The 56440-nt window shown below is 71.4% G+C and carries 54 protein-coding genes and 1 riboswitch (1 of these 55 cut by a window edge); of the genes, 10 read left to right on the top strand and 44 right to left on the bottom strand.

What is annotated here, in order from left to right; translation table 11 throughout:
• Positions 1-148, top strand: partial view of an AAA family ATPase gene (locus tag ABZ098_RS41195; protein ID WP_356599511.1) — the 3' portion only. 1718 nt of this gene lie to the left of the window's left edge; 148 of the gene's 1866 nt are visible here — the last part of the coding sequence; its start codon lies off the left edge, out of view; it ends in the stop codon at positions 146-148.
• Positions 149-229: 81 nt separating this feature from the next.
• Here the strand turns inward: ABZ098_RS41195 and ABZ098_RS41190 are convergent, their stop codons facing one another.
• From ABZ098_RS41190 to ABZ098_RS41150, 9 genes are all read right to left on the bottom strand, one after another.
• Complete coding sequence (locus ABZ098_RS41190; RefSeq protein ID WP_356599509.1) at positions 230-1306, bottom strand: hemolysin family protein; 1077 nt, start codon at positions 1304-1306, stop codon at positions 230-232.
• Positions 1303-2637: a hemolysin family protein gene (locus ABZ098_RS41185; RefSeq protein ID WP_356599507.1), complete on the bottom strand. Its 1335-nt coding sequence runs from the start codon at positions 2635-2637 to the stop codon at positions 1303-1305. Before ABZ098_RS41185 ends, ABZ098_RS41190 begins: the two co-directional genes overlap by 4 nt.
• 179 nt (positions 2638-2816) lie before the next feature.
• Positions 2817-3275: a PH domain-containing protein gene (locus tag ABZ098_RS41180; protein ID WP_356599505.1), complete on the bottom strand. Its 459-nt coding sequence runs from the start codon at positions 3273-3275 to the stop codon at positions 2817-2819.
• Positions 3276-3289: 14 nt separating this feature from the next.
• A complete protein-coding gene (hisG, locus tag ABZ098_RS41175) occupies positions 3290-4147 on the bottom strand; it encodes an ATP phosphoribosyltransferase (protein WP_356599503.1) in 858 nt (285 codons plus the stop codon).
• A 45-nt stretch (positions 4148-4192) separates the two neighbouring features.
• Positions 4193-4465: a phosphoribosyl-ATP diphosphatase gene (locus tag ABZ098_RS41170; protein WP_020117406.1), complete on the bottom strand. Its 273-nt coding sequence runs from the start codon at positions 4463-4465 to the stop codon at positions 4193-4195.
• A gap of 34 nt (positions 4466-4499) precedes the next feature.
• Positions 4500-4985: a 6,7-dimethyl-8-ribityllumazine synthase gene (ribH, locus tag ABZ098_RS41165; RefSeq protein WP_007380641.1), complete on the bottom strand. Its 486-nt coding sequence runs from the start codon at positions 4983-4985 to the stop codon at positions 4500-4502.
• Positions 4986-5009: 24 nt separating this feature from the next.
• Entirely contained in the window at positions 5010-6299 is a 1290-nt protein-coding gene (locus ABZ098_RS41160) for a bifunctional 3,4-dihydroxy-2-butanone-4-phosphate synthase/GTP cyclohydrolase II (RefSeq protein WP_356599500.1), read from the bottom strand.
• Entirely contained in the window at positions 6296-6937 is a 642-nt protein-coding gene (locus ABZ098_RS41155) for a nicotinamide mononucleotide transporter family protein (protein WP_356599498.1), read from the bottom strand. Before ABZ098_RS41155 ends, ABZ098_RS41160 begins: the two co-directional genes overlap by 4 nt.
• The gene (locus ABZ098_RS41150; RefSeq protein ID WP_284438082.1) at positions 6934-7539 is read right to left on the bottom strand and encodes a riboflavin synthase; all 606 of its coding nucleotides are present in this window, start codon (positions 7537-7539) and stop codon (positions 6934-6936) included. The genes ABZ098_RS41155 and ABZ098_RS41150 overlap by 4 nt, the downstream gene beginning before the upstream one ends.
• Before the next feature lie 147 nt (positions 7540-7686).
• A riboswitch (FMN riboswitch) is annotated at positions 7687-7817 on the bottom strand.
• 361 nt (positions 7818-8178) lie between these two features.
• Here ABZ098_RS41150 and ABZ098_RS41145 point away from each other — a divergent pair.
• Positions 8179-8919: an NAD(P)H-binding protein gene (locus ABZ098_RS41145; RefSeq protein ID WP_356599496.1), complete on the top strand. Its 741-nt coding sequence runs from the start codon at positions 8179-8181 to the stop codon at positions 8917-8919.
• Here ABZ098_RS41145 and ABZ098_RS41140 read toward each other — a convergent pair.
• Positions 8895-10232: an ROK family transcriptional regulator gene (locus ABZ098_RS41140; protein ID WP_356599494.1), complete on the bottom strand. Its 1338-nt coding sequence runs from the start codon at positions 10230-10232 to the stop codon at positions 8895-8897. The genes ABZ098_RS41145 and ABZ098_RS41140 overlap by 25 nt on opposite strands.
• A 111-nt stretch (positions 10233-10343) precedes the next feature.
• On the opposite strand from ABZ098_RS41140, the gene ABZ098_RS41135 reads away from it, so the two are divergent.
• The gene (locus ABZ098_RS41135) at positions 10344-11555 is read left to right on the top strand and encodes an MFS transporter (protein ID WP_356599492.1); all 1212 of its coding nucleotides are present in this window, start codon (positions 10344-10346) and stop codon (positions 11553-11555) included.
• Here the strand turns inward: ABZ098_RS41135 and ABZ098_RS41130 are convergent.
• Positions 11515-11973 (bottom strand): thioesterase family protein, encoded by a 459-nt coding sequence (locus ABZ098_RS41130; protein WP_356599490.1) that lies wholly within the window; start codon positions 11971-11973, stop codon positions 11515-11517. The two genes, ABZ098_RS41135 and ABZ098_RS41130, sit on opposite strands and share 41 nt — an antisense overlap.
• 74 nt (positions 11974-12047) lie before the next feature.
• Positions 12048-13178 carry a glycoside hydrolase family 6 protein gene (locus ABZ098_RS41125; RefSeq protein ID WP_356599599.1) on the bottom strand — a complete coding sequence of 377 codons (1131 nt, stop codon included), beginning with the start codon at positions 13176-13178 and terminating at the stop codon, positions 12048-12050.
• A gap of 172 nt (positions 13179-13350) precedes the next feature.
• Here ABZ098_RS41125 and ABZ098_RS41120 point away from each other — a divergent pair, with 172 nt between their 5' ends.
• Both ABZ098_RS41120 and ABZ098_RS41115 read left to right on the top strand, forming a co-directional pair.
• Positions 13351-14037 (top strand): DUF5995 family protein, encoded by a 687-nt coding sequence (locus ABZ098_RS41120; RefSeq protein WP_356599488.1) that lies wholly within the window; start codon positions 13351-13353, stop codon positions 14035-14037.
• A 34-nt stretch (positions 14038-14071) separates the two neighbouring features.
• The gene (locus ABZ098_RS41115) at positions 14072-15004 is read left to right on the top strand and encodes an LLM class F420-dependent oxidoreductase (RefSeq protein ID WP_356599486.1); all 933 of its coding nucleotides are present in this window, start codon (positions 14072-14074) and stop codon (positions 15002-15004) included.
• Between the two features lie 106 nt (positions 15005-15110).
• On the opposite strand, the gene ABZ098_RS41110 is transcribed toward ABZ098_RS41115, so the two are convergent.
• The 8 genes from ABZ098_RS41110 to ABZ098_RS41075 all read right to left on the bottom strand — a co-directional run bounded on the left by ABZ098_RS41110 (position 15111) and on the right by ABZ098_RS41075 (position 24483).
• Positions 15111-16808 carry an NAD(P)/FAD-dependent oxidoreductase gene (locus ABZ098_RS41110; protein WP_356599484.1) on the bottom strand — a complete coding sequence of 566 codons (1698 nt, stop codon included), beginning with the start codon at positions 16806-16808 and terminating at the stop codon, positions 15111-15113.
• 32 nt (positions 16809-16840) lie between these two features.
• Positions 16841-17629 carry a carbon-nitrogen hydrolase family protein gene (locus tag ABZ098_RS41105; RefSeq protein WP_356599482.1) on the bottom strand — a complete coding sequence of 263 codons (789 nt, stop codon included), beginning with the start codon at positions 17627-17629 and terminating at the stop codon, positions 16841-16843.
• Positions 17630-17842: 213 nt separating this feature from the next.
• On the bottom strand, positions 17843-19030 hold the full coding sequence (locus tag ABZ098_RS41100; RefSeq protein ID WP_356599480.1) for an MFS transporter: 1188 nt from the start codon (positions 19028-19030) through the stop codon (positions 17843-17845).
• Between the two features lie 105 nt (positions 19031-19135).
• Positions 19136-20545: an HAD-IA family hydrolase gene (locus tag ABZ098_RS41095; protein WP_356599478.1), complete on the bottom strand. Its 1410-nt coding sequence runs from the start codon at positions 20543-20545 to the stop codon at positions 19136-19138.
• A gap of 37 nt (positions 20546-20582) precedes the next feature.
• Positions 20583-21632 (bottom strand): ABC transporter ATP-binding protein, encoded by a 1050-nt coding sequence (locus ABZ098_RS41090; protein ID WP_356599476.1) that lies wholly within the window; start codon positions 21630-21632, stop codon positions 20583-20585.
• 3 nt (positions 21633-21635) lie between these two features.
• Positions 21636-22448 carry an ABC transporter permease subunit gene (locus tag ABZ098_RS41085; RefSeq protein WP_356599474.1) on the bottom strand — a complete coding sequence of 271 codons (813 nt, stop codon included), beginning with the start codon at positions 22446-22448 and terminating at the stop codon, positions 21636-21638.
• Positions 22436-23332, bottom strand: coding sequence for an ABC transporter permease subunit (locus tag ABZ098_RS41080; protein WP_356599472.1), 897 nt, complete (start codon positions 23330-23332; stop codon positions 22436-22438). The genes ABZ098_RS41085 and ABZ098_RS41080 overlap by 13 nt, the downstream gene beginning before the upstream one ends.
• Positions 23329-24483 (bottom strand): extracellular solute-binding protein, encoded by a 1155-nt coding sequence (locus tag ABZ098_RS41075; RefSeq protein ID WP_356599470.1) that lies wholly within the window; start codon positions 24481-24483, stop codon positions 23329-23331. Before ABZ098_RS41075 ends, ABZ098_RS41080 begins: the two co-directional genes overlap by 4 nt.
• Before the next feature lie 238 nt (positions 24484-24721).
• Between ABZ098_RS41075 and ABZ098_RS41070 the strand changes: the two genes are divergently transcribed.
• Together ABZ098_RS41070 and ABZ098_RS41065 are read left to right on the top strand one after the other, a co-directional pair.
• Positions 24722-25462 carry a GntR family transcriptional regulator gene (locus ABZ098_RS41070; RefSeq protein ID WP_356599468.1) on the top strand — a complete coding sequence of 247 codons (741 nt, stop codon included), beginning with the start codon at positions 24722-24724 and terminating at the stop codon, positions 25460-25462.
• 151 nt (positions 25463-25613) lie between these two features.
• A complete protein-coding gene (locus ABZ098_RS41065; protein WP_356599466.1) occupies positions 25614-26072 on the top strand; it encodes a hypothetical protein in 459 nt (152 codons plus the stop codon).
• Here the strand turns inward: ABZ098_RS41065 and ABZ098_RS41060 are convergent.
• The 8 genes from ABZ098_RS41060 to rpe form a co-directional block, all read right to left on the bottom strand.
• Complete coding sequence (locus tag ABZ098_RS41060) at positions 26065-26517, bottom strand: Lrp/AsnC family transcriptional regulator (protein WP_020117426.1); 453 nt, start codon at positions 26515-26517, stop codon at positions 26065-26067. The two genes, ABZ098_RS41065 and ABZ098_RS41060, sit on opposite strands and share 8 nt — an antisense overlap.
• A 10-nt stretch (positions 26518-26527) precedes the next feature.
• On the bottom strand, positions 26528-27985 hold the full coding sequence (locus ABZ098_RS41055; protein ID WP_356599464.1) for an amino acid permease: 1458 nt from the start codon (positions 27983-27985) through the stop codon (positions 26528-26530).
• A 260-nt stretch (positions 27986-28245) separates the two neighbouring features.
• Complete coding sequence (locus ABZ098_RS41050; protein ID WP_356599462.1) at positions 28246-28764, bottom strand: GNAT family N-acetyltransferase; 519 nt, start codon at positions 28762-28764, stop codon at positions 28246-28248.
• A 76-nt stretch (positions 28765-28840) separates the two neighbouring features.
• On the bottom strand, positions 28841-30283 hold the full coding sequence (locus ABZ098_RS41045; RefSeq protein WP_356599597.1) for a GuaB1 family IMP dehydrogenase-related protein: 1443 nt from the start codon (positions 30281-30283) through the stop codon (positions 28841-28843).
• A gap of 132 nt (positions 30284-30415) precedes the next feature.
• Entirely contained in the window at positions 30416-30718 is a 303-nt protein-coding gene (locus tag ABZ098_RS41040; RefSeq protein WP_356599461.1) for a barstar family protein, read from the bottom strand.
• The gene (locus tag ABZ098_RS41035) at positions 30715-31101 is read right to left on the bottom strand and encodes a ribonuclease domain-containing protein (protein ID WP_356599595.1); all 387 of its coding nucleotides are present in this window, start codon (positions 31099-31101) and stop codon (positions 30715-30717) included. The genes ABZ098_RS41040 and ABZ098_RS41035 overlap by 4 nt, the downstream gene beginning before the upstream one ends.
• 51 nt (positions 31102-31152) lie before the next feature.
• Entirely contained in the window at positions 31153-32196 is a 1044-nt protein-coding gene (locus ABZ098_RS41030; protein WP_356599459.1) for a sugar-binding domain-containing protein, read from the bottom strand.
• A 78-nt stretch (positions 32197-32274) separates the two neighbouring features.
• Positions 32275-32961, bottom strand: a complete 687-nt coding sequence (gene rpe / locus ABZ098_RS41025) for a ribulose-phosphate 3-epimerase (protein ID WP_356599457.1) — start codon at positions 32959-32961, stop codon at positions 32275-32277.
• 134 nt (positions 32962-33095) lie between these two features.
• On the opposite strand from rpe, the gene ABZ098_RS41020 reads away from it, so the two are divergent.
• Positions 33096-35258: an MMPL family transporter gene (locus ABZ098_RS41020; protein ID WP_356599455.1), complete on the top strand. Its 2163-nt coding sequence runs from the start codon at positions 33096-33098 to the stop codon at positions 35256-35258.
• 1 nt (position 35259) lies between these two features.
• On the opposite strand, the gene ABZ098_RS41015 is transcribed toward ABZ098_RS41020, so the two are convergent.
• The gene (locus ABZ098_RS41015) at positions 35260-36678 is read right to left on the bottom strand and encodes a transcription antitermination factor NusB (protein WP_356599453.1); all 1419 of its coding nucleotides are present in this window, start codon (positions 36676-36678) and stop codon (positions 35260-35262) included.
• A 298-nt stretch (positions 36679-36976) separates the two neighbouring features.
• On the bottom strand, positions 36977-37909 hold the full coding sequence (gene fmt, locus ABZ098_RS41010; protein ID WP_356599451.1) for a methionyl-tRNA formyltransferase: 933 nt from the start codon (positions 37907-37909) through the stop codon (positions 36977-36979).
• A gap of 269 nt (positions 37910-38178) precedes the next feature.
• Between fmt and ABZ098_RS41005 the strand changes: the two genes are divergently transcribed.
• Entirely contained in the window at positions 38179-38730 is a 552-nt protein-coding gene (locus ABZ098_RS41005; protein WP_356599449.1) for a hypothetical protein, read from the top strand.
• A gap of 151 nt (positions 38731-38881) precedes the next feature.
• Here the strand turns inward: ABZ098_RS41005 and ABZ098_RS41000 are convergent, their stop codons facing one another.
• The 14 genes from ABZ098_RS41000 to pyrR form a co-directional block, all read right to left on the bottom strand.
• Positions 38882-41044 carry a primosomal protein N' gene (locus ABZ098_RS41000; protein WP_356599447.1) on the bottom strand — a complete coding sequence of 721 codons (2163 nt, stop codon included), beginning with the start codon at positions 41042-41044 and terminating at the stop codon, positions 38882-38884.
• 128 nt (positions 41045-41172) lie between these two features.
• Positions 41173-42381 (bottom strand): methionine adenosyltransferase, encoded by a 1209-nt coding sequence (gene metK / locus ABZ098_RS40995; protein WP_356599445.1) that lies wholly within the window; start codon positions 42379-42381, stop codon positions 41173-41175.
• A 240-nt stretch (positions 42382-42621) separates the two neighbouring features.
• Positions 42622-43824 carry a bifunctional phosphopantothenoylcysteine decarboxylase/phosphopantothenate--cysteine ligase CoaBC gene (gene coaBC, locus ABZ098_RS40990; protein WP_356599443.1) on the bottom strand — a complete coding sequence of 401 codons (1203 nt, stop codon included), beginning with the start codon at positions 43822-43824 and terminating at the stop codon, positions 42622-42624.
• Between the two features lie 128 nt (positions 43825-43952).
• Positions 43953-44225: a DNA-directed RNA polymerase subunit omega gene (gene rpoZ, locus ABZ098_RS40985; protein ID WP_003988945.1), complete on the bottom strand. Its 273-nt coding sequence runs from the start codon at positions 44223-44225 to the stop codon at positions 43953-43955.
• A 65-nt stretch (positions 44226-44290) separates the two neighbouring features.
• A complete protein-coding gene (gene gmk / locus ABZ098_RS40980; protein WP_356599441.1) occupies positions 44291-44884 on the bottom strand; it encodes a guanylate kinase in 594 nt (197 codons plus the stop codon).
• A gap of 60 nt (positions 44885-44944) precedes the next feature.
• Positions 44945-45268 (bottom strand): integration host factor, encoded by a 324-nt coding sequence (locus ABZ098_RS40975; protein ID WP_003977346.1) that lies wholly within the window; start codon positions 45266-45268, stop codon positions 44945-44947.
• A gap of 324 nt (positions 45269-45592) precedes the next feature.
• A complete protein-coding gene (gene pyrF / locus ABZ098_RS40970; protein WP_356599439.1) occupies positions 45593-46432 on the bottom strand; it encodes an orotidine-5'-phosphate decarboxylase in 840 nt (279 codons plus the stop codon).
• Positions 46429-47538, bottom strand: a complete 1110-nt coding sequence (locus ABZ098_RS40965) for a quinone-dependent dihydroorotate dehydrogenase (RefSeq protein WP_356599437.1) — start codon at positions 47536-47538, stop codon at positions 46429-46431. The genes pyrF and ABZ098_RS40965 overlap by 4 nt, the downstream gene beginning before the upstream one ends.
• 51 nt (positions 47539-47589) lie before the next feature.
• Positions 47590-50898, bottom strand: a complete 3309-nt coding sequence (gene carB, locus ABZ098_RS40960; RefSeq protein ID WP_356599435.1) for a carbamoyl-phosphate synthase large subunit — start codon at positions 50896-50898, stop codon at positions 47590-47592.
• Complete coding sequence (gene carA, locus ABZ098_RS40955; RefSeq protein ID WP_356599433.1) at positions 50891-52033, bottom strand: glutamine-hydrolyzing carbamoyl-phosphate synthase small subunit; 1143 nt, start codon at positions 52031-52033, stop codon at positions 50891-50893. Before carA ends, carB begins: the two co-directional genes overlap by 8 nt.
• Positions 52030-52608 (bottom strand): hypothetical protein, encoded by a 579-nt coding sequence (locus tag ABZ098_RS40950; protein ID WP_356599431.1) that lies wholly within the window; start codon positions 52606-52608, stop codon positions 52030-52032. The genes carA and ABZ098_RS40950 overlap by 4 nt, the downstream gene beginning before the upstream one ends.
• Positions 52605-53891, bottom strand: coding sequence for a dihydroorotase (locus tag ABZ098_RS40945; protein WP_356599430.1), 1287 nt, complete (start codon positions 53889-53891; stop codon positions 52605-52607). Before ABZ098_RS40945 ends, ABZ098_RS40950 begins: the two co-directional genes overlap by 4 nt.
• A gap of 5 nt (positions 53892-53896) precedes the next feature.
• Positions 53897-54874: an aspartate carbamoyltransferase catalytic subunit gene (locus tag ABZ098_RS40940; RefSeq protein ID WP_356599428.1), complete on the bottom strand. Its 978-nt coding sequence runs from the start codon at positions 54872-54874 to the stop codon at positions 53897-53899.
• 86 nt (positions 54875-54960) lie between these two features.
• On the bottom strand, positions 54961-55533 hold the full coding sequence (gene pyrR, locus ABZ098_RS40935) for a bifunctional pyr operon transcriptional regulator/uracil phosphoribosyltransferase PyrR (protein WP_356599426.1): 573 nt from the start codon (positions 55531-55533) through the stop codon (positions 54961-54963).
• A gap of 253 nt (positions 55534-55786) precedes the next feature.
• Here pyrR and bldD point away from each other — a divergent pair, with 253 nt between their 5' ends.
• Positions 55787-56287 (top strand): transcriptional regulator BldD, encoded by a 501-nt coding sequence (gene bldD / locus ABZ098_RS40930; protein ID WP_003956405.1) that lies wholly within the window; start codon positions 55787-55789, stop codon positions 56285-56287.
• The last annotated feature ends 153 nt before the right edge of the window (positions 56288-56440 follow it).

Below are 56440 nucleotides of genomic sequence, written 5' to 3'. Positions count from 1 at the left end.
GAGCTGCGCGTACCGGGATCTTCGGTTGTCCGTGTATCCGGGGACGCTGACGCGGGACGACCTGTCGACACTGCGGCTGCCGGATCTGATGCAGGCGTACGGAGAGGTTCTGTCGGGGCGGGGGCCGCAGGATCCGTCGGCGATGTAGTCGGTCGGCTGCGGGCCGGTGGGGCTTCTCGCGCAGTTCCCCGCGCCCCTGAAAAGCAGTGGGCGCGGGGAGCCGCGACCCCTACGACGCCAGCGCCTCCTCGCTGCTCCGGGGCTCGGTGACCCGAACCTCCGGCAGCTCCCGGTGTGCCGGGTCCCGTACCTCACCGACCAGCAGCTCCAGTACGTCCTCCAACGCGACCAGGCCCAGCACCTTCCCGGACCCGTCCGCCACCTGGGCGAGGTGAGTCGCCGCCCTGCGCATCACGGTGAGGGCGTCGTCCAGCGGCAGATCGGACCGCAGCTTCGTCATCGGGCGCCAGATCTGCTGGGGCACCGCCCGCTGCGAGTCCTCCAGATCCAGTACGTCCTTCACGTGCAGGTACCCCATGAAGGCGCCGTTCTCCGCGGCGACCGGGAAGCGTGAGTACCCGGTACGGCCGGTGAGCTCGATGATCTGGCCCGGGGTCACCGAGGGGCGCACCGTCACCAGGGACTCACGCTTCAGCAGGACGTCCGTCACGGGGCGCGAGCCCAGTTCCAGCGCGTCCTCCAGGCGTTCCTGCTCCTCGGGGTCCAGCAGACCCGCCTGGCCGGAGTCCTCCACCAGCCGGTTCAGCTGTTCGCTGGTGAAGACCGCCTCGACCTCGTCCTTGGGCTCGACGTGGAAGAGCCGCAGGATGGCCCGGGCGCAGGCGCCGAGGGCGATGGTGATCGGCCGGCAGAAGCGGGCGAAGTACACCAGGCCGGGGCTGAGCCACAGCGCGACCTTCTCCGGGGCCGCCATCGCGAGGTTCTTCGGGACCATCTCGCCGATGACGAGGTGGAAGAAGACCACCGCGGCCAGGGCGATGACGTAGCCGAGCGGATGGATCATGCCGTGCGGCAGGTGGACCCACTCGAAGACCGGTTCCAGCAGGTGCGCGACCGTCGGCTCGGCGACCGCGCCGAGCGTCAGTGAGCACACCGTGATGCCGAACTGGGCCGCCGCCATCATCTGGGGCAGCCGCTCCAGGCCGTACAGGACCTGGCGGGCCCGCGCGGTGCCGAGCGGTTCGATCTGGCTGCGGCGCACGGAGACCAGCGCGAACTCGGCGCCGACGAAGAAGCCGTTGGCGAGCACGAGCAGCGCGGCGAAGAGGAGTTGGAGCACGCTCATCGGGCGGCCTCCATGACGTTGACCGCGGGGACCGTGCGGACCAGGCGGACCCGCTCGGCGCGGTAGTGCCCGACCTGGCGGACGGTGAGCCGCCAGCCGGGCAGCTCGGCCCGGTCGCCGACGGCGGGGATACGGCCGAGCAGGTCGGCGACCAGCCCGGCGACGGTCTCGTACGGCCCCTCGGGCACGTCGAGGCCTATGCGCTGGAGGATGTCGACCCGGCAGCTGCCGTCGGCGTCCCAGGCGAGGCGGCCGTCCTCGGGCGGGGCGGCGGCGAGTTCGGGGACGTCCTGTCCGTCGTGCTCGTCGCGGACCTCGCCGACGATCTCCTCGACGATGTCCTCCAGAGTGACCACGCCGGCCGTGCCGCCGTACTCGTCGACGACGACGGCGATGGGCTGCTCGCTGCGCAGTTGGGCCAGGAGGGGCTGGACCGGGAGGGTCTCGGGCACCAGCAGCGCCGGGCGGGCGATCCGCCCGACGGGGGTGCGCAGGCGGTCCTGCACCGGGACCGCCAGGGCGTCCTTGAGGTGGACCATGCCGACGATCTCGTCGATCTTCTCCCGGTAGACCGGGAAGCGGGACAGGCCGGTGGCGCGGGTGAGGTTGACGACGTCCTCGGCGGTGGCCGAGGCCTGGAGCGAGCTGACCTTCACGCGCGGGGTCATGACGTGCTGCGCGGTGAGCTCGCCGAGCGACAGGGTGCGCACGAAGAGGTCCGCGGTGTCCTGTTCCAGGGTGCCGGCCTGCGCGGAGTGGCGGGCCAGGGAGACCAGTTCGCCCGGGGTGCGGGCGGAGGCCAGTTCGTCGGCGGGCTCGATGCCGAGCGCGCGGACGAGGCGGTTGGCGACCGCGTTCAGGGCGGCGATCACCGGCCGGAACAGACGGGCGAAGGCGTGCTGCGGGCCCGCGACGAAGCGGGCGACCTGCATCGGCTTGGACACCGCCCAGTTCTTGGGCACGAGCTCGCCGATCACCATCTGCACGGCCGAGGCCAGCAGCATGCCGACGACGACGGCGACACCGGAGACCGCGCCCTCGGGGACGCCGACGGCCGTGAACGGGCCGTGCAGCAGTTCCGCCAGGGCCGGTTCGGCGAGCATGCCGACGACCAGGGAGGTGATGGTGATGCCGAGCTGGGTGCCGGAGAGCTGGAACGACAGCTCCTTGAGCGACTCGGCGACCCTGCGGGCACGTCGGTCGCCTTCCGCGGCGGCCTTCTCGGCGTCGGTGGCCTCGACGGTGACGAGGCCGAACTCGGCCGCCACGAAGAAGCCGTTCGCGAGAATCAGCAGGAACGCCGCTCCCAGGAGGAGCAGGGGGATGGTCATGCCGCCGCCTCGATATGTCGGGAGGGGGCGGCGCAGGTACTACAGGACGATCCGTCCATCGCTGGAGGGAGTCACTCCTCGGGTAGCAGGAACAACGAGAGGCGGAGGCGCAAGGAAAACGCCTCCGCCAACAGATTAATCAAGACAAGGCCGACTGCGGCAGGGTGGAAGCCCCTGAGTCAGCCCTGATCTTCGTCGGAGCGGGCTGTGGAGCGGGCCTCGGCGAGCGCCCGCAGGGCCTTCGCGTCGGCAATGGCCTGCTGTTTCGCGATGCCCGGCTGGATGCCGAGGGCGGGCAGGCTGGTGCCGTCGCTGAGGTTGAGGAACACCCACGGGTCGCCCGGGCGGAGGTTCACCTGGATGATCTCGGCCCATTCCAGATGCCGCCGGCCGGCGATGTTCTGGACGGTGACACCGGACTCGTCGGCGACGACCTTGACCCGCGCCAGCAGGAACAGCACCCCGGCGAGCAGGGCCGCCGTGAAGATGAAGCTCAGGCGCTCGCCCGGGCCGAGCTGCTCCAGCAGGAGCGCGATCACCGTGATCGTCACGAAGATCGCGACACCCGCGGTGATCAGCACGGCACGGGTGCGGCCCGGCCGGAAGGTGACGGGGAGGGTGGGTGGTTCGGAGGACATCTGCGGCACTTCCCTCAGAGGCGGCAGGCGTGGATGGCCGTCGTCAGGATGGCCCGCGCGCCGATGTCGTACAGGTCGTCCATGATCCGCTGCGCCTCCTTGGCGGGGACCATCGCGCGGACGGCGACCCAGCCCTCGTTGTGCAGCGGGGAGACGGTCGGGGACTCCAGCCCGGGGGTGAGCGCGACGGCCTTCTCGAGCTGCTCGACCCGGCAGTCGTAGTCCATCATCACGTACGTCCGGGCCACCAGGACGCCCTGGAGGCGGCGCAGGAACTGCTGGACCTTCGGCTCCGTGGCCTCGTCGCCGTCGGCGCCGGTGCGGCGGATGACGATCGCCTCGGACTTCATGATGGGCTCGCCGAAGACCTCCAGGCCCGCGTTGCGCAGGCTGGTGCCGGTCTCGACGACGTCCGCGATGACCTCGGCGACGCCGAGCTCGATGGCGGTCTCGACGGCACCGTCGAGGTGGACGACGGCGGCGTCGACGCCGTTGTCGGCGAGGTGTCCGGCGACGATCCCCTCGTAGGAGGTGGCGACCGTCTTGCCCTTCAGGTCCTCGACGCCGTTCGCGGTGCCCGGCTTGGCGGCGAAGCGGAAGGTGGAGCGGGCGAAGCCGAGCGGGAGGATCTCCTCGGCGTCGGCACCGGAGTCGATCAGCAGGTCACGGCCGGTGATGCCGATGTCGAGCCGACCGGAGGAGACGTAGATCGCGATGTCCCGGGGGCGGAGGTAGAAGAACTCCACGTCGTTGACCGGGTCGACGATCCGCAGTTCCTTGGACTCGCGGCGCTGCTGGTAGCCGGCCTCATGCAGCATGTCCGCCGCAGGGCCTGACAGGGAACCCTTGTTGGGGACGGCGATGCGCAGCATGAGGTCGGCTTCCTTTGCTCTCAGGGGTGGTTTTCGGCGACTGGCTTACAGGTGGGCGTAGACGTCGTCGAGGGAGATCCCGCGCGCGACCATCATCACCTGGACGTGGTAGAGCAGCTGCGAGATCTCCTCGGCGGCCGCCTCCTTGCCCTCGTACTCGGCGGCCATCCAGACCTCGGCGGCCTCTTCGACGACCTTCTTGCCGATGGCATGGACACCCTTGCCGACCAGCTCCGCGGTGCGGGAGGTGGCGGGATCGCCGTTGGCGGCCTTGTGCTGGAGCTCGGTGAAGAGCTCCTCGAACGTCTTATTGGACATGGTGTCGCTCAGCCTATGCCAAATGACACCTTCGTCAGTGCCACGGTTCAGATACTGAGCGGAGGGTGGCCGCCGTGGCCACCGCGGCGGTCACCGCCTCGTGCCCCTTGTCCTCGTTGGAGCCTTCGAGGCCGGCCCGGTCGAGGGCCTGCTCCTCGGTGTCGCAGGTGAGGACGCCCATGCCGACGGGGACGCCGGTCTCGACCGAGACCTGGGTGAGGCCCTGGGTGACGCCCTGGCACACGTACTCGAAGTGCGGGGTGCCGCCGCGGATGACGACACCGAGGGCGACGATCGCGTCGTAGCCGCGGCCCGCGAGGACCTTGGCGACGACCGGGAGTTCCCAGCTGCCGGGGACCCGCAGGAGGGTCGGCTCGTCGATGCCCAGGTCGTGCAGGGCGCGCAGGGCGCCGTCGACCAGTCCGTCCATCACCTTCTCGTGCCACTGCGCCGCGATGACGGCGACCCTGAGGTCACCCACGTTGCGTACGGACAGCTCCGGTGCACCCTTGCCGCTCACGTTCTCAGACTCTCCTCGAAGTGCTTACTGGTTGCTGCAGGTGGACACCGGGGTGGTGTCCAGCCAGGGCAGGTCGTGGCCCATCCGGTCCCGCTTGGTGCGCAGGTAGCGGAGGTTGTGCTCGCCCGCCTGTACGGGCATCGGCTCCCGCCCGGTGACCTTGAGGCCGTGGCGCAGGAGGGCGTCGGACTTGTCGGGGTTGTTGGTCATCAGGCGCAGGCTGCGCACCCCGAGGTCCTCCAGGATCTGCGCGCCCGCCCCGTAGTCCCGGGCGTCGGCGGGCAGGCCGAGCTCCAGGTTGGCGTCGAGGGTGTCGTGGCCCTGTTCCTGGAGTTCGTACGCCCGCAGCTTGGAGAGCAGGCCGATGCCGCGCCCCTCGTGGCCGCGCAGGTAGACCACCACTCCCCTGCCCTCTTCCTGGATGCGCTCCAGGGAGGCGTCGAGCTGGGGGCCGCAGTCGCAGCGCAGGGAGCCGAAGACGTCCCCGGTGAGGCACTCGGAGTGGACGCGGACCAGGACGTCCTCGCCGTCACCGATCTCGCCGTGGACGAGGGCGACGTGCTCGACGCCGTCGACGGTGGAGCGGTAGCCGTACGCCGTGAAGGTGCCGTGGGCGGTGGGCAGCCGGGTCTCGGCCTCGCGGCGGACGGTGGGCTCGCTGGTGCGGCGGTAGGCGATCAGGTCCTCGATGGAGATGATCGTCAGGCCGTGCTTGCGGGCGAAGGGGATCAGCTCGGGGAGGCGCAGCATCCGGCCGTCCTCGCCCGCGATCTCGACGATGGCGCCGGCCGGGCGCAGTCCCGCGAGGCGGGCGAGGTCGACGGCGGCCTCGGTGTGGCCGTTGCGGGTGAGGACGCCTCCGTCCTTGGCGCGCAGCGGGAAGATGTGGCCGGGGCGGACGAAGTCGGTGTGGTCGGCGTCGCCGCTCGCGAGCAGCCGGAGCGTGGTCGCGCGGTCGGCGGCCGAGATCCCGGTGGTCACACCGTGCGCGCCGGAGGCGTCCACGGAGACGGTGAACGCGGTCTTCATCGACTCGGTGTTGTCGTCGACCATCTGCGGGAGCTTGAGCCGGTCCAGTTCGTCGCCCTCCATGGGGGCGCAGATCAGGCCGCGGCACTCGCTCATCATGAAGGCGACGATCTCGGGGGTGATCTTCTCGGCGGCGACGACCAGGTCGCCCTCGTTCTCGCGGTCTTCGTCGTCGACGACCACGATGGGGCGGCCGGCCGCGATGTCGGCGATGGCCTGCTCGACGGGGTCCAGCGCGAAGTCCTCGAACCCGTCGGTGCTGTAAAGAATGGGTGCGGCGGTCATGCCGGCGCTCCTTCCATGACGGGCCGCGCGGACTGACGCGAGCGCAGCCACCAGTCGCGCATGCCCCACAGGACGAGCGCACCGTAGATGACGTAGACGAAGCCGGAGAAGGCGTAGCCGTTGGCGAAGTTCAGGGGGACGCCGACGAGGTCGACGAGGAGCCAGGCGAACCAGAACTCGACCATGCCGCGGGCCTGGGCGTACATGGCGACGATGGTGCCGACGAAGATGTAGGCGTCCGGCCAGGGATCCCAGGACAGGCTCGGGTAGGCCTTGAAGAGGAGGGCGACGGCGACGGTCCCGACGGCGGCCGCGCCGATCATCGCGGCGCGTTCGGCCCAGGTGGCGAACCGCGGGGCGATGTGGCCGTCGCCGGACTGCCCCTTGTTGCGGTTCCACTGCCACCAGCCGTACAGGGCGACGAGCATGACGACGGCCTGCTTGCCGGCGCTGCCGGTGAGGTGGCCGTAGAAGGCGCCGAAGAGGATGAGGCCGGAGGCGAACTGCACCGGCCAGCTCCACAGGTTGCGGCGCCAGCCGAGGGCGAGGGCGATGAGACCGAGGATGTTGCCGATCATGTCCGACCAGAGGATGTGCTGGCCGAACAGGGTGAAGGCCTCGGTGTTGAGGGAGTTCACTTCCCGGCCCCCTGACTGCTCGCGAGCAGGCGCTCGACGTACTTGGCGACGACGTCGACCTCGAGGTTGACCGGGGCGCCGGGCTGCTTGAGTCCGAGCGTCGTCAGGGCGAGGGTGGTGGGGATGAGGCTGACGGTGAAGTAGTCGGGGCCGGCGTCCACGACGGTGAGGCTGATGCCGTCGACCGTGATGGAGCCCTTCTCCACGACGTAGCGGGAGAGGTCCGCGGGCAGCGAGATCTTGATGATCTCCCAGTTCTCGGAGGGCTTGCGCTCCAGGACCTCGCCGGTGCCGTCCACGTGGCCCTGCACGATGTGCCCGCCGAGGCGCGCGCCGACGGCGGTGGGGCGCTCCAGGTTGACGCGGGAGCCGACGCCCAGGGCGCCGAGGCTGGAGCGGTCGAGGGTTTCGGCCATGACGTCGGCGGTGAACTCGTCGCCCTCGTGGTCGACGACGGTGAGGCAGACGCCGTTGACGGCGATGGAGTCCCCGTGTTTCGCGCCCTCGGTGACGACGGGGCCGCGCAGTCGGAAGCGACAGGCGTCGCCGAGGTTCTCGACGGCGGTGATCTCGCCCAGCTCTTCGACGATTCCGGTGAACACTTCCCGGGTCCTCCCTGCCTCATGGGGGCACGGACTCCGGGGCTGTCGATGACGACAGAATGGACGAGCGGGAACACCGGGGGCGACGCCGGACGCACTCGTCCCTCAGGACGAACGGATACGGCGGCGCGCACGAATGCCCGCCCGCCGCGCACTGCCTCCCATCCGGACTTTAACCGTCGGTCCAGGAATTTCACCTGGTCAACCGGCCGCTGGAAGCGGTCGGGTCGCGGACTGTAACCGCCGGTTCGGACTTTCACCGACCCCGGAGTGCGCTGCTTCTGGTACAGAGCCAGTCTGCCACGCCTGATCGACGTCCATACAGGCGATGGGTGTGGGGTGTCTCACAGGCGGTGTGGATGGACTTGTGCGACGAACCGGATTCCCAACAGGCGGATGGCGCGGATCCATTGACGAAATGGTCTAGTCCTTTTTAGGGTCGCGGTGCGTGGACACCCGTAGAGACGGGCCCGGCGGCGGTGACGACGGCCCTTGCCCGCCGCCGGGTCTCCTTCCCTGGTGGGGACGCGTGCGGCCGGCCCGTCGCCGGGCGGATGTCACATTCCGGAGGGCCAGGCGGTCAGTGGGGGCAGAGGGCGGTCCGTCCGGGAGCGCCCGACGTCCCGGAGGGATGGACGGATGACCACGATCCTGGTGACCGGCGGCACGGGAACGCTGGGGCGGCTCGTCACCGAGCGGCTGCGGGCGGACGGGCACGAGGTGCGGGTGCTGAGTCGGCACAGTCCGCAGTACCCGGTCGATCTGCGGGCGGGCGGACCCGCGTTGGACGCGGCCGTCGCGGGAGTGTCGGCGATCGTGCACTGCGCGAGCACGCAGCGGGGCGGGGACGAGCGCTCGGCCCGGAACCTGCTGGACGCGGCGCGGCGGGCCGGGGTGAGCCATCTCGTGTACATCTCGATCGTCGGGGTCGACCGGGTGCCGTTCCCGTACTACCGGAGCAAGCTCGCTGTCGAGCGGATGGTCGAGGCGTCGGAGGTCGGGTGGACGATCCTGCGGGCGACCCAGTTCCACGATCTGCTCGTGATGTTCTTCCGGGGGCTGGCCAGGCTGCCGGTGGTGTTCGTCCCGGCGGGGGTCCGCGACCAGCCCGTCGAGGTGGCCGAAGTCGCCGCGCGACTGGCCGAGTTGGCGGCGGGGGCACCCGCGGGACGCGTGGCCGACATGGGCGGGCCGCAGGTGCGCACGCTCGCCGATCTGGCCCGTACCTATCTGCGGGCCACCGGGCGGAAGCGGCCGGTGGTGAGTGTGCGGTTGTTCGGGAAGGCGTACGGGGCGTTTCGGGCGGGTGGGCATCTCACGCCCGAACGGGCCGTGGGGAAGGGGACGTTCGAGGACTACCTGCGGGCCGCCGGAAGCTGATCGGGCAGCGTCCCGGCCCCCTGGAGGGGTGCGAACAACTCGTCCTGAGCCCTTTCCCTCGCCGTGAGCAGGGCTCCTCGCAGGACCGCCCCTCCCCCCAGCGCGCTCGCCCGCACCTCGGTGGGCAGCGGTGACATACGGCGGACCCGTCGCTCCACTCTCGCGGCGAGGTCCGCGCGGCCCGCCTGTCCCACCTCGCCGGCCAGGACCAGGCAGCCGGGGTCCAGGATGGCGACGACGGCGGCGACTCCCACGGCGAGGCGGTCCGCGAGGGCGTCGAGGAAGTCCGCCGCGGCACCCGCTACCGCTTCCTCCGCGGCGCCCGCCACCGCTTCCGCCGCCAAGCCCGCAGTCCCTACCGTCGCCGCGCCCGCCGTCCCTACCGTCACTCCGCCCGCCACCCCTGCCGCCGCCGCAACCGCCACCGCTTCCCGGACCACGCTCGCGGCCAGGGGCCCGTACCCCTCCGCCTCGACCGGCAGCCCGTGTCGCTCCGCCAGTTCCACGATCGCCGCCGATCCCGCCAGGGAGTGGAAGCCCCCCTCACAGTCCTGCGCCGAGGGCAGGACCGCCGTCCCCGGCACCGGCAGGAACCCGATCTCCCCCGTGCCGCCCGACGCGCCCCGGCGCAGGGTGCCATCCAGGACGACGGCCGCCCCCGTGCCGTGGCCGAGCCACAGCAGGACGAAGGTGTCCCGGTCCCGGGCCGTGCCCTCGCGCTGTTCCGCCAGCGCCGCGAGGTTGGTCTCGTTCTCGACGTGGACGCGTGTCTCGGGGAGCCGCTCCTGAAGCGCCAGCACCAGGCGCCGGTGCCAGGCGGGCAGCCCGCCGGAGTCGCGGAGTTCACCCGTGGCCGGGTCGATCAGGCCGGGGGCGCCGATGCCGACGGTGTGCAGCGCGGGCACTCCCGCCTCCTTCGCCGCCCGCTCGACCAGCGCGACGGCCTGCTCGACCGCCGGCCCGGTCCCGGTGTCCTCGCCGATGGGCACCGACGCCTCGGTCAGCACCCGCCCCAGCAGGTCGGAGACGACGACGGAGACGCCCTCGGTGCGGACGTCGAGGGCCGCGAGGTGGGCCCGGCCGGCGACGATGCCGTAGAGCTTCGCGTTCGGGCCGCGGCGCCGCTCCCCCGACTCCCCGACCACGTCGATCAGTCCGGCGGCGGCGAGGCGCTCGACGAGGTCGGCGACGGACGGCCGGGACAGTCCGGTGAGCTGCTTCAACTGCCCTGCCGTCAGCGGACCTTCCTGCTGGAGCAGTCGTAGGGCGAGCCGGTCGTTGATGGCCCGGGCGGTGCTCGGGGATGCGGGCATGCCGGGAATCCTCTCAGATCCGCAGTGCCGGATACGCGCTATCTATCAGGCAGGGTTCCTGATAGTTTACGGCGGAAGCAGCGTGGACGAGAAGCCGGGAGGGGCCCGACGATGAGCGATGTGGTGCACGCGCCGGCAGAGGTACGGCGGGCCCGGTACGCCGTGGCCGCCGTGTTCGCCGTGCACGGGGCCGTGACCGGATCGTTCGCGACACGGGTGCCCTGGATCCAGGACCACTCCTCGGTGAGCGCGGGTCAACTGGGCCTCGCCCTGGCCTTCACGGCCTTCGGCGCGTCCTGCTCGATGCCGTTGGCGGCCCGGATCAGCCACCGCTTCGGCAGCCGGGCGGCGCTGCGCGGGCTGATCGTGATGTGGACGCTGTCCCTCGTCCTGCCGGCGCTCGCGCCCAACCTCTACACGCTGTGCCTGGCGATGTTCGTGTACGGCGCGAGCGCCGGCATGGCCGACGTGGTCATGAACGCGCTGGGCGTCGAGGTCGAGAACCGGCTGGGCAAGTCGATCATGTCCGGCTTGCACGGGATGTGGAGCGCGGGCGCGCTGATCGGCTCCGCGGGCGGCACGCTCGCCGCGCATCTGGGAGCGGACGCGCGGGTGCACTTCGCGCTGGCGACCGCCTGCCTCACCGGGCTCGGTGTGCTGGCGTGCCAGTGGGTCCTGGACGTGCAGGCCGGTGCGGACGAGGAGCCGCCGCCCCGGTTCGCGCTGCCCCCGAAGTCGGCCCTGCTGATCGGCACGGTCGGTTTCTGCGCGGTGTTCGCGGAGGGGGCGAGCCTGGACTGGTCGGCGGTGTATCTCAAGGACCGGCTGGACTCCTCGGCGGGACTCGCCGCCGCCTGCACGACCGGCTTCATGCTCACCATGGCGGTGGCACGGATCGCGGGCGACGCCGTGGTCAACCGCTTCGGATCGGTACGCACGGTCCGGCTGGGCGGTGTCCTGGCCGCCGGCGGCGGGCTGCTCATCGTCGTCGCGGGCCATCCCGCGGTGGCCATGACCGGTTTCGCCCTGATGGGTCTCGGCATCGCCGTGGTCGTACCGCTGTGCTTCGCGGCGGCGGGACGCAGCGGGCCCAATCCGAGCCAGGCGATCGCGGGCGTCGCGACCATCACCTACACCTCGGGCCTGATCGCGCCCGGCCTGTTGGGCGGGGTGGCCCAGGCCACCGACCTGACGGTCTCCTTCGTCCTGGTGACCGTCCTGGCCGGCGGACTCGTCGCCTTCGCGGGTGTGCTGCGCGCCGGCGACCGCGACCGCCCGAAGCTCAGTCCTGGGGCCGCAGCAGTTCCCGAGCGGCGACCCTGAAGCCCTCGCTCCAGGGGGCGGGGCGCAGTGTCCCGGCGTCCAGCCGGACCAGCACCCGGGTGCCGCGCGCGTACGTCGTGGCCCCGTCCGCGGAGCAGAACCGGAAACCGTAGGTCAGACCGGTGGTGCCCAGGCGCTCCAGCCACAGGTGGACGGCGTAGGAGCCGCTCCGGGTGACGGGGGCGTCGTAGCTGATCAGCAGCTCCTTGACGACGTTGCAGGCGTCCCCGGCGCTCGCCCAGTCACCGTCGAAGCGGATGCCGCGCTCCTGCCAGAACTCGGTCCAGGCCCGCTCGACGAGCAGCGGGTAGCGGGCGTTGTGGAGCATGCCCAGGGCGTCCAGGTCGTCGAAGTGGACGGTGACCGGGATCAGCCGACCGTAGGACAGGGCGGGGGCGAGGGCGGCTTCGGCGGTCACGGGTGGAACTCCTGGGTGTATACGGCAACGACTCCTATCCTAAGCGGTCGCTCACCCCTAAGTCGGAGTGCCCCTCAGGGAACTGCCAGCTCATAGGCGTACGACGGGCTGAACGTGCCCGGTGTGCCCTTGCAGCCGTCGGACTCCCCGGGCAGCTTCACCCACAGGTAGGCGTCGATCCCGGGCTCGCCGGTGTCCAGGGTCGGGGGCCGGCCGATCTTCCGGCCCGCGGGGTCGCACCACTGGCCGTCGGGCGGGGCGCCGTTGCCGTTGCGGCTGGTGTCGATGACGGCACCCAGGCCCGGCGGTCCGCCCAGAGCGGCGAGGACCTGACGGTCGTAGGCGATCTCGGCGGGCGTGGTGTGGAAGTTGGAGACGTTGCTGAAGATCCCGTCGGAGGAGGCGGCCGAGGCGGCGCCCGCCTGTTTCAGCAGGGCTGCCTGCTCGGCCGCCGGACGCCAGCCCGAGTGGCCGGCGTCGTAGTAGACGCGGGCCCTGGGGTTCGCCGCCTTCAGGACGCGACCCGCGCGGGCCAGCGAGGCGAAGCGGTCGGCGCGAGCCGCGGCTGGGAGGCACTCGGACTGGGCGATCGAGTCGGGCTCCAGGACGACGACGACCTCGCCGGAGCCGAGCCCCGCGGCGAACCGGTCGATCCAGGCGTCGTACGCGTCGAGGTCCGGTGCCCCGCCCTGGGAGGCGCCGCCGCAGTCGCGGTCCGGGATCGCGTACGCCACGACCACCGGAACGCGGCCCCGCGCGGCGCCGCCCGACGTGACGGCACGCACCCGGGACGTGATGGTCGCGGGGGTGTGGTCGGCGAACCAGACCGCGGCCGGCCGGTCGGCGATGCGGGTCTCTATGACGTCGGCACGCCGGTCGCGCGGGTGGGCCCGCACCCAGTCGAGCACCTGGGAGTCGGGGTGGCGGTAGAGGCGGGTGACGGCGGCCGTCCGGGCCTTCGCGGAACCGGAGTCGGCCTTCCGGGGAGACGGGGACGCACTCGCCTTCACGGAGGCCGGGGCGGAGGCGGAGGGAGAGGCCGGTTCGGACGCCGAGGGCACGGCGGACGGCGAACTCGGGCCCGGGCGCGGGGAGCCGCTCACGAGCGCCGGTCGCGCCTCGTCGGACCCGTCGCGGTCGCCGATCGCGGAGAGCACTCCGGTCGCGGTACCGAGGACGACCACCACGGAGGCCGCCGCGACCATCACACCGCGGCCCATGGCACGCCTGCGTGCGGCGCGGCGCGCGGCCAGCCGCTGGGCACGTAAGCCTGACACCCTGTCGCTCCCCCCTCGCGCGACGGGCGCGTTCCCCCGTTCTGGGGAAGCGTCGGGCCCGCCGGTACCCCGGCCAGCCTAGGACTGGGACCCTGCGGCCATGGCGCAATGGGAACAGTTCACCCCTTCACTCGACACGGTCGTCGCCCGGATGCGCGCCCTGGACGAGGCCCTGCCGGAACGGGACGGCCTGGCGGTCTTCAACCGCGTCTACCTCGCCGTCACCGAAGCGGTCGACCGGTGCGTCGACGGGGGCCGGTTCCCGGACGCGCGAGCCGCGATCACGCTGGACGTGCGGTTCGCCGAGCGCTATCTCGCGGCCGTGGACGCGGCCGCCCGCGAGCGCCGTCCGCCGGCCTGCTGGCGGCCCCTGTTCCAGTTCCGCCGTCATCCCGGGGTACGCCCCCTGCAGTTCGCGCTCGCGGGCATCAACGCGCACATCGGGCACGACCTGGCGCTCGCCGTGGTGGACACCTGTCGTAGCCTCGGCTGCGAACCCGCCGACGTGGAGGACGAGTTCGACCGCGTGGGAGATCTCCTCGTCTCGCTGGAGGAGCGCATCCGCGAAGATCTGATGCCCGGCCCCGACCTCCTCCAGATCGCCGACCCGCTCACCCATCTGCTGGGCTCCTGGAGCCTGGAGCGCGCCCGCGACGCCACCTGGACCGCGGCCCGGGCGCTGTGGGCCCTGCGCGGACTGCCCGACGTGGCCGGGGAGTTCACCGAACGGCTGGATACGGCCGTCGGCTTCGCGGGCCGCATGTTGCTCACGCCCCTCCCGGATTAAGTTGACCCTTAAACCGACGCAGAGGAGCGTACGCATGGCCATACGGCTGGGACTGAGCCTTCCCCAAGCACGGCAGTACGACATCGGACGTGACGTGCCCGACGTGGCCCGCACCGCCGAACGGATCGGTTACGAGAGCCTGTGGGTCTACGAGCGGGCCCTGTTCCCCGAGCCCGCGACCCAGGGCCTGTACGGCATCGAGGGGCTGGCGTGGCCCGACATGTACCGCGGTGTCCCCGACCCGCTGGTGACGCTGACCCTGGCGGCCGCGTCGACCGAGCGGGCCCGGCTCGGCACGAGCATCCTGGTGGCTCCGCTGCACAACCCCTTCCAGCTGGCCAAGTCCCTCGCGACACTCGACGCGGTGAGCGGCGGCCGGGTGCTGGCGGGCCTCGGCACCGGCTGGTCGCTCGACGAGTACGCCGCGGCGGGCGTGGCGCCGTTCGAGGAGCGGGGCCGGGTACTGGACGAGATCATCGGCGTCTGCCGGGCGGTATGGGGCCCGGACCCGGTGACGTACGACGGCGAGATCACGAAGATCGCCTCGGCCGTGGTGGGGCCCAAGCCCGCCCGTCCGATCCCGATCCTGCTGCCCACCAACAGCAGGAAGGCGATGACCCGGCTCGTCGACCGCGCCGACGGCTGGATGCCCATCGCCATGGGTGCCGACCAACTCGCCAAGCAGTGGCGGCAGTTGCAGGAACTCGCGGCCGAGCGCGGCCGCACCGACGCGATCGAGACGATGGTGCGGATCAACGCACGGCACTCCCCCAAGGCCTACGACGGCGCGGACCGCTCCCCCTTCCAGGGCAACACCGCGCAGATCGTCGAGGACCTCGCGGCCCACGCCACCGGCACCGGCCTCGACGCGTTCTTCTTCGAACTCCAGGGCAGCGCACGGGACGCCGAGGAGCTCAAGGACGTGGCCGCCGAGGTCTACGAAGCGGTCCGCGCGGCCGGGATCTAGCCCCGCGACGCCGGCCTGGCCCGAACGACAGGCTTCAGTCCTCGGGCAGTCCTGGTCCGAACGACAGGCTTCAGTCCTCGGGCAGTCCTGGTCCGAACGACAGGCTTCAGTCCTCGGGCAGCTCGACCGGCGCGATCTCCTCGTACAGGTCCCCCGGGCCCGGATTGGTCGCGTCGGTCTCGCCGCCGAAGTGGTGCATGACGCCCCAGACCGCGTTCAGCGCGGTCTGGATCGCGCCCTCGGCCCAGCCCGCCGTCCAGGAGATGTCGTCGCCGGCGAGGAAGATGCCCCGCTTGTCCTCGGGCAGGCGGTCCTGCATGAAGTGGGTGAACAGGCGCCGCTGGTAGCGGTAGTGGCCGGGCAGGTTGGCCTTGAACGCGCCCATGAAGTAGGGCTCGTTCTCCCAGGAGACGGTCACCGGGCTGCCGATGACGTGCTTGCGGATGTCGACCTTGGGATAGATCTCGCCGAGCGACTTCAGCATGACCTCCATCCGCTCGTTCGCGGACAGCGGCAGCCACTTCAGACTGTCGTCGCACCAGGTGTAGGAGAGGCAGATGACGGCGGGCTTGTCGGGGCCGTCGTCGAGGAGATAAGTCCCGCGTGTCATGCGGTCGGTGAGGGTCATCGACATGACGTCCCGGCCGGTCTCCTCGTCCTTGTCCAGCCAGAACGGCCGGTCGACCGGGACGAAGAGCTTCGACGACTCCATGTAGTGGGTGCGCTCGATCGCCGTCCAGTGGTCGATCGGGAAGAGCGAGTCGTCGCAGGCGATCTTGGACAGCAGCATCCAGGACTGCGCGGTGAAGATCGCCGCCCGGTAGGTGCGGATGTCGCCCCGCGCGTCCGTCACGGTGATCCGGTTGCCGGCCGTGCGGTGCAGACGGGTCACGGCCGGGCGGGGCTCACCGCCCTCGTGCAGGCTCGCCAGCGAGGTGCCGTACGGCCAGTGCACGATCTTCTCCGGCGCGCGCTCCCACAGCCTGAGCGGCAACTGCTGCGAGCCGCCCACGATCCCGCGGTGGTGGTCGTCGGCCTCGGTGTAGACGACCCGCAGGATCTCCAGGATGGAGTTGGGGAAGTCGGTGTCCCAGCCGCCGGTGCCGAAGCCGACCTGGCCGAAGATCTCGCGGTGCCGGAAGGACTTGAAGGCCTCGGAGTCGCAGAGGAAGCCGTAGAAGGTCTGGTTGTCGAGCTTCTCGACGAGCTTGCCCCAGATCTCGCGGATGCGCGGCACGTCCCGCTCGCGCAGGGCGCGGTTCATGTCGGTGAAGTCGGCGCCCTCCTCCAGGCACCTGTTCCAGGCCTCGGCGACATCGCGGTAGACCTGCGGGAGGTCGGCGATGGTCTCGGCGTAGTGGGACTCGCCCTTGAGGTCGACGACCGTCGAAGGGGTGGCCTCCGCGAGGGGGTTGGGGAAGGGGCGGGTCTCCAGGCCGACGAGGTCGATGTAGTGCTGGAGCGCGGTGGAGGAGGGCGGGAAGCGCATCGCGCCCATCTCCGCGGTCAGCGTGGGATCACAGCCCTCGAAACCCACGGTCCGCAGTCGCCCGCCGATCCGGTCGGCCTCGTACACGACCGGCTTGAGGCCCATTTTCATCAGCTCGTACGCGGCCACGATCCCGGAGAGACCGCCGCCGATCACCGCGACCTCGGTGCCGTGCTCGGTCGCCGGTATCTGGCCGAGACCGGCCGGGTGGGCGAGGAAGTCGTCGTAGGCGTACGGGAAGTCCGGTCCGAACATGGTGATCGGCGGCTGCTGCTCGTCTGCGTGCTCGACGGCGTTGGGCACGGTGGACGTCATGGGGTACGGACTCCTTGGAACAAAGGGGTGGTTCAGACGAGGGACCCGTAGAGGCCGGGCCGGCGGTCCGTCAGGTAGGGGTTCGCCGTACGGGAGGTGGTGAGGAACGCGGGGTCGGCGTCGGCGAACACCAGTTCCTCGGCGCGTCCGGCGCGGGCACGGGCCACCCCGTCGGGGCCGGCCAGCGAGGAGAGTCCGACGAACTCGAACTCCCCTTCCCGGCCGACCCGGTTGACGTAGGCGACGTACATCTGGTTCTCCCAGGCCCGCACCGGCACGAGGGTCTCGGCGACGAACTGGAACGGGTGCATCTGGGCCGTCGGCACGATCAGGAGGTCGGTGCCGGCGAGGGCGTGGGCGCGGACGTTCTCCGGGAACTCGACGTCGTAGCAGATCATGAGGCCGACGGTGAGCCCGCCCAACTCGGCCTGGACCACCGGCTGTTCGCCCGGCTCGAAGTGGTCGCGCTCGAAGCAGCCGAAGAGGTGGGTCTTGCGGTAGTTGGCGAGACGGGCGCCGTCGGCGGAGATGAGCTGGGCGGAGTTGAAGACCGCGCCGGCCAGGCGCTCGGGATATCCGTACGCGATGGCGATCCCGTGCCGCTCGGCGATCTCCGCGACCGCGTCCGCCGAGTCGCCGTCGGCCGCTTCGGCGAGGCGGGCGATGTCGTCGCCGATCGCGTACCCGGTGAGGAACATCTCCGGAGCGGCCAGCAGCCCGGCACCCGCGGCGGCGGCCCGGCCCGCGGCCTCGTCGAGGACCTTGAGGTTCCCCTCGACGGAGCCGGGGCGGCCGGAGCTCTGGAGCAGGGCGGTGCGCATGCGTGATCCTCACCGGGCGGGGGTGGATGTGGGGGCCATGTGGAAGGGCCACGTAGACGGTACGGGCCGCTCACGAGGGCGGACAAGGAGCAGCCGTTGCGCGCCGATGAGCGGTTCGTTGCGTGTGCGGGGAGCCGGACGGCGATTCGTTGCGCGCCACCCCCGAGCCGCGCAACCTGCCCCCCTGCGCCCCCGGCCCCCGGCCAACGCCCGTCAGGCCCGCCGCCCCCACACCCCCAGAACCATCGCCGTCACCAGATACGGCACGGACAGGATCACGAACACCGTGCTGTGCGCCAGGGACGCCCCGAGCAGGGTGTACAGCGCGAACACGGCGACCGTGACCAGCTCCGTCCCCAGGCTCGCCACCGACGTCAGCGTGGCCCGGCGGGCGTCGTCGATGCGGTGCTGGAGGCGGACGTCGGCGAGCACCTCGGCCAGTTGGAAGCCGGCGAAGGCGAGGCCCACGAGGGCGATCCCGGCCGGGGTCCGGACCCCCGCGCCCACGGCCAGGGCGAGCGCGGCACCCGCGATCAGGGCGGCGAGGCCCCGGGTGCCGAGGCGTTCGGCGGGGCCGGCGAACAGGCTGCCGACCGTCACGGTCGCCCAGACCAGCAGGACCATCCAGGGCACGGTCGCGTCGGCCACGCCGAGGTCGCGGATCAGCAGCGAGACGTACTCGTCGAGCGCGCCCCACACCGCGGCGACGGCCGGGACGAGCAGCAGGGCTCCCTGGACGGGACGGTTGCCGCGGGCCTCGGCGATCCCGGCCCGCAGCGTGGCCGACCAGCGTGTGCTCCCCTTCTCGGCCGGTACCCGGTGTTCCGGCAGCCGGGTCGCCGTCACCGCGGCCAGCAGACAGGCCAGGACGCTCGCGGCGCCCACGGCCTCGTAGCCGCCCAGCGCGAGGACCGGTCCGGCGAGGCCCATCGCGGCGACCGTGGCCAGCAGCCGTGCCGCCCTGGTGCGCCCCATCACGCGCGCGTACCGCCCGGCGGCCCCGAGCCGTTCCAGTTCGTCGTAGACCAGGGCTTCCAGCGAGCCGGAGCCGAGCGCGCCGCCGGCTCCCCACAGGACGAAGCCCAGCGCGAAGGCGCCGTACGACGGCACGGTCACCCACAGCGTGAAGCCGGCGGCCGTGAGCAGCGGGCCGAGCCACAGCAGTCGGCGCCGCGAGACGGTGTCCGCCCAGGCGCCGGAGGGCACCTCGAGGACGACGGCCGTCAGGGACCACAGCGCGAACAGCGAGGAGATCTGCCAGAGCGGCAGGCCGGTGTCGGCGAACAGCAGCGCGTACACCGGGTAGAGCAGGACGAGGTCGTCGAGGAACGCGTAGCCGTACAGCGTGGTCGTCAGCCGGCGGACGCCGGTCGCGGGCACACGTGCGGGTGAGAGTGTCATGAGGCCTTCCCGGAAGGGCGGTTCGGACGTCGTGGGTACGGCGTCCGAGGCGGCCCTCGGGAGGCACGGCTGGTGGATCAATGTCGCCAGGTCATGGCACCGATGCTAGACAGTCGCGGGCCCGCTGCCCAGCGAAAATGTGGTGATCACGGCGGCGTGGTCGGACGGCCAGTCGTTGTCCTCGACATCAGGCCAGGTCCGGGGCGTGCCGCTGACGTACGTCCGCGAGTCGAGAACCCTGAGCCCCCGGTGCAGCACGAAGTCGATCCGGTTCTGCGGCTCCGGGGGCGCGTGCACCGGGGACCAGGTATGCCCCGGGTCCCGTACGGCGTCTGGGCGGGCCTGCCGGAAGGAGTCCCGGAAGCCCGCCTCCTCCGCCGCCTTCGTCACCGGCCATTCCACGTCCGGCCGGTCCAGGTGGGAGAGGCAGTTGAAGTCCCCCACGAGGACGGCGGGCGCCGCGTCCCCGATCCGGCGCAGGGTGTCCCGCAGCTGCCCGAGCCACACCTCCTCGTGGGCGAGCGGCTCGGCCGCGTAGGGCCCGTACCGCTCGGAGTCGAGGTGGACCGTCCAGACCTCGACCTCCCGCTCCCCCACGGCGATCCGCGCGCCGGCCGCCCCGTAGAACCCGACGTCCGGGTCGCCCAGCACGGCGGTGATCGGGAAGCGGCTGATGACGCCGAGGTTCGTCCCGGCCCGGTGGTGGTGCCAGCCCAGCGCCTCGGCGAGTTCCTCGGCCGCGCTGCCGTACGTTTCCTGGAGCCCGACCACGTCCACGTCGGTCTCGGCGATGACCTTGAGCTGCTTGGCCCGGTGGTCGTGGACCTTGGTGCCGCCGTACCAGAGGTTCCAGGTCATCACGCGAATCCGGTGCGGCAGCAGAGCGCGCAGCCGGGCCACGGTGACGCCCTCCAGGCCGGTCAGGACCGTGCGCCCCGGGGCCGCCTCGATGGGGGCCAGTGAGGGCACGGCGAGGACCGCGCAGCCGGCCGCCTCGGCGGAGCGGACGCCGGTCTCGGTGTCCTCCACGGCCACGCACCCCGAAGGGTCCACGCCGAGCGCGCGGCAGGCGGCGAGGTAGGGGTCGGGGGCGGGCTTGGTGTGCTCGGTGTCGTCGGCGGTGACGGAGACGGCGAACCGGCTCGCGCCGCCCAGGGCTTCGAGGACGGTGTCGGCGACGGCCCGGGGGGAGGCCGTCACCAGGGCGGTGGGGACGCCCTCGCGGGCCAGGGCGTCGAGCAGGTCGAGCGCGCCGGGGCGGGGCACGACACCGGTGCGGACGCGGTCCGCGAACTCCCGGTGCAGGGTGTCGGCGAGGTCGGCGGCCGGGGTTGCGGTGGCCGTGGCCAGCCAGGCGGCGGTGTGCTCGACCGGGCGGCCGAGCACGTCCGGCCGGTCCGCCTCGGTCAGGGCCCGCCCGGCGACCTGCTCCACCGCCTCCCACCAGAGCCGCTCGGTGTCGACGAGCGTGCCGTCCATGTCGAACAGGACGGCCTGGAGGGGGAGTCGGGTCACGGTTGTCTCTTTCGTGGGGGGATTCATACGAGGGGGATCAGCGGGTCCGCTCCGCCACCAGCACCGGCCGGCCGGGCAGCGACACACTCACCGCGGAACCGGCGGTCAGCTCGGCGGCCTCATGGGCGGGCACGTCGGCCTTGACCTCGGTGCCGTCGGCGAGCCGGACGGTGACCCGGACGGCCGCGCCCAGGAAGGACGTGGCGACCACGCGGGACTTCCCGTCGGCCTCGGCCCGCACCCGCACGGCCTCCGGCCGCACCAGGACATCCACCTCGCTCACGTCCGGTACCGGGCCGTCGACGGGCAGCCGCTGCCCGAGCACGTCGACCGTGCCCTCGGTGAGCCGCCCCGGGATCCGACTCATCGTGCCCACGAACTCGGCGACGAAGGCGGTGGCGGGACGGCGGTACAACTCGCTTGGCGGCGCGCACTGTTCGAGCTTCCCGGCGTGCATCACGGCGACCCGGTCCGCCATGGACAGGGCCTCCTCCTGGTCGTGGGTGACGAACAGGGTGGTGATGCCGAGCTCCTGCTGGAGCCGTCTGATCTCCTCGCGGAGGCTGAGCCGCACCTTGGCGTCCAGCGCCGACAGGGGCTCGTCGAGGAGCAGTACGCGCGGGCGCAGGGCGAGCGCGCGGGCCAGCGCGACGCGCTGCTGCTGGCCGCCGGAGAGCTGGTGCGGGAACCGCCCGCCCTTGTCGGCGAGCCCGACGAGGTCCAGCAGCTCGGCCGCCCTGGAACGTCGTTCGGCCGTACGGACCTTGCGCATCCGCAGTCCGAAGGCCACGTTGTCGAGCGCGTCGAGGTGCGGGAAGAGGCTGTACGACTGGAAGACCATCCCGGCGTCCCGGCGGTGGGCCGGCACCCGGGTCACGTCCTCGCCGTCCACCAGCACCTCGCCGGAGTCGGGGTGTTCGAAGCCGGCGAGCATCCGCAGGGCGGTGGTCTTGCCGCAGCCGGACGGGCCCAGCAGGGCGAGGAGTTCACCCGGCCGAGCGGTCAGGTCGAGTCCGTCGAGGGCGACGGTCGGGCCGAACTCGCGCCTCAGGCCCCGGAATTCGACGGTCGCAGCAGTTTCAGGCATGGGTCATCCCCGGGAGGTAGGACGGGTACGGCCGCCGAAGCCGGCCAGGACGAGGAGCAGCACCCACGTCACGAGCAGGCTGAGCACGGACACGGCGACGGACAACTGGGCCTGCGAACCGCTGACGTTGACGATCCACACGGCGAAGGGCTGGAAGCCCAGCAGCTGCGCCACGGTGAACTCGCCGAGCACCAGGGCCAGGGTGAGGAAGGAGGCGTTGAGGAGGGCGCCCCGCAGGTTGGGCAGTACGGCCCGGACGAGGGCCTGCGGCCAGCCGGCACCGCAGCTGCGGGCGGCCTCGACGAGGGTGCGGACGTCGACGGCGCGCAGGCCGGCGTCCAGGGCCCGGTACACGAAGGGCAGCGCCATCACGACGTAGGCCAGGACCAGGACCACGGGGAAGTCGGGGTTCTGGATCGCCACGAAGGTCTCGAACAGCGGGGTGCGGGAGAGGTGGTCGGGCCCCCACTTGAGGACCGTGCCGATACCGGCGACGAACGCGATCGGCGGGACGACCAGCGGCAGTGAGCACACCACCTCGACGACCGGCCTGAGCCGGGGCGCGCCGAGCCGGAGCGCGACCATCGCGGGCACCATCAGCAGCAGCACGACGGCGATGGTGACGAGGGCCAGCTCCAGCGAGAGCAGCAGACTGGAGACGAATCCGTCGGTGGAGAAGATCTGGGTGTACGCGTCGAAGGTGATCCCCTGGCCGGGCACGTCGACGGTGAAGACGACGGACGCGGCGAGCGGCACCAGGAAGTACAGCCCGGCGAGGCCGAGAACGCCCCACCGCCACGGGTTCAGGCGAGCCATCGGGCGCTCCTCCGCTGAAGGGGCAGGTACACGGCCATGACCAGGCCCGCCACCAGGACCATGTCGAGGCTGAGGGCGAGCGCCACGTTCTCCTGCCCGACGAGGACGTTGCCGGAGATCGCGTCGGCGATCTGAAGGGTGACCAGCGGGATCGAACTGCCCACCATGGCGGCGGCGGTGGCGTACGCGGCGAACGCGCTGCCGAAGAGGAGCACGAACCCGCCGAGCAGGGTGGGCAGCAGGACGGGCAGGGCGACAAAGCGCCAGTACTGCACGGCCGTCGCCCCGTTGTTCTGCGCGGCCTCGCGCCACTGGGCGCGCAGCCCCTCCAGGGCGGGGGTGACGGTGAGCACCATGAGCGGGATCAGGAAGTACAGGTAGACGACGACCAGGCCCCAGAAGCTGTACAGGTCCCAGCCCTCGTCGGTGAGGCCGAAGTGCCGGGTCAGCACACCGGCGTTGCCGAGGGTGGCGACGAAGGCGAAGGCCAGCGGAACCCCGCCGAAGTTGGCGAGCACCCCGGACGCGGTGAGCACGGCCTCGCGCAGGGCGCGGAACCGGGAGGTCACCACGGCCTGGGCGAGCGGCAGTCCGACCAGGGTGCCGAGGGCGGCGGAGACGGCCGACAGCTTCACGCTGCCGAGCAGCGCGGTGAGGTACGCGCCCTTCAGGGAGGTCGTCAGGTTGCCGAGGGTGTACGAAGTCGCCCCGGTGGCCGGGTCCTTGGCGGTGAACGCGCCGTCGAGCATGGCGATCGCGGGCAGCCCGAAGGCGACCGCGACGAACGCGAGCAGCGGGACGACCGCGACCCAGCCGAGGGACCGGCGCCGCCGCCTCACCTGGGCGGCGGACTCCGTGTCCACCCGTACGGCGGTGGCCGTCACCCGGAGACGGCCTTCGCCCAGCCCTGTCCGAGGACCGTCTTGGCCTTGTCCTGCTCAGCCTCGGTCGGGAACTTGGGTGTCCCGGAAACCTCGGGCAGCTTGGCCGCGGCGGCCTTGTCGAGGGTGCCGGCCTTCTCCATGGCGGTCATCAGGACCGGGCGGGCGTATCCCTTGAGCCAGAGGTTCTGGCCCTCGGCGCTGTACAGGTACTCCTGCCACAGGCGGGCGGCCGCGGGGTGCGGGGCGTCCTTGTTGATCGCCTGGGAGTAGTACTGCGAGAACTGGCCGTCTCTCGGGACGGTGACCTTCCAGTCGACGCCCTTGGACTTGAACTCGTCGGCGTAACCGGCGTTCAGGTAGTCCCAGTCGATGCTGATCGGCGTCTCGCCCTTCTCGACGGTGGCCGGCGTCGACTCGACGGGCGTGTAGTTGCCGTTCTGCTTCAGCTTGGCGAAGAAGTCGAGACCGGGCTGGATGTCGTCGAAGGAACCGCCGTTCGCGAGCGCGGCCGCGTAGACACCGCCGAAGGCCGAACCGGACTTGGTGGGGTTGCCGTTGAGGGCGACCTGGCCCTTGTACTGCGGCTTGAGGAGGTCGGCGAAGGTGGTCGGGCAGGTCTTGACACGCTTGGCGTCGCAGCCGATGGAGATGTAGCCGCCGTAGTCGTTGTACCAGCGGGCCTGCGGGTCCTTCTGCCCGGCGGGGATGTCGTCGTACGACGCCACCTTGTACGGCGCGAGCAGGCCCTGCTGGGCGGCGCTGAGCGCGAAGGAGCTGCCGAGGTCGAGGACGTCGGGCGCCCGGTTCTGTCCCTTCCGCGAGGTCACGGCGTTGATCTCGTCCTGGCTGGAGCCGTCGGGGTTCTCCACGGAGATCTTGACGCCGTACTTCTTCTGGAAGCCGTCGATGAGGGCGCCGTAGTCGGCCCAGTCGCGGGGCAGCGCGATGGCGTTGAGCGTGCCCTCCTTCTTGGCGGCGGCGACCAGCTTGTCCATGCCTCCGAAGTCGGCGGCGGAGCCGGCGATGGCGGCGTTCTTGCCGTCGGCGGTGGTCGACGCGGTGTCGGGGGCGGCGCCACAGGCGCTCAGGGCGAGGGCGGCGAGGGTGGCGAGAACACCGAGGGCGGCGCTTCTCGGCAGGGACACGGTCACGGCTTCTCCAGGGGACGCGCGAGGGTGCAGGAGCCATACGGGAGTCAAGAGGGAGAGAACTTGTCTGAACAAGTTGGCCTCAGTAAGGCGGGCGCTGGTGTCGGGCCGGTAAACACTGGCGAAACGCTGACCCCCGAATTTCCGCACAATCCGGGCCCTCGCCGAACCTCTCCGGAACCCCGCCGGATGTCGACTACGCTGGTCACGCTGTGCACAGCATCCGACTCAGAGGGGAAGCATGGGGGCGCGACACGAGGAGATCGCCGACGAGCTGCGCCGCGCGATCGACCGCGAGGAGTACACCGTCGGCAGTCTGCTGCCCGCCGAGACGGAGCTCGCGGCGCACTACGGCGTCTCGCGCGGCACGGTCCGCCAGGCGGTCGCGGCACTCACGACCGAGGGTCTGATCGGCTCCCGCCAGGGCGCCCGGCGGGTGGTGCTGGCCAGCCGACGCAGCCAGAGCTTCGCGGAGCTCAGGAGCTTCGCCGAATGGGCACGGGCGATGGGCCGGGAGGCGACCGGCCAGGTGGTGGCACAGGAGTACCGGCCGGCCTCCAAGGAGGACGCGGTACGCCTCCAACTGGCCTCGGGCACCCCGGTGTTGCACGTCCTGCGGGTACGCGGCCTGGACGGCGAACCGGTGTTGCTGGAGCGGACGGTGTACGCGGACTGGATATCCGCGACCGTCGAGTCCGTCGAACCCGACTGCCCCTCGGTCACCCAACGCCTGTACGACGACACGGGGTTGGTGTTCGCCTACGGGGAGCACGTCATCGACGCGGTGGCGGCGGGCGCGCGGGACGCGGAGCTCCTGGAGGTCCGCCGCACGAGCCCGCTCCTGCGGGTCCGCCGCGTCACCACGACCCGTGAGGGCCGCCCGGTGGAATGGTCCGACGACCGCTACCGTTCGGACGCGGTGAGCTTCAGCGTGCACAACTCGATCGGCAACAACGCGCTGGCGCGGAAGACCGCGGAGTAGGCCCGCGCGGACGGCCCCGCGCGTCGCCAGGGATCGAGGCCGGCCGGCCGCTCGCGGAAGCAGGCCCCTGCCGGCGGATGCTCCCCGCGCCCAGGACTCTCTGCCCCGCAGGCGTACGGTCGCACCACCACCACCGATGACGGAGGTCCCCGTGAACATCGCCGCACTCCCCCGGATCGACGAGCACACGACGCTGGTCACGGCCCGGGCCGACGATGTCTGGCACGCGCTCGGCGAGACCCTGGAGCAGTCCTTCGGCCGCCCCCGCTCCACCCGCTACGCCCGTCTCGTCGGCGTCGCCGACCGTACGGCGTCCGGGACGCGGCCCCTCACCAGGGGCTCGGCCGTCGCGGGGTTCCGGGTCGCCGAAGCGGTCCCCGGGCGGGAGCTCGCCCTCGTCGGGCGGCACCACTTCTCGACGTACTCCCTGGTCTTCCGACTGGAGGAGGCCGAGGGCGGCCGCACCCGGCTGCGGGCCGAGACCCGGGCCAGGTTTCCCGGCCCGTTCGGCGCCCTGTACCGGCTGCTGGTGATCTCCTCGGGCGCGCACGCCCTGCTCACCGGGCGCCTGGTGGCGGCGGTCCGGCGCCGGGCCGAGGACGTCAGGTAGGCGAACCCGAGGAGAAGCGGCGCAGCAGCGGGGAGAGGACCAGCACCGATTTGGTGCGCTCCACGAAGGGCTCGCCCGCGATCCGCTCCAGGACCCGTTCGAAGTGCCGCATGTCGGAGGCGAAGACCTGCACCACCGCGTCGGCGTCGCCGGTGACGGTGGAGGCGGCCACGACCTCCTGGTAGCGCTCCAGGCCCCGCTGGATGGTCTCCGGGGAGGTGTTGCGCCGGCAGTAGATCTCGACGAACCCCTCGGTCTCCCAGCCGAGGGCCGCCGGGTCCACCCGTACGGTGAACCCGGTGATGGCCCCGGTGGCACGCAGCCGGTCCACGCGCCGCTTCACGGCGGGCGCGGACAGGCCGACGATCTGCCCGATGTCCGCGTAGGAGCGGCGGGCGTCCTCGGCGAGGGCGTGCACGATGCGTTCGTCGAGATCGTTCAGCACGGTGGGTGGATCAGCTTTCGGGTGTTGCGAGTCGGGAACGGCGATGGCCGTACACGAAGTAGAACACGAGCCCGACGGCCATCCAGACCCCGAAGACCACCCAGGTGACGGTGGACAGGCTGCCCATCATCCAGACGCAGAAGGCGAAGCCCAGCGCGGGGAAGACCGGCGAGAGTGGGACACGGAAGGTGCGGGGCATGTCCGGGCGGGTCCGGCGCAGCACCACGACGGCGATGTTGACCAGCGCGAAGGCGAAGAGGGTGCCGATGCTGGTGGCGTCGGCGAGCTGGCCGAGCGGGATCGCCGCGGCCAGCACCCCGCAGAACAGGGAGACGATCACCGTGTTGGCGCGGGGCGCGCCGGTCTTCGGGTGGACCCGGGCGAACACCTTGGGCACCAGTCCGTCGCGGGACATCGCGAAGAGGATGCGGGTCTGGCCGTAGAGCACGGTCAGGACGACGCTCGCGATGGCGATGACCGCGCAGAACGCCAGCAGGGTGCCCCAGAAGCTCTGCCCGGTGACCTCGCGCATGATCTGGGCGAGCGCGGCCTCGGAGTCGTTGAAGTGCTGCCAGGGCTTCGCGCCGACGGCGACGGCGGCGACGAGGACGTACAGCGCGGTCACGATGACCAGCGACAGCATGATCGCCCGGGGCAGGTCGCGCTGGGCGTTCTTCGCCTCCTCGCCGGCGGTGGAGGCGGCGTCGAAGCCGATGTACGAGAAGAAGAGCGTGGCACCGGCCGCGCTGACCCCGGCCATCCCGAGGGGCATGAAGTGCTCGTAGTTGCCCGAGCGGAAGCCCTGGACGCCGATCGCGCAGAACAACACCAGCGCGGCGATCTTCACGACGACCATCACGGTGTTGGCGCGGGCCGACTCGCGGGCGCCGCCCAGCAGGAAGGCCATGGCGAGCAGGACGACGATCAGCGCCGGGAGGTTGAAGACCCCGCCGTCGCCGGGCGGGGCGGACAGCGCGTCCGGGATGGTGACACCGATGGTCCCGTCGAGCAGCTCGTTGAGGTACTCGCCCCAGCCGACGGCCACGGCGGCGACCGAGACGCCGTACTCCAAAACCAGGCACCAGCCGCAGATCCAGGCGATCAGTTCGCCCATGGTTGCGTACGCGTACGAGTACGAGGACCCGGAGACCGGGATGGTGCCCGCGAGCTCCGCGTAGGAGAGGGCTGAGAAGAGGGCGGTGAGGCCGGCGATCACGAAGGACAGGGTGACGGCCGGGCCGGCTTTGGGGACCGCCTCGCCGAGGACGACGAAGATGCCGGTGCCGAGGGTGGCGCCGATGCTGATCATCGTGAGCTGCCACAGTCCGAGGGAGCGCCTGAGGGTGCCTCCCTCGCCCTGGCCGCCCTCCGCCACCAGGCGCTCCACCGGCTTGCGCCGCATGAGGCGTGCGCCGAGCCCCGTCGCCTGGGGTGTGCGCTGTTGTGGGGGTGCGCCTTGGTCGAGCACGCGCTGACTCCTTCGTCGCTGCAGGTGAGTACAGCGAAGCACCCTACGAGCCCGGACGTCACAGTCGTAATGCAGCAACCTTGCACGCACTCGCAAGATCGTTGCGTTCCGCGCCGCCGGATGGGCCTTCGTTGCGCGCGACCCGCTTCAGGCCTCGTCAGCGGCCCTCCGGCTCCCCCGCAACGCCCCGCTCCGCCTCGTCGAACCCATCTGACCGGCCCTGCCGCAGGCCGCGGCCCGAGCGTCGACCCATGCCCCCATTAGCCCGTTCGTCCTCTGAGCGAACCTCCGGCTCGAACGCGGCGGACGAGAAACGCGCACGCGTCGACGCACTCGCGGATCGTGCCGTCCTGGTCCTCGTAGCTGTAGCGGTCCAGGTAGTCGGTCACCGGCCGGTAGCCGAGCCGTGCGTACAGGGCGGCCGCGCGGGGGTTGTCCTTCCCGACCCCGATGCCCACGGTCGTCAGACCGCGCTCCAGGGCCAGCTCCTCCGCGGCCCGGATCAGCTCCGTGCCGATCCCCCGTGAGCGCAGCTCCTCGGGCCACACGGCGAGGCCCCCGATCTCGGGGCAGTCCAGAGCGACCTCGGGCGCCGCGCACCCGGTCCAGCGCAGCTCCGCGTGCCCGACGGGCCGCCCGTCCAGCCACGCGACGAGGTAGGTGCACTCCCCCGCCTCCTGCCGCGCGAACCGGCGGGCGTGGAAGGACGTGGCTCCGGGCGAGCCCATGTACCGGTCGAGCAGCGCGACATCGCCGCTCCGGCAGACGGTGATCTCCATACCGGGACCGTACGGCCCGGGAACGCGGACGGCCCCCGGTTTTCACCGGGGGCCGCGCACGTCGGACACGTCGGACCTAGCTCCAGCTCGCGTGCAGCGGCTTGCCCTCCGCGTAGCCGGCCGCGCTCTGGATGCCCACGACCGCCTTCTCGGCGAACTCCTCCAGGGAGCCCGCGCCGGCGTAGGTGCAGGAGGAGCGGACGCCCGCGATGATCGAGTCGATCAGGTCCTCGACACCCGGGCGGGCCGGGTCGAGGAACATCCGGGAGGTCGAGATGCCCTCCTCGAACAGCGCCTTGCGGGCCCGGTCGTACGCCGACTCGTCCGACGTACGGTTGCGCACCGCGCGCGCGGACGCCATGCCGAAGGACTCCTTGTAGAGCCGCCCGCTCGCGTCCTGCTGGAGGTCGCCCGGCGACTCGTAGGTGCCCGCGAACCAGGACCCGATCATCACGTTGGACGCTCCCGCGGCCAGCGCCATGGCGACATCGCGCGGGTGCCGGACACCGCCGTCGGCCCACACGTGCTTGCCGTACTTCTTCGCCTCGGCCGCGCACTCCAGGACCGCCGAGAACTGCGGCCGGCCGACCCCGGTCATCATGCGGGTGGTGCACATGGCGCCGGGGCCCACACCGACCTTGATGATGTCCGCGCCGGCCTCGATCAGGTCCCGCACACCCTCGGCGGCCACGATGTTGCCGGCCACGATCGGGACCCGCGGGTCGAGCGCCCGGACCGTCCTGATCGCGGTGATCATCGACTCCTGGTGGCCGTGCGCGGTGTCGATGACGAGCGTGTCGACGCCGGCGTCGAGGAGTTGCTTGGCCTTCTCCGCGAAGTCGCCGTTGATGCCCACGGCGGCGGCGATGCGCAGCCTGCCCCGCTCGTCGACGGCGGGCGTGTACAGCGTGGCACGCAGGGCGCCCTTGCGGGTCAGGATGCCGGCGAGACGGCCTTCCTGGTCCACGGCGGGGGCGTAGCGCCGGTTGGCCGCGTCGAGGCGGTTGAAGGCCTCACGCGGGTCGATGTCCGCGTCCAGCAGCAGCAGGTCGCGGGACATGACCTCGGCGAGCTGCGTGAAACGGTCGACCCCGGACAGGTCCCGGTCGGTGACGACACCGACGGGCCGGCCGCCCTCGTCGACGACCACCCCGGCGTTGTGCGCGCGCTTGGGCAGCAGGGCGAGCGCGTCGGCGACGGTCTGGTGCGGGGCCAGCACGATCGGGGTGTCCAGGACGTGGTGGCGGCTCTTCACCCAGGAGACGACCTCGGTGACGACCTCGATCGGGATGTCCTGCGGGATGACGACCAGGCCCCCGCGCCGGGCCACGGTCTCGGCCATGCGGCGCCCGGCGATGGCGGTCATGTTGGCGACGACCAGCGGGATCGTGGTGCCCGTGCCGTCCGGCGAGCTGAGGTCCACGCCCTGCCGCGAACCGACGGCGCTGCGACTCGGGACCATGAAGACGTCGTCGTAGGTCAGGTCGTACGGGGGCTGGATGTCGTTGAGGAAACGCACGTGCTGCACATCCCAGTCGATCAGAGGTGGCCCCCGGACAGGTCAGCCAGGGGGAAAGAGCACGTACTTCATTCTCCCATGCCGGACGGGACGGCACCCACGGGCGAATCGTCCAGACCGGCCGCGGGGGCTCTAGGACGAACCTCCAAGGGCGAGCGCCACGGTGACCGCGGACGCCTGCGCGAACACCTCGCGCGCGGTCGCCCACTCCTGCGGCCGCGCCTCGGCGTACCGCTCCCAGTGCCGTACGACGACGAAGGTCTCCTCTCCGCCCCCTTCCCCGGACCACAGGCCCGGGTCGGAGAGGACGTCGGCCAGCGCGTCCCAGTTGCGGCCGAACCAGTCCGGCAGCCGCAGGTCCCGGGCGCAGCGCTCCATGAGGCCCGCCTTGTCCGTGACCCCGTCGAGGTCCAGCGCGACCACGCGTGCCGTCATCTCAGTACCGCCCTGAACGAGTCGTAGTGATCATCGGTGTAGTAGACCTCCCCGCCCTGCCCGGTGACGATGCGCCGGGCCCCGCGGTCGCGCGAGCCCGGCGTGGGGACGGTGTACTCGTGGTAGTAGCCGCGCCGGTGCGCGGGCAGCAGCCGTTCGAAGTTCCCGAAGACCGAACCGTCCTTGGCGTACGGGAACGGCCCGCCCCTGTCGATGAGTCGGAGCGTTTCCCGGGCCTCGGCCGGAAGCTTCGCCTCCTGGACGGTGGCCGGGCCGTCGGTCCGCGCGGGGGCGTCCGGGTCCGCGGACGAACACCCCGTCAGGAGGAGCAGACAGGGGAAGAGCAGACACAGAAGGACCCGGGAGACGAACCGCAGCAGCATGCGCTGCATGCTGCCACGGCCGCCCCCTCACGGGCTCTGTATGACCCTCCGTCAGAGGCCGTCCGGGTCCGCCCTGTTCAGTGCCGGCTTGGGCGTCGGCCCGGCGGTCATCAGCACGTCCGCCGCGGAGGTGTCCGTCACCAGGCTGGTGACGAGCCCGGACCGCAGCACCGCGTCGATCGCGGCCGCCTTGCGCTGCCCGCCCGCGATCGCGACGACCTCGGGGATACGGCGGAGCTGGTCGGCCTTGACGGTGATGCACCGCTCCCCCAGGTCCCGCCCGACCCTGCGGCCCTCGGCGTCGAAAAGGTGCGCGGACATCTCTGCGGCGACGCCGAGCGAGGCGTAGTGGCCGCGCTCCTCGTCGCTGAGCATGTCGTGCACCGTCGAGATGCCCGGCTCCCAGGAGCCGATGGAGACACAGGCGACCGTGACCTTGTCGAAGTACTCGAAGGCCCGGGCGATCCCGGTCTGGTTGCGCAGCGCGGCCGCGGTGGCCGCGTCCGGCAGCAGCATCGGCGCGTAGATGGGGTGGGCGTCCCCGCCGGACACCTGGGCGGCCCGCCGCACCGCCTCCACCGAACCGCGCTCGGCGGTCCCGGCGTCGTACACCCCGGTCAACTGCACCACCGTGCAGGGCGGGAGCCGGTCGAGGGCGGCCGCCATGTGGATGGTGGAGCGGCCCCAGGCCAGGCCCAGGATGTCCCCCTCGTTGACCAGTTCGCCGAGCAGGTCGGCGGCCACTTCTCCCAGGTTCTCGGGGTCCGGGGAGTCCTGGGCCTCGGCCGGGGACTCGACCACGACCGCGTGCCTGAGGCCGTAGCGGGCGCGCAGCGCGTCCGAGCGCTCGGCGTCCAGCTCGGCCGGCACACGGATCTCGATACGCACGAGATCCCGTTCCAGGGCGGTCTCCAGAACCCGGGCCACCTTGAAGCGGCTGACGCCGAACTCCTCCGCGATCTGGATCTTGGACTTGCCCTCCAGGTAGAAGCGGCGGGCCATGGCCGCCGCCTGCACCAGCTCAGCGGGTCCCATCCGCATGGCTGACCGGCCCGCCGACATACCCGACACGGCGTTCTCCTCACTGCTGTTCACACTCTGGATTCGCCGTTCATCCTTGCAGATCCGGCGCACTTGATCAGCCCTGATCGGAGCCGTTCACGTTCCTGACGCTCAGTGGTCGCACGCCCACGAAGCCTTCGCGGTCGCCCCCTCCGCCTGGTTGCGCAATGCACGTACCGCCTCGGCCGGGTCGGACGCCCCGTACACCGCCGACCCGGCGACGAAGACGTCGGCGCCCGCGTCCGCGCAGCGCTCGATGGTGGCAGCCGAGACCCCGCCGTCGACCTGGAGCCACAGCTCAAGACCGTGCTTGCTGATCAACTCGCGGGTCCGGCGAATCTTGGGGAGCATGATGTCGAGGAACGCCTGTCCCCCGAAACCGGGCTCGACGGTCATGATCAGCAGCATGTCGAGCTCGGGGAGCAGGTCCTCGTACGGCTCGATGGGCGTCGCGGGCTTCAGCGCCATGGAGGCGCGGGCGCCCTTGGCCCGGATCTCCCGGGCGAGCCGGACCGGAGCGGCGGCCGCCTCCACATGGAAGGTGACGGAGGAGGCACCCGCCTCTACGTACTGGGGCGCCCAGCGATCGGGGGCCTCGATCATCAGATGGCAGTCCAGCGGGGTGTCCGTCGCACGGGCCAGAGACTCTACGACCGGCACTCCGAGCGTGAGGTTCGGGACGAAATGGTTGTCCATGACGTCGACGTGGAGCCAGTCGGCTCCCTCGACCGCCTTCGCCTCGTCCGCGAGGCGGGCGAAGTCGGCGGACAGGATGCTGGGGTTGATCTGCGCGGCCATGCTCCAAGCCTCCCATGCCGGGGCGCGAAGGGGCGCGCCGGTCCGGACCTAAGCCGTTCATCGGATGTTGTGAACGGGCCGCGCGTGCCATGCTGGGCGGCCGATCGACTCGACTGGTGGCGCCGGGGGTGGCCATGACCGGGAATCGGGGCATCGCGCACTTCGTCTGCGGACGGCGTGCCAAGTGGGTGGTACTGGGGCTGTGGCTGGTGTTGCTGTTCCTGACGGCACCCCTCGCCTCCAAGCTCACCGACGCCCAGGACAACGACGCGGCCTCCTGGCTGCCCGGCTCCGCGGAGTCGACCCAGGTCCTCCAGCTCTCCGAGGACTTCAGGCCGGAACAGATCCCCGCGGTCGTCGTCTTCGCGCGCGAGAGCGGCCTCACGCCGCAGGAGCGGTCCGCGATCGCCAAGGACGTGGCCGAGATCAAGCAGCTGACGGCGCACGGCATCCGCGGCTCGGAGACGCGGGGCCCGGTCTACGACCGGCAGAGCGACCCGCGCGCGGCCCAGATCCTCGTCCCGATCACCATGGACGAGAAGGGCTGGGAGGAGATCGCACCCGCGGTCGACTCCATCCGTGACGTCGTCGGCGAGGGCGGCGACGGGCTCGCCGTGCACATCACCGGACCTGGCGGCACCTCCGCGGACTTCTCCGAGGCCTTCGAGGGCATCGACTCGACGCTGCTGCTGTCCGCGATGGGCGTCGTGATCGTCATGCTGCTCATCACCTACCGCAGCCCCACCCTGCTCCTGGTCCCGCTGCTCTCCGTGGTCGCCGCGCTGTTCACCGCGCAGGCCTTCATCTACCTGCTCGCCGAGCACGCGGGCCTGACGGTCAACGGCCAGAGCGCGGGCATTCTGACGGTCCTCGTCTTCGGCGCGGGGACCGACTACGCCCTGCTGCTGGTCGCCCGCTACCGCGAGGAACTGCACCACCACGAGGACCGCCACGAGGCGATGGCCCTCGCCCTGCACCGCGCGGGGCCGGCCGTCATCGCCTCGGGCGCGACGGTCGTCCTCAGCATGCTGGTCCTGCTGGCCGCCGAGATGAACTCGACCCGCGGCCTCGGCCCCGTCGCCGCGATCGGCGTGGCGGTCGCCCTGCTGGCGATGATGACCCTGTTCCCGGCCCTGCTGGTGATCTTCGGCCGCTGGATCTTCTGGCCGGCGATCCCGCGCTTCGGCGCACCCGACCGCATCGAGAGCGGCGTGTGGGCCCGCACCGGACGCCGTATCGCCCGCCGCCCCCGCATGATCTGGGGCGTCACGGCGCTGGCCCTCGCGATCTGCTCGCTCGGCCTCATCCAGCTGCGCGCCGAGGGCATCGGCAACGCCGACGCGTTCACCGGGAAACCGGACTCCATCGTCGGCCAGGAGGTGTCCGCGAAGTACTTCCCAGCGGGCAGCGGCGACCCCCTGGTCATCGTCAGCAACCAGGCCCAGGCACGGCAGGTCGGCGAGGCGGTCGCGGGCACGCGGGGCGTCGTGCCCGAGTCCCTGGGCCTGCCCCCGGGCACGAAACCGTCGTACGAGGGCAAGGTCCTCTTCGAGGCGACGATGACCGCCCCGGCCGACAGCGAGGCCGCGAAACAGACGGTGGAGCGGGTCCGGGACGCCGTCCACGCGGTCCCGGACGCCGACGCCCGGGTCGGCGGCGGTACGGCCGCCCTGCTGGACATGGACAGGGCGACCACGCACGACAACATCCTGATCATCCCGCTGGTGCTGGTCGTGGTGATGTTGATCCTGTGCGCCCTGCTGCGCGCCCTGGTCGCCCCACTGCTGCTGATCGGGACGGTGATCCTGTCCTTCGCGGCGGCCCTGGGCATCAGCGCCCTGGCCTTCCGCCACCTGTTCGACTACGCGGGCGAGTCCACGGACTTCCCGCTGTTCGTGTTCGTCTTCCTGGTGGCCCTGGGCATCGACTACAACATCTTCCTGACCACCCGTATCCGCGAGGAGGCCGCCCACCGGGGCACTCGCCCGGGTGTGGTGACGGGCCTGGCGGCGACCGGCGCGGTCATCACCTCCGCCGGCCTGGTCCTGGCCGGCACCTTCGCCGCCCTCGGCACCCTCCCCATGGTCGCCTTCGCGGAGATCGGCTTCGCGGTGGCGCTGGGAGTCCTCCTGGACACCTTCATCGTCCGCTCGGTCCTGGTGACGTCCCTGTTCCTGGACGTGGGGTCAAAGGTGTGGTGGCCCCACAGTCTTGCCAAGGAGGGGGATGAGTCGACCCACCCAGGGGTGCGGGGAACTGCGCGACCGGCCGAGACGGCGCAGCAGACACACGACTGACTCACCCGGTCCGGCGAATGACCGCCAGATACATCGCATCGGTCCCATGTACATGCGGCCACAGCTGGACGTCGGGCCCTTCACCCAGGTCCGGAACCCCGGGCAACAACTCCCGCGCGTCGACGAGCTCGGCGGCCGGCCACTGCTTGAGCACGTCGTCCACGACGGCCCGAGTCTCCGCGAGGTGCGGCGAACAGGTCGCGTACCCGACGACCCCGCCCACCCTGACGGAGTCCATCGCGGTGCTCAACAGCGCCCGCTGCAACGGCCCGAACCCCTCCAGATCCTGGGGCCGACGCCGCCACCGGGCCTCCGGCCGGCGCCGCAGCGCCCCGAGTCCCGTGCACGGCACGTCCACCAGCACCCGGTCGAAGCTCCCCGGCTGCCACGGCGGCCTTGTCCCGTCCGCGGCGATGACCTGGTACGGCCCGGGGTTCCCGGCGAGCGCCTTGGCGACGAGCCCGGCCCGGTGCGGCTGCTTCTCCGAGGCGAGCAGCACGGCCCCGCGCTCGGCGGCGAGCGCGGCGAGCAGCGCGGCCTTGCCGCCGGGCCCGGCACACCCGTCGAGCCACTTCTCGTCCCGGCCTTCGAGGGGCGCGTTCGCCAGCGCCAGCGCGACGAGCTGACTGCCCTCGTCCTGCACCCCGGCCCGGCCCTCCCGTACGGCGTCGACGGCCCCGGGCTCGCCGCCCTCGGCCAGCCGTACGGCATACGGCGACCAGCGCCCCGCCACGGCGGACTCCTCGCGCAGCAGTTCCTCGGTGGTGGCCCGTCCCGGCCGGGCGACGAGGGTCACCTCGGGCCGCTCGTTGTCGGCCTCCAGCAGCCGTTCGATGCCGGCCCGCCCGCCGCCGAGGGAGTCCCACAGCGCGGAGACGACCCAGCGGGGGTGGGAGTGCACGACGGCGAGATGGTCCTCGGGGTCGTCGTCGTAGGGCGGCGCGACCTTCGCGATCCAGCCGTCGAGGTCGTCCTGAGCGACCTTGCGCAGCACGGCGTTGACGAACTTGGCCCGTCCGTCGCCGAGCACGACCCGCGCGAGCTCGACGGAGGCGGACACGGCGGCGTGCGTCGGGATCCGCGTCCCGAGCAGCTGATGCACCCCGAGGCTCAGCACGTCGAGCACCGGCGGATCGACCTCGCGCAACGGCCGGTCGACGCACTCGGCGATGATCGCGTCGTACGTCCCCTGCCGCCGCAGCGTCCCGTACACGAGCTCGGTGGCCAGCGCCGCGTCCCGGGCCTCGAAACCGCCCTTCTCCCGCGCCTTCCGCAACAACGGCGGCAGGACGAGGTTGGCGTACGCGTCCCGCTCGTCCACGGCCCGCAGCGCCTCGAAGGCGAGGATACGGACGGGGTCCTTCTGGGGCCGACGGTACGGCTTGCCGGGCTTGCCGGTCCGGCGGGGTTGCTCGCTCACGAAAAGGTGCTCCGGGTTCAAGGTCTGGATACGCCCCAAGCGTACGTCTACGGGACTCTCAGAGGGGCTGCCGGAGAGCCTGGCGTACTCGTTGGGCCGGGGCACCACGAGTAACCGGTGTGCGAGGGCCCCGAACCAGAGAGCCCGTCCCGGAGACGGGGTCGCCCGCCCAGACCCGGACTCTTCCGACGCAGAGGCTCACCCGCCCCAGCGAGCCGCTGGACCAGTGCCGCAGGCCGCCACAGACGCCGGGAGGGACCCCCGCGCGCGTCAGCCCATCTCCCCGACCGGCCCGGCGTCACGCGCCGACGGTCTCCCCCTCCGAGATCCTGACCCCCCGCGCCCAGTCCGCGGCCTTCATCGGCTTCTTCCCCTGCGCCTGCACCCACAGCAGCTCCACGCCGTACGACCCGGTACCGACGTGGACGCTGTTCTTGCCGACGGAGAGCGCGCCGGGAGCGAGATCCGTACGGTCGGGAACCGGCTGGACCTGGATGAGCTTGAGCCGCTCGCCGCGGAAGGTCGTCCACGCGCCGGGCGACGGGTGGCACCCCCGCACGACCCGGTCCACCCGCAGCGCGGGCTCGGTCCAGTCGACCCGGGCGTCCTCGACGGTGATCTTCGGAGCGACCGTGATGCCCTCGGACGGCTGCGGTACGGCCTTCAGCGTGCCGTCGGCGATACCGTCCATCGTCGCGGCCAGCAGCCCCGCCCCGGCGAAGGCGAGCCGGGTCAGCAGGTCGCCGCTGGTGTCGGTGTGCCGGATCTCCTCGGTGACGGTGCCGTAGACGGGCCCGGAGTCCAGCCCCTCCTCGATGAGGAAGGTCGAGGCGCCCGTGATCTCGTCCCCCGCCATGATGGAGTGCTGCACGGGCGCGGCCCCACGCCAGGCCGGCAGCAGTGAGAAGTGCAGGTTCACCCAGCCGTGCGCGGGGATGTCGAGGGCGACGCGGGGCAGGAGGGCACCGTAGGCGACGACGGGGCAGCAGTCCGGGGCGATCTCACGCAGCCGCTCCAGGAACTCCGGGTCCCGCGGCTTGACGGGCTTCAGCACCTCGATGCCCGCCTCCTCGGCCCGCTCGGCGACCGGGCTCGCGACCAGCCTGCGCCCCCGCCCGGCCGGCGCGTCGGGCCGCGTGACGACGGCGGCGACCTCATGCCGCCCGGAGGCGATGAGAGCGTCCAGAGCGGGAACGGCGACCTCGGGGGTCCCGGCGAAGACGAGCTTCATGGGTGGGCAGGGCCTCTCGGACGGGTGACGACGGGCAGCACACAAGTCTATGGCGAGGCACCGCCGCCGCACGGCCGGAGAGCGCCCCCCACGGGCGAGGCCCGCCCTCCCACCATGGCGCGAACCCCCCACCCCCGGCGCGCGCATATGCCGGTACGCCCCCACTGCGTGACCAGCGGAGCGTAAACGCGTTGGTCAAGAAAGAGTTGACCACAACGGGCCGCGATCGCGGCCCCATCCTTTTCAACGCCGGTTCGAGAGGCTTGTTCATGGCCGACCACGCAACCCACGACGCCCAGGCTCGGGCCAGCCTGCACTTGCTGGTGCGGGACATCGAGCGGGTCCGCCGGCAGGTGGACGCACTGCGCACCCTGACCGCCCAGTTGGGCAACGTCTACCGCCCGCGCCGCTCCGGTCCCTCCACGGGCTTCGTCGTCTACGGACGCGCCCCCGCTCCCACGGTCCGTCTCGCGCAGGAACTGCGGGACAGCGTCGAGACCCTGGTGACGGCCGCGGTCGACTTCGACCGCTCGCTCGGCTTCTCGTGGGACGCGGTGGGCTCCGCCCTCGGCGTCACCAAGCAGGCGGTCCACCGTCGTTACGGCGCCCGCAGGGCCGCGGCCCAGGCGACGGCCGACGCCGAGCGCGCCACGGAGCCGTCGGGAACCCGCACGGTCAGCGTCAACACCGGTATCCCCACGGTGCCGTCGGTCCCCACCGTCCCCGCGGCCCGCTCCATGCCGACCCAGCCCACCGCGGGCAGCCCCGCCCTCCGCGAGGAGGCACGACCGACTGCCTTCCCCGGCCCCCGCAACGGCTGACCCGTCTCCATCTCCCCTCTCTGCCCTCCCACTCCACGAACGGGAGGGCAGACGCATGTCCAGGCACGGCCCGTTGCCGTACCGCCATCCGGAAACGCATGGGCGCCTGCCCCAGCGACCGGACAGTCCAACGAGCCGCGAGGACCCACCCTCACCCGATGTCAGGCGGGTCGATCCGCACCCATACCGCCCCCTCGCCCCCGCTCCCCCCGCCCCGAGCCATCCGGGAAGCCTGCGCGGCCTTGAGGGCGGCCGCCAACGCGGCCCCCCTTCCCGGCGGCACCCGCACAAGCACCCGCTCCCACCGCTCCCCCACCGGCGGCGCCCCCACCCTCCGAGGCACCCCCGCCATCGTCACCGGCAACGGCACAGGTCCCAACACCTCCGCCTCACCCGGCAGTTCCACGGCCGCCAGGAACTCGGCGAGCGCTTCCCCCGTCCCCGACACCGCGGCCATCCGCGACACCGGCGGAAACCCCAACTCGGCCCGCTCCCCCAGCTCCCGCACCGCGTGCCCCACCGGGTCCCACCGCACCAGCGCCTGCACCGGCCGCAAGGTGGGCTCGGCGACGACCACCACGGTGCCCCCGGCTTCCTGCGGCCGCACCAGCGCCGAGGCCCCGATCCACCGCCGCAGCGCGTCCTCCCCGGCCCGCAGATCAGGTCGGCCGAGCATGGCCCACCCGTCCAGCAGCAGCGCCGCCGCGTACCCGCCCTCCGCGACCGGCTCCGCCCCCGGCGTGCTCACCACCAGGGCGGGCGCCCCCGGCACGGTGTCCAGCACATGTTCACGCCCGGACGTCCGCACCGGAACAGCGGGAAACGCCCGTCCCAGCTCCTCCGCGGTCCGCCGCGCTCCCACCACCTGCGCCCGCAGCCGGAACCCCCCGCACTCCGGACAGTGCCAGGCCCCTTCGTCGCGTCCGCACCACCCGCACCGCAGTGCCGCCCCTGACTCCTTCCCCTCCAGCGGTCCCGCACAGTGCCGACACCGCGCGGGCGCCCGGCAGTTGGCGCAGGCCATCCGCGGCACATACCCCCGCCGCGGCACCTGCACGAGCACCGGTCCGCTCCGCAGCCCCGCCCTGACGGCCTGCCAGGCGAGCGTGGGCAGCCGGGCCGCCCGCGCGGCCTCGTCCCGCGCCAGGTCCTGGTCCCCGACGGTCCGCACCAGCGGAGCGACGGCCCGCACCTGCTCGCGCGAGGCCACGAGCGGCCGGGCCCACCCGCTCTCCACGAGCTGCGCGGCCTCCACCGTGCAGCTCCAACTCCCCAGCAGGAAACCGCACTTGTCCTGAGCGGCCCGCAACAACAAAACCTCGCGCGCATGCGGCTGCGGGGCGTGCGGCTCACTGTGGCTGTCGTCGCCGTCGTCCCAGAGCGCGACGAGCCCGAGGTCCCGCACCGGGGCGAACATGGCGGCCCGCGTCCCGACCACGGCCCGCACGGCGCCCCGCCGCACGGCCAGCCACTCCCGGTACCGCTTCTCGGGCCCGGCATCGGCGGTCAGGACCGCGTGCCGGCCCTCGCCCAGCACCCCGGTCAGCGCGGCGTCGACGCGTGCGACGGCCCGCCCGTCCGGGACGACGACGAGCGCCCCCCGCCCCGAGGACAGGGTCGCGGCGACGGCCCGCGCCAGCTCCTCACTCCACTCCGGCCCGGGCAGGGCGTTCCACACCGCGCGCGGCGCGCCCCCCGAGGCCAGCGACTCCAGGAACGCGCCGCCACGCTCGTAGCGCCCCCAGGACCCCGTCTCCGGCGCGCCGGGCGGCGGCAACGGCTCGGGGGAGGGCCGCTGTTCGGCCCGGGCGTTGCGAGGCGGCACGGCGAGCTGGAGCACGTCGGCGAGGCTCCCCGCGTACCGGTCGGCGACGGCCCGCGCGAGCCCCAGCAGCTCCTCGTTGAGCACCTGCTCGGGCGAGACGACCTGGGCGAGCGCCGCCAGCGGCCCGGCATAGTCCGACTCGGCGAGCCGCTCGATCAGAAACCCGTCGATCAGCCCCCCGCCCTCGCGCCGTCCTTCCCGGACCCGCCCGCGTCCGGCGCCGAACCGCACCCGCACCCGCACCCCGGGCTGCGCGTCCGCGTCGAGCTCCTCGGGCACGGCGTAGTCGAAGTACCGGTCGAGATGCAGCACGCCCTTGTCGACCAGCACCCGCGCGACCGGCAACTCCTTGGCCAGCGCGGCCCCCCGCCACGTCCGCGGCTTGGCCCGCGGCACCTTGGCCTTCCGCACGCTCTCCCGGATGAGCGCAAGCTGCTCGGGCCGCGCTCCTTCGGCGCCATCGTCCACGGACCCGTTCTCGCTGCTCACAGCATCATTGGTACCAGACCCCACTGACACCGGGCCGTGCTGTCGTCGATGAGGGTGAGCCGGTCGCCGGACAAGCCCGAGGCCCGGCCCCCCAGAGGGGACCGGGCCTCGTACGGGACGGGGCGGACCTACAGGCCCGCGGCCTTCCGCAGCGCGTCCACGCGGTCCGTCTTCTCCCACGTGAACTCCGGGAGCTCACGGCCGAAGTGGCCGTACGCCGCCGTCAGGGAGTAGATCGGGCGCAGCAGGTCGAGATCGCGGATGATGGCGGCCGGACGGAGGTCGAAGACCTCGTCGATCGCCTTCTCGATCTTGTCGGTGTCGATCTTCGCGGTGCCGAAGGTCTCGACGAACAGGCCCACGGGCTCGGCCTTGCCGATGGCGTAGGCGACCTGGACCTCGCAGCGGGAGGCGAGCCCCGCGGCCACGACGTTCTTGGCGACCCAGCGCATCGCGTACGCCGCCGAGCGGTCCACCTTGGACGGGTCCTTGCCGGAGAAGGCGCCGCCGCCGTGGCGGGCCATGCCGCCGTACGTGTCGATGATGATCTTGCGGCCGGTCAGGCCGGCGTCACCCATCGGTCCGCCGATCTCGAAGCGGCCGGTGGGGTTGACCAGGAGACGGTAATTCTCCGTGTCCAGCTTGATGCCCTCGTCCAGGAGCGCCTTGAGCTCCGGCTCCACGACGAACTCGCGGATGTCGGGGGCCAGCAGGGAGTCCAGGTCGATGTCGGACGCGTGCTGCGAGGAGACGACGACCGTGTCGAGACGGACGGCCTTGTCGCCGTCGTACTCGATGGTGACCTGCGTCTTGCCGTCCGGGCGCAGGTAGGGGATGGTGCCGTTCTTGCGGACCTCGGACAGGCGCTTCGCGAGGCGGTGCGCCAGGAAGATCGGCAGCGGCATCAGGGTGGGGGTCTCGTCCGTCGCGTAGCCGAACATCAGACCCTGGTCACCCGCACCCTGGCGGTCCAGCTCGTCCTCGTCGCCCTCGACCCGGTTCTCGTACGCCGTGTCGACGCCCTGCGCGATGTCCGGGGACTGGGCACCGATCGACACCGAGACACCGCAGGAGGCGCCGTCGAAGCCCTTCTTGGAGGAGTCGTAGCCGATCTCCAGGATCTTGTCGCGGACGAGCTGCGCGATCGGCGCGTAGGTCTTGGTGGTGACCTCACCGGCCACGTGCACCAGACCGGTGGTGATCAGGGTCTCGACGGCGACCCGGGAGGTCGGGTCCTCCTTGAGGAGCGCGTCGAGGATGGTGTCACTGATCTGGTCAGCGATCTTGTCGGGGTGGCCCTCGGTGACGGACTCCGAGGTGAACAGACGACGGGACACAACGCTCCCTGGGTTTGCAGCGGCTGCTGGCTGATCATGGGCGGACGGGCTCGGGGGCTGCGCCCGGCAACGTCCGAGAACAGTTTATCGGTCGTGCTCTGCCGTCGGGGCCCCTGTCTCGCCACTCGGGAGTGCTGTGACCTGCGGCACGGGCATTGTGCCCAATTCCGAGCGGACTTGGCCAGGGGCGCCACGCCTCTGGGACAGAGGTTCGTGGGGACGGAGAAGCGGATGACGCATTCAGGGCAGACGCCTCACCACCAGGTCCCAGACGGTTTCGGCCAGGAACTCCTTCGGGCCGTGCGGGACCGGGGTCTCGCTGCCGTCGGCGCCCAGCACCACTGCCTCGTTCTCCTCGGACCCGAAGGTCTTGCGCTCGCCCACCTCGTTGACGACGAGGAGGTCGCAGCCCTTGCGCTCGAGCTTGCTACGGCCGTTGGCCAGCACGTCGTCGGTCTCGGCGGCGAATCCGACGATCACCTGGCCGGGGCGGGCGCGGTCGGCCGAGATCTCGGCGAGGATGTCCGGATTCCGCACCAGGACGATGGGCTCGGGGTCCTGGCCGTCCTTCTTCTTGATCTTTCCGGCCGCGTACGTCTGCGGGCGGAAGTCCGCGACCGCCGCCGCCATGACGACCGCGTCGGCGTCGGCCGCCGCCTTCAGGACCGCTTCGCGCAGCTGCACGGCCGTCCCCACGGGGACGACGTCCACGCCGGCCGGGTCCGGCATGCCGGTGTTCGCCGCGACCAGGGTGACCCGGGCGCCGCGCGCGGCCGCGGTACGGGCGAGGGCGTATCCCTGCTTGCCGGAGGAGCGGTTGCCGAGGAAACGGACCGGGTCGAGGGGCTCGCGGGTGCCACCGGCGCTCACGACCACATGTCGGCCCTTGAGGTCGGGCTCGGTGACTCCGCGGGCCAGCACGCGGCGGCAGACCTCGAAGATCTCGGCGGGTTCCGGCAGCCGGCCCTTGCCGGTGTCGACGCCGGTCAGACGGCCGACGGCCGGTTCGATCACCACGGCACCGCGGCGGCGCAGGGTCGCCACGTTCTCCTGGGTGGCCGGGTGCTCCCACATCTCGGTGTGCATGGCGGGTGCGAAGACGACCGGGCAGCGGGCTGTCAGGAGCGTGTTGGTGAGCAGGTCGTCCGCCAGGCCGTGCGCCGCCTTGGCGAGCACGTCGGCGGTGGCCGGGGCCACGACCACGAGGTCGGCGTGCTGCCCGATGCGGACGTGCGGGACCTCGTGGACGTCGTCCCAGACCTCGGTCGAGACGGGATGGCCGGACAGGGCGGACCAGGTGGCGGCGCCCACGAAGTGCAGGGCGGAGGCGGTGGGGACGACGCGGACGTCGTGGCCGGACTCCGTCAGCCGTCTCAGCAGCTCGCAGGCCTTGTACGCGGCGATGCCGCCGCTGACCCCCAGCACGACCTTGGGCTTGTCCACCGTCTCTCCCCGGTTCGGCAACGTACGAGTGCGACCTACGGGACCATCACACACCACAGGCCCGACAGTCGCGCTGCCGGGCCTGTGGATAAGTCAGCGAAAAGCTGAAAGTACTACTGCAACGCCTACTACTGGGCCGGACCTTCGACGGCCTCGGACGTCAGCAGACCCGCGTTGATCTCGCGGAGGGCGATCGAGAGCGGCTTCTCGTGGACGTGGGTGTCCACCAGCGGACCGACGTACTCGAGGAGGCCCTCGCCGAGCTGCGAGTAGTACGCGTTGATCTGGCGGGCCCGCTTGGCCGCGTAGATCACGAGGCTGTACTTCGAGTCGGTGGCCTCGAGGAGCTCGTCGATCGGCGGGTTGATGATGCCCTCGGGCGCGGAGATGGAAGAGGACACGCTCTACCTTCCGATGGATGGGAAAGAATCAGTGTGAATGATCAGGCCTCGATGAGCAGGCACGATCACACGACATCCATCAAGGCTAGCAGCTCGCGCGCCACGTCCTCGACGGAGGTGTTGACCAGGGTCACATCGAACTCGGGTTCCGCCGCCAGTTCGACCTTCGCCGCCTCCAGGCGGCGTGCGATCACCTCGGGCGGCTCGGTGCCCCGTCCGGTGAGCCTGCGCACGAGCTCCTCCCAGGAGGGCGGAGCCAGGAACACGAGCTGGGCGTCCGTCATGGACTCACGGACCTGCCGGGCTCCCTGGAGGTCGATCTCCAGGAGGACGGGCTCACCCGCCTCCAGCCGCTCCAGCACGGCCGCACGCGGCGTGCCGTAGCGGTTGCCGGCGAACTCCGCCCACTCCAGCAGCTCGCCGTTGGCGATCAGCTTGTCCATCTCGTCGTCGGTGACGAAGAAGTAGTGGACGCCGTGCTTCTCGCCGGGGCGGGGCTTGCGGGTCGTCGCCGACACCGAGAGCCAGACCTCGGAATGTTCCTTGCGCATATGGGCGACGACCGTGCTCTTACCGACCCCGGAGGGGCCGGAGAGCACGGTCAGCCGCGGACGTACGTCCGGGGGCTCGGGGGTCGTCCCCCGGAATGTTGCAGCCATGCAGCGATTATTCCAGCAATCCCGGAGTGCCCGGGACCCCGTTCCCGGAGTAACCCCGGTTCAGGAACCGGTGCTGCCGAACTCACGCTCTAGCGAAGCGATCTGGTTGGAGCCGAGGCCGCGTACACGACGGCTCTCGGAGATGCCGAGTCGCTCCATGATCTGCTTGGCGCGGACCTTGCCCACGCCCGGCAGGGACTCGAGCAGGGCGGAGACCTTCATCTTGCCGATGACGTCGTTCTCCTGGCCCTGCTTGATGACCTCGTGGAGAGAGGCGCCGGAGTGCTTGAGTCGATTCTTGACCTCGGCCCGCTCCCGGCGAGCCGCGGCGGCCTTTTCGAGCGCGGCTGCGCGCTGTTCAGGGGTAAGGGGCGGAAGAGCCACGCCTACGTCACCTCGGATGTCGAACTGTCGGATACGGACCGGTGAGGAACCTAGTCGCCCCACACCTGGGGAGCCACGAGCAACACGCTTGCCCGTTGACTCTGCGTCGGAGACTAGCGGCCAAGTCCGCCAGAGTCAGCGAGAACAGCGGAAAAGTCCTGGTCAGCCTCCGTCAGGCCGGACATTCCTGACATACTGCCCCGGATTTGAGGATGTATTCAGACTCAAGCGGGTCTCGAACCTCTCGTCGGAGGACTCGAACGGTGTCGTCGAACATCCGCGCCGACCGTCGTGAACGCTCCGTCCGGTCCTCCGACGACCGCCTCAAGCGGCCGGCTGCGCGGACCGGATCTCGTCCGCGAACCGTTCGACGGAGGCGCGCAGCGCACCGGCGTCCGGCCCGTGCCGCAGCACCCCCCGGCTGACGTTCGGGACGACATTGCGGATCGCCGCTCCGAAGACCCGGGGAAGGTCGGCAGGGGTGGCCCCCTGGGCGCCGACGCCGGGCGCGAGGAGGGGACCGTTGATGTCCAGGTCGTAGGTCGACAGATCGCCCAGTGTGGCCCCGACGACGGCGCCGAAGGACCCCAGGGGCTCCTCCCCGGTGTTCTCGGCGGCCAGGTGGGCCAGCATGGTCGCGCCCACGCTGCGGCCGTCCGCGCGGACGGCGTGCTGGACCTCGCCGCCCTCCGGGTTGGAGGTCAGCGCGAGCACGAACAGGCCCGCGCCGCTCTCACGCGCCAGCGCGATCGCCGGCGAGAGCGAGCCGTAGCCGAGGTACGGCGACACGGTCAGCGCGTCCGAGAACAGCGGGGAGTCCTTGCGCAGGAAGGCCTCGGCGTACGCGGCCATGGTGGAGCCGATGTCACCGCGCTTGGCGTCCATGAGGACCAGGGCGCCGGCCGCGCGGGCCTCCTGCACGGTCGTCTCCAGCACGGCGACCCCGCGCGAGCCGAAGCGCTCGAAGAACGCGCTCTGCGGCTTGAACACGGCGACCCGGTCGGACAGGGCCTCGACGACCGTGCGGCTGAACCGCTCCAGACCTGCCACGTCGTCGTTCAGGCCCCACTCCGTGAGCAGGGACGCGTGCGGGTCGATTCCCACGCACAGCGGGCCGCGCTCGTCCATGGCGCGGCGCAGGCGGGCGCCGAAGGGCTCGGTCATACCGTGGTCTTCCTCACGTCGGCGCCGACCGCGTCGGCGAGGGTGGCGTACGGGCTCGTGCGCAGTCGCGCGGCGAGACCCTTGTGGATGGCGCGGGCCCAGAAGGGACCCGCGTAGACGAAGGCGCTGTAGCCCTGGACCAGCGTGGCACCCGCCAGGATGCGCTGCCAGGCGTCCTCGGCGTTCTCGACGCCCCCGACGCCCACCAGGGTGATCCGGTCGCCCACACGCGCGTACAGGCGCCTGAGGACCTCCAGGGAGCGCTCCTTGAGGGGTGCGCCGGAGAGGCCGCCCGTCTCCTTGACCAGGGAGGGCCCGGACTTCAGACCGAGTCCCTCGCGCGCGATGGTGGTGTTGGTGGCGATGATGCCGTCCAGGCCGAGCTCGACGGCCAGGTCGGCGACCGCGTCGACGTCCTCGTCGGCGAGGTCGGGCGCGATCTTCACCAGGAGCGGGACGCGGCGGTGCGCGACGATCCGGTCGGCGGCCTCACGGACGGCGGTCAGGAGCGGGCGCAGCGCCTCGGTGGCCTGGAGGTTGCGCAGGCCGGGCGTGTTGGGCGACGACACGTTCACGACGAGGTAGTCCGCGAAGGGCGCCAGGCGCTCCGCCGACTTCACGTAGTCGCCGACCGCCTCGGCCTCGGGGACGACCTTGGTCTTGCCGATGTTGACGCCCACGACCGTCTTGAAGACCGGCTCGCGGGACGCCAGCCGGGCCGCGACGGCCAGCGAGCCCTCGTTGTTGAAACCCATGCGGTTGATCAGCGCGCGGTCCTGCACGAGGCGGAACAGCCGCTTCTTGGGGTTGCCCGGCTGGGCCTCCCCCGTCACCGTGCCGATCTCGATGTGGTCGAAGCCCAGCATCGCCATGCCGTCGATCGCGACCGCGTTCTTGTCGAAGCCCGCGGCGAGGCCGAAGGGGCCGTGCATGCGCAGCCCGAAGGCCTCGGTGCGCAGCTCCTTGTACCGGGGGGCGAGGGCGGCCGTGACGAAGGTGCGCAGTACGGGGACGCGGACGGCGAGGCGGATCCAGCGGAAGGCGAGGTAGTGGGCCTTCTCGGGGTCCATGCGCTTGAAGACGAGATTGAAGAAGATCTTGTACATGGTGTCCTCATGAAGAGGGGGACACCGTTTCCGGTGTCCCCCTCAGGGCTGCTAGTCGCGGGCCGCGGTCAGGTGTTCGGCGTGTTCCTGGAGTGAACGCACGCCCACGTCACCGTGGTTGAGGGCGTCGATGCCCTGGACGGCGGCGGCGAGCGCCTGGACCGTCGTCAGGCACGGGACCGACCGCGCCACGGCCGCCGTACGGATCTCGTAGCCGTCGAGGCGGCCGCCGGTGCCGTACGGGGTGTTGACGATCAGGTCGACCTCCCCGTCGTGGATGAGCTGGACGATGGTCTTCTCGCCGTTCGGGCCGGTGCCCTCGGACTGCTTGCGCACGACGGTGGCGTTGATGCCGTTGCGCTTGAGGACCTCGGCGGTGCCGGAGGTGGCGAGCAGCTCGAAGCCGTGGGCGACGAGTTCGCGCGCCGGGAAGATCATCGAGCGCTTGTCGCGGTTGGCGACCGAGATGAACGCGCGTCCCTTGGTCGGGAGCGGGCCGTAGGCCCCTGCCTGCGACTTGGCGTACGCCGTGCCGAAGACGGAGTCGATGCCCATGACCTCGCCGGTGGAGCGCATCTCCGGGCCGAGGACCGTGTCGACGCCGCGGCCGTGGATGTCGCGGAAGCGCGACCACGGCATGACGGCCTCCTTGACGGAGATCGGGGCGTCCAGCGGGAGTTCGCCGCCGTCGCCGTTGGCAGGGAGCAGGCCCTCGGCGCGCAGTTCGGCGACGGTCGCGCCCAGCGAGATCCGGGCGGCGGCCTTGGCGAGCGGCACCGCGGTCGCCTTCGAGGTGAAGGGGACGGTCCGGGACGCGCGCGGGTTGGCCTCCAGGACGTAGAGGATGTCGCCGGCCATCGCGAACTGGATGTTGATCAGGCCCCGGACGCCCACCCCGCGCGCGATGGCCTCCGTGGAGGCCCGCAGGCGCTTGATGTCGAAGCCGCCCAGGGTGATCGGCGGCAGCGCGCACGCCGAGTCGCCGGAGTGGATGCCGGCCTCCTCGATGTGCTCCATCACGCCGCCGAGGTAGAGCTCCTCGCCGTCGTAGAGGGCGTCGACGTCGATCTCGATCGCGTCGTCCAGGAAGCGGTCGACCAGGACCGGCCGCGAGGGGCTGATCTCGGTCGACTCGGCGATGTAGGACTCCAGGCGGGTCTCGTCGTAGACGATCTCCATGCCGCGCCCGCCGAGGACGTAGGAGGGCCGTACGAGGACCGGGTAGCCGATCTCGTCCGCGATGGCCTTGGCGCCCGCGAAGGTGGTGGCGGTGCCGTGCTTGGGGGCGGGCAGGCCCGCCTCGGCGAGGACCCGGCCGAAGGCTCCGCGGTCCTCGGCGGCGTGGATCGCCTCGGGCGAGGTGCCCACGATCGGCACGCCGTTGTCCTTGAGCGCCTGCGCCAGGCCCAGCGGGGTCTGGCCGCCGAGCTGGACGATGACGCCCGCGACCGGCCCGGCCTGCTGCTCCGCGTGGACGATCTCCAGGACGTCCTCCAGCGTGAGCGGCTCGAAGTACAGCCGGTCGGAGGTGTCGTAGTCGGTGGAGACGGTCTCCGGGTTGCAGTTGACCATCACCGTCTCGTACCCGGCGTCCGACAGCGCGAAGGACGCGTGCACGCAGGAGTAGTCGAACTCGATGCCCTGGCCGATGCGGTTCGGACCGGAGCCCAGGATGATCACCGCGGGCTTCTCGCGCGGGGCGACCTCGCTCTCCTCGTCGTAGGAGGAGTAGAAGTACGGCGTCTTCGCGGCGAACTCGGCCGCGCAGGTGTCGACGGTCTTGTAGACCGGGCGCACGCCCAGCGCGTGCCGCACCTCGCGCACCACGTCCTCGCGCAGACCGCGGATCTCGGCGATCTGCTGGTCGGAGAAGCCGTGCCGCTTGGCCTCGGCGAGCAGGTCGGCGTCCAGGCGGTCGGCGGCGGCAAGCTCGTCCGCGACCTCCTTGATCAGGAAGAGCTGGTCGACGAACCAGGGGTCGATCTTCGTGTACTCGAAGACCTCCTCGGGCGTGGCGCCGGCGCGGATGGCCTGCATGACGGTGTTGATCCGGCCGTCGGTGGGCCGTACGGACTCCTCCAGGAGGGCAGTCTTGTCGCCGGGCTCGCCGACGAAGGTGAACTGGCTGCCCTTCTTCTCCAGGGAGCGCAGCGCCTTCTGGAAGGCCTCGGTGAAGTTGCGGCCGATCGCCATGGCCTCGCCGACCGACTTCATGGTCGTCGTGAGGGTGGAGTCGGCGGAGGGGAACTTCTCGAAGGCGAACCGCGGGGCCTTGACGACCACATAGTCGAGCGTCGGCTCGAAGGAGGCCGGGGTCTGCTCGGTGATGTCGTTCGGGATCTCGTCCAGCGTGTAGCCGACGGCGAGCTTCGCGGCGATCTTGGCGATCGGGAAGCCGGTCGCCTTGGAGGCGAGCGCGGACGACCGCGACACGCGCGGGTTCATCTCGATGACGATCACCCGGCCGTCCTCGGGGTTCACCGCGAACTGGATGTTGCAGCCGCCGGTGTCGACGCCGACCTCACGGATGATCGCGATGCCGACGTCACGCAGCACCTGGTACTCGCGGTCGGTGAGCGTCATGGCGGGCGCGACGGTGATCGAGTCACCGGTGTGCACACCCATGGGGTCGAAGTTCTCGATGGAGCAGACGACCACGACGTTGTCGTGCTTGTCGCGCATCAGCTCCAGTTCGTACTCCTTCCAGCCGAGGATGGACTCCTCCAGGAGCACCTCGGTGGTCGGCGAGAGGGTCAAGCCCTGGCCGGCGATGCGGCGCAGCTCCTCCTCGTCGTGCGCGAAGCCGGAGCCGGCGCCGCCCATGGTGAAGGACGGGCGGACGACGACCGGGTAGCCGCCGAGGGTCTCGACGCCCTGGAGGACGTCGTCCATGGAGTGGCAGATGACCGAGCGGGCGGACTCGCCGTGCCCGATCTTCTTGCGGACCTCCTCGACGACGTCCTTGAACAGGTCGCGGTCCTCGCCCTTGTTGATGGCCTCGACGTTGGCGCCGATCAGCTCGACGCCGTACTTGTCGAGGGTGCCGGCCCCGTGCAGCGAGATCGCCGTGTTGAGGGCCGTCTGGCCGCCCAGGGTGGGCAGCAGGGCGTCGGGGCGCTCCTTGGCGATGATCTTCTCGACGAACTCCGGGGTGATCGGCTCGACGTAGGTGGCGTCGGCGATCTCCGGGTCGGTCATGATCGTCGCCGGGTTGGAGTTGACGAGGATGACGCGCAGGCCCTCGGCCTTGAGCACGCGGCACGCCTGGGTGCCGGAGTAGTCGAACTCGGCGGCCTGGCCGATGACGATCGGGCCGGAGCCGATGACCAGGACGGACTGGATATCGGTGCGCTTAGGCACGCTGGCCCTCCATCAGGGATACGAAGCGGTCGAACAGGTAGGCGGCGTCGTGCGGGCCCGCTGCCGCTTCGGGGTGGTACTGGACGGAGAAGGCCGGCTGGTCGAGCAGCTGGAGCCCCTCCACGACGTCGTCGTTCAGGCACACGTGGGAGACCTCGGCGCGGCCGAACTTGGTCTCGCTGACCTTGTCGAGCGGCGCGTCCACAGCGAACCCGTGGTTGTGCGCGGTGACCTCGACCTTGCCGGTGGTCCGGTCCTGCACGGGCTGGTTGATGCCCCGGTGCCCGTACTTCAGCTTGTAGGTGCCGAAGCCGAGGGCCCGCCCGAGGATCTGGTTGCCGAAGCAGATGCCGAACAGGGGCGTCCTGCGCTCCAGCACGGCGGACATGAGCGCGACCGGGCCGTCGGCGGTCGCCGGGTCGCCGGGGCCGTTGGAGAAGAACACACCGTCCGGCTCGACGGCGTAGACCTCGTCTACGCTCGCCGTCGCCGGCAGCACGTGCACCTCGATGCCCCGCTCGGCCATGCGGTGCGGGGTCATGCCCTTGATGCCGAGGTCGATCGCGGCGACGGTGAACTTCTTCTCGCCGACCGCGGGGACGACGTAGGTCTCCTCGGTGGCGACCTCCTCGTACAGCGAGGCGCCCTTCATGTGCGGCTGGGCCTGCACACGCGCGACGAGCTCGGACTCGGCGGCGATCGCCTCGCCGGAGAAGACCCCGGCGCGCATGGAGCCGCGCTCGCGCAGGTGGCGGGTGAGGGCGCGGGTGTCGATGCCGGAGATCCCGACGATGCCCTGCGCGACCAGCTCGTCGTCCAGGGAGCGCTTGGCGCGCCAGTTGGACGGCACGCGCGCGGGGTCGCGCACCACGTACCCGGAGACCCAGATGCGGCGGGACTCGTCGTCCTCGTCGTTCCAGCCGGTGTTGCCGATCTGCGGGGCGGTCGCGACGACGATCTGCCGGGCGTACGACGGGTCGGTCAGGGTCTCCTGGTAGCCGGTCATGCCGGTGGAGAACACGGCCTCGCCGAAGGTCTCCCCCACGGCCCCGTAGGCACGGCCGCGGAAGATCCGGCCGTCCTCCAGGACGAGTACCGCGGGAGTTTTCGAGGCTCCCCTTGTGGAGGTCGTCATCGTGCGCCTTCCGTTTCCGTCTTGTTGATCATGGAGTTAATGGCGTCGACCCAGTCGGTGTGCTCGGCCGCGTGGTCCGAGCGGAACCCCGAGTCGATCAGTCGCTCGCCGTGGGCCCAGGTCACGACGAGGAGTCCGCCCTCGGTCAGGACCTTGCCGGCGATGCCCTTGCCGAGCACGGCCTCCCGCAGGGCCTCGCGCGGGATGAAGAAGTCGGTCGCTCCGGGGCGTACGACGTCCAGGCCCGCGTCCGTCAGCGTGAGCTCGACCCGGCTGCGGGTGCCGAGGCCGTGGGCCACGATCCGGTCGAGCCACTGCCCCGCGGTCGTGGAGCCGTGGTAGCGGCCGCTCATGCTCAGTCTCGCCGGGCCGGGGTCGTCCGGCGCGCCGGGCAGCTCGGGCAGGTCGCCCTGGAGCGTGCCGCGCCACTTCCAGCCCTCGCGCATCAGCCAGTAGACGAGCGCGACGAAGAGGGCGAGGCCGACGAGCCAGCCGATGCGGGCGGCCCAGTCGGTGACCTCGGCCGACTTCTTCTCGGCTGCTAGACCGGCGGCCAGCAGGGTTTCAGATGTCACGTGAGCTTCCCGTCGACGAGCGTGGCCTTGCCCCGGAGCCACGTGTGCGTGACACGGCCCGGCAGCTCACGCCCCTCGTAGGGAGTGTTGCGGCTGCGCGAGGCGAAGCCCGCGGGGTCCACGGAGCCACGGTATTCCGTGTCGACCAGCGTGAGGTTGGCGGGCTCACCAGCCGAGACGGGACGGCCGTGCCCGGCGGCCTGCCCGATGCGGGCGGGCGCGGTGGACATGCGCTCGGCGACCCCGGCCCAGTCGAGGAGCCCGGTGTCCACCATGGTCTCCTGCACCACTGACAACGCGGTCTCCAGGCCGACCATCCCCATGGCGGCGGCGGCCCACTCGCAGTCCTTGTCCTCGTGCGGGTGCGGGGCGTGGTCGGTGGCGACGATGTCGATGGTGCCGTCGGCCAGGGCCTCGCGCAGGGCGTGCACGTCCCGCTCGGTGCGCAGCGGCGGGTTCACCTTGTAGACCGGGTTGTACGTCCGTACCAGCTCGTCGGTGAGGAGCAGGTGGTGCGGGGTGACCTCGGTGGTGACGTCGATGCCGCGGGACTTGGCCCAGCGCACGATCTCGACGGACCCGGCGGTCGACAGGTGGCAGATGTGGACGCGGGAGCCGACGTGCTCGGCGAGCAGGACGTCCCGGGCGATGATCGACTCCTCGGCCACCGCGGGCCAGCCTCCGAGGCCCAGCTCGGCGGAGACGATGCCCTCGTTCATCTGGGCGCCCTCGGTGAGCCGCGGCTCCTGGGCGTGCTGGGCGACGACCCCGCCGAAGGCCTTCACGTACTCCAGCGCGCGCCGCATGATCACGGCGTCGTCGACGCACTTGCCGTCGTCGGAGAAGACGGTGACACCGGCGGCCGACTCGTGCATGGCGCCGAGCTCGGCGAGCTTCTTGCCCTCCAGGCCGACGGTGACGGCGCCGATGGGCTGCACGTCGCAGTAGCCGTGCTCCTGGCCGAGCCGGTACACCTGCTCCACCACGCCGGCGGTGTCGGCGACCGGGAAGGTGTTGGCCATGGCGAACACGGCCGTGTAGCCGCCGCTCGCCGCCGCGCGCGTGCCGGTGAGCACGGTCTCGGAGTCCTCGCGGCCCGGCTCGCGCAGATGGGTGTGCAGGTCGACCAGGCCCGGCAGGAGCACCTTGCCGGCCGCCTCGACGACCTCGGCGCCCTCGGCGGACAGCCCCGCGCCGACCGCCTCGATGACGGCGCCGTCGATCAGGACGTCCTGCGGCTCGCCGCCGAGGACCTTCGCACCGCGGATCAGGATCTTGCTCATGGGTCTTACTTCTCCTCGATACGGGTGTGAGAGGCGGCGGGCTCGTTCCCACCGAGCAGCAGGTACAGCACGGCCATCCGGATGGAGACGCCGTTGGTGACCTGCTCGACCACGGTGCAGCGGTCGGAGTCGGCGACCTCGGCGGTGATCTCCATGCCGCGGACCATCGGGCCGGGGTGCATCACGATGGCGTGCTCCGGCATCCGCGCCATGCGGTCGCCGTCCAGGCCGTAGCGCCGCGAGTACTCGCGCTCGGTCGGGAAGAACGCGGCGTTCATGCGCTCGCGCTGGACGCGCAGCATCATCACCGCGTCGGACTTGGCGAGCGTGCTGTCCAGGTCGTACGAGACCTCGCAGGGCCAGGTCTCGACGCCGACCGGCACCAGGGTGGGCGGGGCGACGAGCGTGACCTCGGCGCCGAGGGTGTGCAGCAGGTCGACGTTGGAGCGGGCGACGCGGCTGTGCAGGACGTCCCCGACGAGCGTGATGCGCTTGCCCGAGAGATCCTGTCCGATCCCGGCGTCCCGCCCGACGAGCCGGCGGCGCATGGTGAACGCGTCCAGCAGGGCCTGCGTCGGGTGCTGGTGGGTGCCGTCACCGGCGTTGATGACGGCCGCGTCGATCCAGCCGGAGTTGGCGAGGCGGTACGGCGCCCCGGAGGCGCCGTGCCGGATGACGACGGCGTCGACACCCATGGCCTCCAGGGTCTGGGCGGTGTCCTTGAGGGACTCGCCCTTGGACACGCTGGAGCCCTTGGCGGTGAAGTTGATGACGTCCGCCGACAGACGCTTCTCGGCGGCCTCGAAGGAGATACGCGTGCGCGTGGAGTCCTCGAAGAAGAGGTTGACGATCGTGCGGCCGCGCAGGGTCGGCAGCTTCTTGATCGGCCGGTCGGCGACCCGGGCCATCTCCTCGGCGGTGTCGAGGATCAGGACGGCGTCGTCGCGGGTGAGGTCGGCGGCCGAGATGAGATGACGCTGCATCTGTCAGGCTCCGTAAGGCAGTTCAGGTATCGGGAGGATCCGGGCAGGTGAGGGCACACCGAAAAGGTGCCCCGGCACTCCTGCTGCTAGGTCTGCTTCACACCGAGCAGCACGGTGTCGCGACCGTCCTCCTCGACGAGCTGGACCTTGACCGTCTCCCGCAACGACGTGGGGAGGTTCTTGCCGACGTAGTCGGCGCGGATGGGCAGTTCGCGGTGGCCTCTGTCGACGAGCACCGCGAGCTGCACCGCGCGGGGCCGCCCGATGTCGTTCAGGGCGTCCAGGGCGGCGCGGATGGTGCGGCCGGAGAAGAGCACGTCGTCGACGAGGACGACCAGGCGGCCGTCGATGCCGTCACCGGGGATCTCGGTGCGGGCCAGCGCACGCGGCGGGTGCATGCGCAGATCGTCGCGGTACATGGTGATGTCGAGCGAACCGACCGGAATCCTGCGGTCGGTGATCTCCTCCAGCTTCGCGGCGAGCCGCTGGGCGAGGAAGACGCCCCGGGTGGGAATGCCGAGGAGTACCACGTCGTCGGCGCCCTTGGCGCGTTCGACGATCTCGTGGGCGATGCGGGTCAGCACGCGCGCGATGTCGGGGCCTTCGAGAACGGGCCGGGCATCGGACGCCTGGATGTCGGAAGTGTCCTGCTTGTCCATACGAAACGGACCTCCTTCTCCGCCTCACGGGACGGACCTTAAAGGACGTCGGATTTGCGCCATCCACCGTAGCAGGCCGGAACGAGGCCCCGGTTCACCCCCTTGGCCCAATCAGCCACCACTCTCACGGAAGAGTCGGTGTGGACCATTCGGCTTGACGCAGAAGAGTCACGCTGCGTAACCTCACAGTGAGTTACCAGACGCGCGGCTCGAAACCACTGGGGCCGCGTCGATCCAGTGTCCGGGGAGCTATATGTCCAGCGAATACGCCAAACAGCTCGGGGCCAAGCTCCGGGCCATCCGCACCCAGCAGGGCCTTTCCCTCCACGGTGTCGAGGAGAAGTCCCAGGGACGCTGGAAGGCGGTCGTGGTCGGTTCGTACGAGCGCGGCGACCGCGCGGTGACCGTGCAGCGTCTCGCCGAGTTGGCGGATTTCTACGGCGTCCCGGTGCAGGAGCTGCTGCCCGGCACCACTCCGGGCGGGGCCGCCGAGCCCCCGCCGAAGCTGGTCCTGGACCTGGAGCGGCTGGCCCACGTCCCGGCCGAGAAGGCCGGCCCCCTCCAGCGCTACGCCGCGACGATCCAGTCCCAGCGCGGTGACTACAACGGCAAGGTGCTCTCGATCCGCCAGGACGACCTGCGCACACTCGCCGTCATCTACGACCAGTCGCCCTCGGTCCTCACCGAGCAGCTGATCAGCTGGGGCGTGCTGGACGCGGACGCGCGTCGCGCGGTGTCCCACGAGGAGAGCTGAGCCGCTCCCAGCCTCAGCAGAAACGTGCCGCCGGGGTGGCCGGAACTTCACGGTTCCGGCTCCTTCATCGGCTCGGCCAGTTCGATGAGCTCGTCCAAGGAGTCAGCCAGATAGGTTTCATTCTCCAGACCAATCGCAACGGCCGCCCGGAAC

Source organism: Streptomyces sp. NPDC006335 (assembly GCF_040612795.1).
Lineage (GTDB): Bacteria > Actinomycetota > Actinomycetes > Streptomycetales > Streptomycetaceae > Streptomyces.
This window is presented reverse-complemented; position numbering and strand designations above follow the sequence as displayed.

Bases quoted from the DNA above. Each gene is read 5' to 3' on its own strand.
- ABZ098_RS41190 (WP_356599509.1), bottom strand. From the start codon at position 1,306: ATGAGCGTGCTCCAACTCCTCTTCGCCGCGCTGCTCGTGCTCGCCAAC.
- ABZ098_RS41185 (WP_356599507.1), bottom strand. From the start codon at position 2,637: ATGACCATCCCCCTGCTCCTCCTGGGAGCGGCGTTCCTGCTGATTCTC.
- ABZ098_RS41180 (WP_356599505.1), bottom strand. From the start codon at position 3,275: ATGTCCTCCGAACCACCCACCCTCCCCGTCACCTTCCGGCCGGGCCGC.
- hisG (WP_356599503.1), bottom strand. From the start codon at position 4,147: ATGCTGCGCATCGCCGTCCCCAACAAGGGTTCCCTGTCAGGCCCTGCG.
- ABZ098_RS41170 (WP_020117406.1), bottom strand. From the start codon at position 4,465: ATGTCCAATAAGACGTTCGAGGAGCTCTTCACCGAGCTCCAGCACAAG.
- ABZ098_RS41160 (WP_356599500.1), bottom strand. From the start codon at position 6,299: ATGACCGCCGCACCCATTCTTTACAGCACCGACGGGTTCGAGGACTTC.
- ABZ098_RS41145 (WP_356599496.1), top strand. From the start codon at position 8,179: ATGACCACGATCCTGGTGACCGGCGGCACGGGAACGCTGGGGCGGCTC.
- ABZ098_RS41140 (WP_356599494.1), bottom strand. From the start codon at position 10,232: ATGCCCGCATCCCCGAGCACCGCCCGGGCCATCAACGACCGGCTCGCC.
- ABZ098_RS41135 (WP_356599492.1), top strand. From the start codon at position 10,344: ATGAGCGATGTGGTGCACGCGCCGGCAGAGGTACGGCGGGCCCGGTAC.
- ABZ098_RS41125 (WP_356599599.1), bottom strand. From the start codon at position 13,178: ATGGTCGCGGCGGCCTCCGTGGTGGTCGTCCTCGGTACCGCGACCGGA.
- ABZ098_RS41120 (WP_356599488.1), top strand. From the start codon at position 13,351: ATGGCGCAATGGGAACAGTTCACCCCTTCACTCGACACGGTCGTCGCC.
- ABZ098_RS41115 (WP_356599486.1), top strand. From the start codon at position 14,072: ATGGCCATACGGCTGGGACTGAGCCTTCCCCAAGCACGGCAGTACGAC.
- ABZ098_RS41110 (WP_356599484.1), bottom strand. From the start codon at position 16,808: ATGACGTCCACCGTGCCCAACGCCGTCGAGCACGCAGACGAGCAGCAG.
- ABZ098_RS41105 (WP_356599482.1), bottom strand. From the start codon at position 17,629: ATGCGCACCGCCCTGCTCCAGAGCTCCGGCCGCCCCGGCTCCGTCGAG.
- ABZ098_RS41100 (WP_356599480.1), bottom strand. From the start codon at position 19,030: ATGACACTCTCACCCGCACGTGTGCCCGCGACCGGCGTCCGCCGGCTG.
- ABZ098_RS41090 (WP_356599476.1), bottom strand. From the start codon at position 21,632: ATGCCTGAAACTGCTGCGACCGTCGAATTCCGGGGCCTGAGGCGCGAG.
- ABZ098_RS41085 (WP_356599474.1), bottom strand. From the start codon at position 22,448: ATGGCTCGCCTGAACCCGTGGCGGTGGGGCGTTCTCGGCCTCGCCGGG.
- ABZ098_RS41070 (WP_356599468.1), top strand. From the start codon at position 24,722: ATGGGGGCGCGACACGAGGAGATCGCCGACGAGCTGCGCCGCGCGATC.
- ABZ098_RS41050 (WP_356599462.1), bottom strand. From the start codon at position 28,764: ATGGAGATCACCGTCTGCCGGAGCGGCGATGTCGCGCTGCTCGACCGG.
- ABZ098_RS41040 (WP_356599461.1), bottom strand. From the start codon at position 30,718: ATGACGGCACGCGTGGTCGCGCTGGACCTCGACGGGGTCACGGACAAG.
- ABZ098_RS41035 (WP_356599595.1), bottom strand. From the start codon at position 31,101: ATGCTGCTGCGGTTCGTCTCCCGGGTCCTTCTGTGTCTGCTCTTCCCC.
- rpe (WP_356599457.1), bottom strand. From the start codon at position 32,961: ATGGCCGCGCAGATCAACCCCAGCATCCTGTCCGCCGACTTCGCCCGC.
- ABZ098_RS41020 (WP_356599455.1), top strand. From the start codon at position 33,096: ATGACCGGGAATCGGGGCATCGCGCACTTCGTCTGCGGACGGCGTGCC.
- fmt (WP_356599451.1), bottom strand. From the start codon at position 37,909: ATGAAGCTCGTCTTCGCCGGGACCCCCGAGGTCGCCGTTCCCGCTCTG.
- ABZ098_RS41005 (WP_356599449.1), top strand. From the start codon at position 38,179: ATGGCCGACCACGCAACCCACGACGCCCAGGCTCGGGCCAGCCTGCAC.
- gmk (WP_356599441.1), bottom strand. From the start codon at position 44,884: ATGGCTGCAACATTCCGGGGGACGACCCCCGAGCCCCCGGACGTACGT.
- pyrF (WP_356599439.1), bottom strand. From the start codon at position 46,432: ATGACCGAGCCCTTCGGCGCCCGCCTGCGCCGCGCCATGGACGAGCGC.
- ABZ098_RS40965 (WP_356599437.1), bottom strand. From the start codon at position 47,538: ATGTACAAGATCTTCTTCAATCTCGTCTTCAAGCGCATGGACCCCGAG.
- carA (WP_356599433.1), bottom strand. From the start codon at position 52,033: ATGACGACCTCCACAAGGGGAGCCTCGAAAACTCCCGCGGTACTCGTC.
- ABZ098_RS40945 (WP_356599430.1), bottom strand. From the start codon at position 53,891: ATGAGCAAGATCCTGATCCGCGGTGCGAAGGTCCTCGGCGGCGAGCCG.
- ABZ098_RS40940 (WP_356599428.1), bottom strand. From the start codon at position 54,874: ATGCAGCGTCATCTCATCTCGGCCGCCGACCTCACCCGCGACGACGCC.
- pyrR (WP_356599426.1), bottom strand. From the start codon at position 55,533: ATGGACAAGCAGGACACTTCCGACATCCAGGCGTCCGATGCCCGGCCC.
- bldD (WP_003956405.1), top strand. From the start codon at position 55,787: ATGTCCAGCGAATACGCCAAACAGCTCGGGGCCAAGCTCCGGGCCATC.